Below are 57,671 nucleotides of genomic sequence, written 5' to 3' on the forward strand. Positions count from 1 at the left end.
CCCACTAAAAAAAAAAAACCGCCGGGGGGGGGGCCCCCCCCCCCCCCCGCCCCCCCGACTGACTGGCCGAAAGCAAAGGGGGCTTAGCGGGTCCGACCGGTCAGCGAGATGCCGATGACGCGCGGCTCGTTGAGCACGGCGGCCATGTAGTTCTCGATCACGCCCTTGAGGTTCTTCTCGTTCGTGATGTTGCGGGCGAAGGCAGCGATTTCCCAGGTGCCGTTGCCGCCCTGGTAGCCGAGCTTCAGGCCGCCCTCGAAGTTGCCGTCCGAGTAGAACTCGTCGGTCTTGTAGAGGACGTAGTTGGTGTAGCCCTGCAGGTTCCAGTCGGTCGAGATGAAGAACTTGCCGCTGTCGCTCACCGGCACGTCGTAGCGGGCGGTGAGGTTCAGGTTATACTCCGGCGCGTTCGGCAGCGGGTTGCCGTCGATCTGCGCGAAATAGGCGTTGGCGCCGAACACGGTGCGGGTCACGTACGGATCCTTGACCGTGCAGACCAGCACGCCGTTGAGGGCACAGGCCTGGGCATAGACGCGCTTGTCCTTGATCTCGCTGTGCAGCCAGCTTGCGCCGGCGGTCAGCGTGAAGTTGCGCACCGGGCGCAGCGTCAGATCGGCTTCGACGCCATAGGCTTCGGCCTTGTCGGCGTTGAACAGCACGCCGTTGCCATTCGAGTCATTGCCGTTCAGCTGGATGTCGTCGACGGTGTAGTAGAAGCCGGTCAGGTTGAACCGCACCCGGTTGTCGAACAGGCTCGACTTGAAGCCGCCCTCATACGACACGATCGTCTCCGACTTCGCGGTGGTGAAGTCCGAGTTGAACACCGCCGAGCGACCCTGGATGGTCGGGCCGCGGAAGCCGCGGGCGACACGGGCATAGAGGCTCAGATCGTCGCTGACCTCATAGAGCGCGCTCACGTCCCAGCTGGGCTGGGTGTCCGACATGCGGACGTGGCGGCGACCCGGATAGGTCACGGCGCCGGCCGCGGTGTCGGCGGTCTTGAGCAGGTCGGTGGTCTTGGTGTCCTCGGTCACGCGCACGCCGGCGGTGAGGCGGAACTTCGGGGTCACCTGGTAGCTGGCCTGGCCAAACAGCGCCCAGCTGGTGTTGACGTCGTGCAGGCGCACCCAGTTGTTGGGGTTGCGGGCCGCGGTGTTGAGGAACCAGGCGCGCTGGTAGAACTCGGTGATGTCGCGGCTATCGAAGTACATGCCGCCGATCTGCCACTTGAACGGACCGTCGCCGTTGCTGGCGAGGCGCACTTCCTGGGTCCACTGATCGAGATCCGCGAGGCGGCCCATCGACTGGCCATAGCCGTTCGCAACGCCGCCGACCGGGAAGTCCGCCGCCGCGCCACCATCGGTGTCGCCGCGGCTGTAGCCCGACGAGGTCTCATAGGCGGTGATCGAGGTCAGCGTGACGCCTCCCAGATCGAAGCTGTTGTTCCACGACATGCCGTAGGTGTCATAGTCCTGCGGATTGTCCATCGCCTCGTCGAAGCGGACCGTGGTGCGCGAGACGTTGCTGACGTCGTTCGAGCCCTTCTTCAGCGCCTGGCGCAGGAACAGGGTCGAGGTGCCGTTATAGTTGCGCATGTGCGCCGAGAAGAGCGAGGTCCAGTCGGCGGTCGGCTCGACCAGCAGCTGCACGCGCACGTCGCGCTCGTCGAAGCCGCCCATCGCGTTCTTGCGCGGGGTCTTCGTGCCGTCGGCGCTCGGGCCGGCATAGGCATTGTCGACATAGTCGTCGCGGTGCTGGAACAGGCCCGACACGCGGATCGCGACATTGTCGGCCAGCGGGCCGCCGATGCCGGCGTCGAGGCTCACGCTGCCATAGCTGCCATAGCTCGCCGTGCCGCGCGCATCGAAGCGATCGAGCGTCGGGCGGACGGTGTCGAACTTGACGATACCGGCAGTGGTGTTGCGGCCGAACAGCGAACCCTGCGGGCCACGCAGCACTTCGACGTGATCGAGGTCATAGACCGGGTTCGACTTGAGCACGACATGCTCGAGCACCACATCGTCCTGGATGATCGACACGGGCTGCGAGGCGCCCAGGTAGAAGTCGATATTGCCGAGGCCACGGATGTAGAAGCGCGGGAAGATGCGGCCGGTGGTCGTCTCGGCGTAGAAGCTCGGCACCTTGCCCGAAAGCGAGAGCAGCGTGTCGTCGCCGGCGGCGGTGAAGTCACGCGCGTCCTGGCCGCCGATCACCGCGACCGAGACCGGGGTGTTCTGCAGCGTTTCCGGGCGGCGCTCGGCGGTGACGACGATCTCGGTGGTCGCTTCGTCTTCGACGGCGGCGGCGGGAGCCGTGGCGTCCTGCGCCTGGGCGGTGCCGCCAAGGACGAGCGCGCCGAATGCCGCGCCCAGGAAAAGAGCAGACTTGGTGATGCCAGTCTTCATGAGATTGTTCCCTGCTGTGCGTCCAACGCGCAGCAGCGGCCACGTCCCCGATCGGAGTCGTGCCGTCGTCGCGCCGGACATTTCTCGTTATCGAGGGGCTTGCCTGCCCCTTCCGAGGCGGCGGTTAGGATTGGATTGTGTACGAACTGTGACAATCATCTACGATTTTTCGCAACTGCAGCATTCGTGCAACGCAATCGCAGATACGCCGGGAAATCAGCCTGCCTGAACGGCCTCGATCGCGGCGATGGCCTTGGCGTAGCGCTCCTCGTCCTGACCCGAGACCAGCGCCCAGCGCACCCCGCGCCGCTCCAGCTCGGCCTTGCTCAGCTCGAAGAATTTCCGCCGCAGCTCCTCGGTGCCGAACATGCGGGTGCCGTCGGGGCGCCAGGGCATGTCGATATCGAACAACAGGTAGAAATCGGCGGTGCCCTGCCACTCGTCGAACCAGGGATCCCGCTCGCCGAACAGCATGTCCGCCCACACCGCCGTCATCAGCGGATCGGTGTCGAGGATCAGCGGCGTCATCCCGGCCGCGAGGAGGGTGCGGGTGCCGGCGTCGTGCGTCTTGGCGATCTCGAGCAGGTCGCGCATCGTGAACGCGATACCGCGCGCCTCGGCATATTCGCGGCCATATTCGTCCACCACCTCGCCGCCGAGATACTCGGCGATGCGCGGCGCCAGCGTCGACTTGCCGGTGCTCTCGGGCCCGTGGAGACAGATGGTGCGCAGCTTCATTTTCTTGCCCTCAGCCAATCGACCAACCCCCACCCGGACAGAACCAGGAACACGCCATAGAGCCCGGCGGTGAGCCACAGTCCCTTCACGGCGAACAAAGGGACAGCCAGTAAATCTACAAGGATCCAGAGGACCCAGCATTCCCAGTTGCGCCGCGACTGGAGGATTTGCGCGGCGATGCTGAGCACCGCGATGCTGCCGTCCCACCAGGGCCAGGCCGCGTCGGTCAGCCGGTGCATCATGGCGCCCCAGAGCGCGATCACGACGGCCGCGCCGATCGCCCAGCCGCCGCGCGCCGGCCAGCCCAAGGTCTCGACCACGACTTCGCCGCTTTCCCCGCGCGAACGGGCCCAGTTCCGCCAGCCATAGAGATTGACCGCGAAGAAGAAGAGCTGGAGCAGCGAGTCGCTGTAAAGCTTCTCGTGGAAGAAGATCCACGCATAGAGCGCGACCATCGCCAGCGCGAACGGGTAGTTCCAGATGCTGCGCCGGACGACCAGCACGATGTTGATCAGGCCCAGCAGGCTGGCAGTCGCTTCGATCGGGCTCACGGTTACGGCCTAGCAACAAGTTGCGCCCGACGTCGAGAGGCTTGCCCTCCCCCCGCTTGCCGCTACGGTAAGCGCCTAGATCGCGGGAGGAGAGGCCCATGCGTCATGTCGCGGTGATCGGTTCCGGGCCGGCAGGCTATTACACTGCCGAAGCCTGCCAGAAGGTATTTGGCGACCAGGTTCGGGTCGACATCCTCGATCGCATGCCGGTGCCCTTCGGGCTGATCCGCACCGGCGTTGCCCCCGATCACCAGTCGATCAAGGGCGTCTCCCGCCGGTACGAGGCGGTGGCGCTGACCGACAATGTGCGCTTCGTCGGCAATGTCACCATCGGCAAGGACGTGTCGATCGACGAGCTGCGCGAGCTGTACGACGCGGTCGTCCTCGCCACCGGCGCGCCGCACGACCGCAAGCTGGAGATACCGGGAGCGGAGCTGCCGGGCGTGACCGGATCGGCGGCGTTCGTCGGCTGGTATAACGGCCATCCCGACTATGCGGGCCTCAATCCGCCGCTCGACGGGCCAGCCGTGGTGATCGGCAACGGCAATGTCGCGCTCGATGTCGCCCGCGTGCTCGCCAAGGCCGAGGACGAGCTGGAGGCGTCGGACGTCGTCGCCCATGCGCTCGATTCGCTGCACGGCTCCAAGGTGCACAGCATCACCCTGCTCGGCCGCCGCGGGCCGCACCAGATCGCGATGACCCCCAAGGAACTGGGCGAGCTGGGCGAACTGGGCCACGCCACGCCGGTGGTCGACCCGGCCGATTTCCCGCCGGTGGAGGAGGACGGCGCACTCGATCCCGGCCAGCGGAAGTCGGTCGGCCATCTGCGCCGATTCGCGCTGGGCATGCCAGACAAGCCGATTCGCATCGTCTTCGATTTCTTCGCCATGCCGATCGCGATCGAGGGCGACGGCAAGGTCGAGCGGGTGATCGTCGAACGCACCGCGCTGGGCCTGGACGGCAGCGCGCACGGCACGGGCGAGACCTATGCCATCCCCGCCAGCCTGGTGGTGAGCTGCATCGGCTATCGCACCCCGCCGATCGAGGGCGTGCCCTATGACGACAAGTCCGGGCGATTCGCGAATATCGACGGGCGGGTGCTGCCCGGCCTCTATGCGGTGGGCTGGGCGCGGCGCGGCCCGACGGGGACGATCGGCACCAACCGCCCGGACGGCTTCCACATCGCCGAGAAGATCGCCGAGGACATCGGCGAGGGTGCGGGCAAGCCCGGCCGCCCCGGCCTGGATGCCCTGCTGGAGGCGCGAACGGTGGAGCCGGTGACCTTCCGCGACTGGCTGAAGATCGACGCCGCGGAGATCGCCGCGGCCCGCATCGGGGCCCCCCGCGAGAAGTTCGTTTCGGTCGATGCGATGATGGACGCGCGGAAAAGCTGATTCAGTGGCTTGCGTGACTCAAATAGCGTGGTTATAGGCGCCCCCTCGCAGTCGGGGTTCGCCCCGGAGGCGCCGGTCGGGGAATAGCTCAGCCTGGTAGAGCACTGTCTTCGGGAGGCAGGGGCCGGAGGTTCGAATCCTCTTTCCCCGACCATTTTAATTCCCGCTAAATCAGCACTTTAAGCGAAGTGACCACCAGGGGTCACGGAGCGCTTGGGTGCGCCTTCATCTGCTGCTAGGCGCCCGCGCATGCTTTCCTTCCGCGACATCACCATCCGGCTTGGCGGCCGTGCGATCATCGAGAACGCTTCTGCGGCGATCCCGCCCCGCGCCCGCGTCGGTTTCATCGGCCGCAACGGCGCCGGCAAATCGACGCTGATGAAGGCGATCGCCGGGATGATCGAGACCGACAACGGCTCGGTTGACATCCCGCGCCAGGCCCGGTTCGGCTATCTTCGCCAGGACGCGCCGAGCGGCCAGACCAGCGCCTTCGACACCGTGCTCGAAGCCGATGTCGAACGTGCCGCGCTGCTGCTCGAGGCCGAGACGCAGGACGATCCCGACCGGCTGGGGCATATCTACGAACGGCTCGACCAGATCGACGCCTATGAGGCCCCTGCCCGCGCCGGACGGATCCTGAAGGGCCTGGGCTTCGACGACGCGATGCAGGCGCGGCCGATGGACAGCTTCTCGGGCGGCTGGCGGATGCGCGTGGCGCTCGCCTCGCTGCTGTTCCTCAACCCCGACATCCTGCTGCTCGACGAGCCGAGCAACCACCTCGACCTCGAAGCGGTGATGTGGCTCGAGGGCTTCCTGCGCGCCTATCGCGGGACGATCCTGCTGATCAGCCATGAGCGCGACCTGCTCAACAATGTCGCCGACCATATCCTCCACCTCGATCGCGGCCAGACCACGCTCTATGTCGGCGGCTATGACGCGTTCGAGCGGCAGCGGGCCGAGCGGATGGCGCAGCAGGCGGCGGCGCGCGAGAAGCAGGTCGCCGAGCGCGAGAAGCTGCAGGCGTTCGTCGATCGCTGGCGGGCCAAGGCGAGCAAGGCCAAGCAGGCGCAGAGCCGCGTCAAGGCGCTGGAGCGGATGCAGCCGATCGCGGCGGTGGCCGAGGATCCGAGCATGCGCTTCGACTTCCCCAATCCACAGGGCCTGCGCCCGCCGCTGCTGACGCTCGACCATGCCGCGGTCGGCTATGAGGAAGGCAAGCCGATCCTGTCGCGGCTGGGGCTGCGGCTCGATCCCGACGACCGGATCGCGCTGCTCGGCCGCAACGGCAACGGCAAGACCACGCTCGCCCGGATGATCGCCGGCGAGCTGCCGGTGATGGCCGGCGAGATGACCACCGCCACCAAACTGACGGTCGGCTATTTCACCCAGTACCAGGTCGAGGAGCTCGATCCCGACGCCACGCCGGTGGAGACGATGGGCCGGGTGATGAAGGCCGCGACGCCGGTGCAAGTGCGCAACCAGCTGGGCCGCTTCGGTTTTTCGGGCGACAAGGCGCTGACCAAGGTCGGCAAGCTTTCGGGCGGCGAGCGCGCGCGACTGGCGCTGGCGCTGGTCACCCATAACGCCCCGCACCTGCTGATCCTCGACGAACCGACCAACCACCTGGACGTCGACACTCGCGAGGCGCTGGTCCAGGCGCTCGCCGAGTTCAAGGGCGCCGTGGTGCTGGTCAGCCACGACCGGCACATGCTCGAACTGGTCGCCGACCGGCTGTTCCTAGTCGATGGCGGCACCGCCCGCGAATATGATGGGACGATCGAGGACTATGCGGCCTTCGTCGTCTCGGGCAAGCCGGTGCCCGGCAGCCCCGGCGCGTCGGGCGACAAGAAGGAAGAGCGACGCGCCGCCGCCCAGGCGCGCGAAGCCTCGACCGGGTTGCGCAAGGCGGTGAGCGACGCCGAGGATGCCATCGCCAAGGCACAGAAATCGCTGGCGGAAATCGACACGGCACTGGCCGGCAAGCCGCCCAAATGGCTCAAGACGCTGTCGATGGGCGACCTGATGAAGCGGCGCGGCGAGGTCGAGGCGCAGCTGGAAGAGGCCGAGGCGACCTGGCTGCGGGCAACCGAGACGCTGGAATCGGCGAACTAGACACTTCCAGTCGCCGATGTTGGCAAAGGTTGCGCGCCGCGCGGTGTTGCGCGCGCGGTTTTCGATATGGTTCGCGGTGTGCGGACGCGGTGCATCTGCATACGCTTCCATGCGCGAATGTTTGCGCGGGTTCCCTGACGGTTCAAAGAGCGGCCCTTGCGGGACGCTGGAACATTAGCGGAACATGCGCGTGTAGGACAGGTAATTCGTCACCCCGGCGAAAGCCGGGGTGACGGATCGTCCCCGTTACTTCTTCGCCACCCATTTGTCGTAGGTCGCCAGGGCCTTGGCCGGGCCGTTATTGTACCAGCTATAGCCGTTGCGGCGCTCGGCGCTGAGTTCGTTCACATCCGTATGGATCGTACGGTCCCGGTCGCCGAAGATGGGCTTGCCGGTCTGGATATCATAGTAGCGCGACCAGATCGGGCCGGCGCCGGGCCTGGCGACGAGCTTGCGGCCGTCCGGCCCCTTTTCGAACACGAAGCCCTGAATCGCGTGCGCCTTCAGCCAGTTGACCCCGTCCGCCACCGCCGCGTCGACCGAGGGCGAGCGCCCCGCCTGCTTCATCAGGAAGACCAGGAGGTCGGCGCTCTCATCCGAGGACAGTGCGACTGGTTCGAAGTTCCGGGCGCCCGCCGGCGCCAGGGTGAGCGCGTCATGCTGCTGGCCCCACACCGTGCGCTTGCCGTCGATAACCACCTGAGTCTTGAGAATCAGCTGGATCGCCTTGTTGCAGGCAGCTTTGGCTTCCAGAGCGAGCTGGTCCGATACAAAGGCGTAATCGCCCTGGTGGCGCGCCACCTCGGCCAGCACGCCCACCACCGACGAGAGCGCATCGTCGTTGAAAGTGAGCGCATCGTGATATCCGCCCTGGAGCGGATAGACCTGGGGCCAGCCGCCATTGGGAAACTGGGCGTTCAGCAGGTAGCGTATGCCCTTGAGGAAGCTCTCGCGATAGGCATTGCCCTCGGCGCCCGGCGCGGCGGCCTGGGCGCGGGCGAGGAAGCGCAGCTCGGTGGTGGTGGCGTTGTTGTCGATCGTGCCGACATAGCTCCAATTCTCGTCCGACATGTCGGACTTCGCATTGGCCGGCAGCTTCTCGATCGGCACATAATGCTCGCCGCGCGCGCGGACCGGGCCGGTGCGATCGACATTCTTGCCCCAGCCGCCGGCAGGCGTCTGGAAGCTGACGATATTGTCGGCGACATGGCGCGCATCGGCACCCGCATACCAGCCGGCCGGCTTGTCGAGCGGCATGCCGCTGCCGCCCGAAGGACCGGTGGGCGGCGATACGGGCGTGGGCAAGGTGCCGTCGGCGCGCTCGGCTGCGAGCGCGGCCTTATCGGCCTCCATCAGCCCGACCGACTTGTCGAGATAGACGTTCCAGGCGCGCTGCTGGCCGATCGGCAGCGTCGCGATCCGCGCATGCGTGATCGGCTCGGCCGGCGTCATCTTGCCGATTACTTCGACCGCGGCATATGCCACCGGTGTCATCGCTGCAGCTGCGAACAGAGCGATCTTTGCGATACGAATCATGTCCCCTCCCGATTTTGGTATTGGGCGGAGGATAGCGCGCTGTGGGTTTGGGTAAATCCCCCTCCGTCATCCCGGCGAAAGCCGGGATCTCGTGCGGCTCCTTCCTTGCGCCTTCGCCTGAGATCCCGGCTTTCGCCGGGATGACGCCTGGGTGGTGTCCGGGGACGGAGTCCAACGAAAAACGGGCGAGGGGTTGCCCCCTCGCCCGCCCTTCATGACCCCGAACTGACGCGCCTACTCGTAGCGCAGGGCATGAACCGGATTGGTGCGCGCCACGCGGATGGCGTGGGCACCGATGGTGAGCACCGCGATCGCCAGCGCGAGCAGGCTGGCGCCGATGAACGGCACCGGAGTGAGCGAAATGCGGGCATCGAAGGCGTTGAGGAACTCGCGCATCAGCCACCAAGCCACCGGCCAGGCGATGATGTTGGCGATCACCACCGGGCGGGTGAACTGCCAGACGAGCAGCCGGGCGATGTCGCTGGTGCGCGCGCCCAGCACCTTGCGGATGCCGATCTCCTTGGTCCGCCGCTCCGCCGTGAAGGCAGCCAGACCGAACAGGCCGAGACAGCCGATCACCACCGCGAGGATCGCGAACATGCCGAACATCTGCGCCCGGGCATCGAGCTTCTCATAGGCACGGGCGATGATGTCGTCGGCCAGCGTGGCATCGAAGGGCAGATCGGGGGCGTAGCGGCGCCAGACCTGCTCGATGCCCGCGCGGACCGTGCGCGGATCGCCGTGGAAGCGCGCGACCAACCAGTTCACATTATGCTTGTCGAGCAGGTACATGGTCGGCTCGATCGCGGCACGGACGGTGCGGAAGCGGACATCGGCGACGACACCGATGATGGTGAGGTTCATCATCCCCCCATATTCGTCCTTCACGCCGTAGCGGATCGTCTTGCCGATCGCGTCCTGAGCGGTCTTGAAGCCGAGGCGCTTCACGCCGCTCTCGTTGATGACGATATGCCCGCCGCGCGCGACCAGCGCCCGCTCGGCCGCCGGATCCTCCGGCACCGGGGTGGTCATGTCGTCGGCGGGCCGCTCGTCGAACACCCGGCCCGCAATGGTGCGGATCTGCATGGTGGGGAAGAAGCCGGCATCGACGCCGTAGATGCCCATATCCACGGGATCCTCGCGCCCCGGCACGACCACGCCGGTGGTGGAGGACTGGCCAGTGATGACGCCGATCATCGTGCGGCCACTGGATTCCACGCCGGGGACCTGCGCGATCGCGCGGGTGAGCGCATCGGCCTGGGGCTCGAGGATGCGGGAGCCGACACCGGCGAGCTGGATCAGGCCAGCACGCTTGTATCCCGGATCGAGCGAGCGCGCGTAGACATTCTGGGCATAGATCACCGCGGTGCAGATGATCAGGCCGATTGAGACGGCGAACTGGATCACCACCAGCGCGCTGCGCAGCCGGCCGGAGCCTTCCGCGTCGGACGCCGACTTGTTCGCCTTGAGCACACGGGCCGGCTGGAAGCGGGAGAGATAGAAGGCCGGATAGAGGCCACCCGCCGCGCCGACGAGCAGCACCAGGCCGATCATCGGCAGGATCAGCCCGCCATGACCGAAATAATGCAGCTCGAGATCGGCATCGAGGAAGTTGCCGAACCAGGGCAGCGCGATCTCGACCACCGCCAGCGCGAGCAACATCGCGATCGTGGCGAGCAGCACCGATTCACCGAGGAACTGGGCCATCAGCTGCCGGCGCGTGGCGCCGAGGACCTTGCGCAGCGCCACTTCGCGGGCGCGCTGGCTGGCGCGGGCAGTGGCGAGGTTGGTGAAGTTGATGCAGGCCATGGCAAGGATCAGCAGCGCGATCACCGCGAAGGTGGCGATAGTCTGCACGTCGTTGCCCGGCGCCATCCCGGAACCGGTGGCACGGCCGAGATGCACATCGGGTGCCGCGACCAGGGCAAAGGTGCGCTCGTCACCGGCATTTACCTTCTTGCCGTTGAAGGTCTCGTCCGGGATGTTGCGCTTTTCCCAGGCGTCCATCTGGTTGTTGAGCGTGGCGACATCGGTGCCCGGGCGCAGCTTCACATAGACCCAGCCCGAGGTCCAACCCCAGCTGGTGAGATAGCCATTGTCTTCCGGGAACATGCTGGGGAAGTCGGCACGGGCGAACATCTTGCCGGTCAGGTGCGACTTCTTCGGGACGTCCTTGAACACGCCGGTGATGCGATAATCGTCCTTCCGCCCGGCGGTGAGCAGCGTCACCGTGCGGCCGACGACATTCTTCGTGCCGAAGATCCGGACCGCTTCCGACTCGCTCATCACCACGGTGCCCGGGCGCGAGAGCGCCTTGCTGTCGCCCTGGGCCATCGGCAGCGCGATCGTGTCGAGGAAGGCACTGTCGACCAGTCGCCCGTCATCGACGACCGTTGCCTGGCCATCCTTGATCAGGGTGAGCGGCGGGCCGCCCATATAGGTGGCGCTCTCGATCTGCGGGAAATCCTTGAGCAGCGCCGCCTTGGTCACATAGGGCGCGCCCTGGTTCTGGAACTTGTCGCCGTTGGTCTTGCTCTCATAATAGACCTGGAGCTGATAGGTGCGCTTCGCATCGGGCAGCCAGTCGTCATAGCTGCGCTCATACTGGACGTAGAGCAGGATCAGCAGGCAGGCGGCCAGGCCGATCGCCAGCCCGAACAGGTTGATGAAGGCATAGGTGCGGTTCTTCGCGAGCGCGCGCAGGCCGACCGTCAGATAATTGCGCCACATGGGCTTTCTCCCCCTTTTCGATCAGGCCGCGCGGCGGCGTTCCTGGAGGACGCGGCCGTCGAGCATCGAGACGATGCGGCCGGCATAATCGGCATGCGCGGGCGAGTGGGTGACCATCACGATCGTCGAGCCCTCGGCATTCAGCGTCTGCAGCATGTGCATCACTTCCTCGCCATGCTGGGTGTCGAGATTGCCGGTCGGCTCGTCCGCCAGGATCAGCTTCGGGCTGGCGACGAGCGCGCGGGCGACGGCGACGCGCTGCTGCTGGCCGCCCGAGAGCTGGCTGGGGCGATGCTTGGCGCGGTGGGCGATGCCGGTACGGTCCATCACCTCGTCCACCCGGCGCTTCCGCTCGGCGGCGGGGACGTTGTGATAGAGCAGGGCGAGCTCGACATTGTCGCGGACGCTCAGCTCGTCGACCAGATTGAAGCTCTGGAAGATGAAGCCGATATTCTCCTTGCGGACATCGGCGAGCTTGCTCTCGGAGAGCCCCGCGACTTCCTGGCCGTTGAACAGATAGGATCCCGAGGACGGGCTATCGAGCATGCCGATCATGTTGAGCAGGGTCGACTTGCCGCAGCCCGAGGGGCCCATGATCGCGACGAACTCGCCCTGGGCGATTTCGAGGTCGATCGCGTCGAGCGCCGTCGTCTGCACCGTGTCGGTGCGGTAGACCTTGGAGAGTTCGCGCATCTGCAGCATCGGATTCCCTTTCTGGTTCGTCATTTGGTGAGGTCCAGGCGCGTCTTGTCGGTGAGGCCGGTATAGGGCGAGGTGATCACCCGCTCGCCGGGTTCGAGGCCGTCGAGCACCTCGATGAAATCGCTGTTGCGGCGGCCGAGGCGGACGTTGCGCTTCTCCGCGCTGCCGCCGCCGGGGGCGACCACGAACACCCAGGCGCCGCCGGTATCGCTGTAGAAGGCCCCGTTGGGGATCAGCAGCGCCGGGGCGGAATCGCCGAGCGTGAGGCGGGCCTGCATCGTCTGGCCGCGCTGGAGCTGGGGCGGTTCGCCGTCGGTGAACTGGAGATCGACCTGGAACTGGCCGTTCTGCACCTGGGGATAGATCTTGGTGACCTTCGCGCCGTAGCGCTTGCCGTTCCAGTCGAGCGCCGCCTTCTGGCCGATCTGGACGCGACCGAGATAGAATTCGTCGACGCCGGCGATCAGCTTGTTGCGGCCGGGGCTGTCGATCTGGCCGACGCGCTCGCCACGGCCGAGCGACTGGCCGACCTGGACCGAGAAGCCCGAGAGCTGGCCGGCGACCGGCGCGCGCAGCTGGAGCGCATCGAGATTGGCGCGGGCGATGGCGAGGCCGGACTGCATCGACTTCGCCGCCTGTTGCTGCTGGGTGAGCTGGCTGCCCTGGAGACGGGCATCGGTGCTCTGGCTGCGCTTGAGGGCCGCCAAGTTGCGCTGGCTCAGTTCGTAATCGGCCTCGGTATCGGCGAACTGCTTGCCCGAGACGAAGCCCTTGTCGGCGAGCGGCTTTTCGCGCTCATATTGGCGGCGGGCCTTCTCATAGGCGGTCTGTGCGGCGAGCACGGCGCGCTCGTTGGAAAGCTGGGTCTGGGCCAGCGACAGCTCCTGGCTGCGCATGTTGTTGATCTGCTGCTCGACTTCGGTCTGGCGGGCGAGCGTGGAGAGCTGGAGCTCGGCGTTCGACAGCAGCGCGATCGGCTGGCCGGCGGCGACGGTGGCGCCGTCCTCGACCAGCATCTTCTCGACCCGGCCGCCCTCGACCGCGTCGATATAGACGGTCAGCAGCGGCGTAACGCGGGCACGCAGCGGCATGAAATCGTCGAAGGTGCCGCGCGTGACATTGGAGATGGTCACGCGGTCCATCGTCACGGTCTGGCTGACGCCCGACGGGGCGAACCACCAGAAGGCAGCAGCGGCCAGCGCGGCGGCGACCACGCCGAGCGCGACCTTGAGGCGCGTGGAGAGCGCGCGCTTCTCGACCACCTGGTCCATCCCGCTGCCCGAGACGGCGCCCGCCTTTTCCTTCTGCATCCGTAGCACTGTCATGCCCCCAATCCTCGCAAGTGCCGTGCCAGCCCCGCTCCCTCGGGCCGAGGATCGGCGGCGGCGTGGCAAGTGTTCGATTTCGGACAGGCGCGTCCGGAATCGAACGCTATCCGTAACGATGTGATGCCGAGCCGAAGCACGGCATGGCCGCCGGCGCCGTCCATGCGGAGATCGATCCCCAGGGGTGCGCGGGGCAGGCACAGGAGGAGGATCGTCACCGCGATCACCGCTCCCTTGCGCATTCCCCCTGCCGACCGCTGCACGATTTTCCTCCGCCGGCGGATGCGCCGTTCATCCCAGTGTCAGCATGTCCCGTGCCAATTGCGCTTTCGGGGGGACCGTGGCTTGGCACGCAATTTGATTGTCCGGTTCCGCACAGTAACTGTACGGGAGTGGGCAGCATGGGCGATCCGGAATTCGATTTCTGCGTCGTGATCGACGACGACGACGATATCCTGATGGCGTCGCGGCTGTTGCTGCGGCGGCTGTTCAAGGATGTCGAGGCGGTGCGCAGCCCCGACGAGGCGCTGCCGCTGGTACAGGCGCGCACGCCCGACGCGGTGCTGCTCGACGCGAACTTCGCGCGCGGCGCTACGGACGCGAGCGAGGGACTGGCCTTTCTCGACAAGCTGCTCGCGGTCGATCCCGAAATGGTGGTGGTGATGATTACCGCGCATGGCGGGGTGCAGGTCGCGGTCTCGGCGATGAAGCGCGGGGCGACCGACTTCGTCTCCAAGCCCTGGTCGAACGAGAAATTGCTGGCGACCGTGCGCACCGCCGCTTCGCTGCGCCGCTCGCGCAAGGCGGTGAGCGGCGGGGCTGCCGCCCCTGCCCCGGCTGCGCAGGCGGGCGCCTCGCCCCTGCTCGGCGGTTCGCCCGCGATGGCGCGGGTGCATTCGCTGATCAGCCGCGCCGCGCCGACCGACGCGAATGTGCTGGTGCTTGGCGAGAACGGCACCGGCAAGGAGCTGGTCGCGCGCGAGCTGCACCGCCAGTCACTACGGGCGAACCAGGTGATGCTCACCGTCGACCTGGGCGCGGTGAGCGAGGAGCTGATCGACAGCGAACTCTTCGGCCATGTGAAGGGCGCCTTCACCGACGCGCGGACCGACCGGGTCGGCCGTATCCAGGCGGCGGACGGGGGCACGCTGTTCCTCGACGAGATCGGCAATCTGCCGCTGCGGCTGCAGCCCAAGCTGCTCACCGTGCTCGAGCAGCGCCAGGTGACACCGGTGGGCGCCAACAAGCCGGTGCCGGTCAATATCCGTGTGATCGCCGCGACCAACCTCCCACCCGAGAAGCTGCGCGACGAGAGCCATTTCCGGCAGGACCTGCTGTTCCGCCTCAACACGGTGGAGATCGACCTTCCGCCGCTGCGCGACCGCCGCGAGGACGTGCCGCAGCTGATCGAGCATTATCTCCAGCACTACGCCAGGCGCTATGGCCGGCCGGTGCCGCAGCTCAGCCCGGCGGCGCGGATGGCGCTGCTCGACCATGACTGGCCGGGCAATGTCCGCGCGCTGCGCCACGCGCTGGAGCGCGCTGTGATCCTGGCGCGCGAAGAGGCGCTGGAGCCCGAGGACTTCGCGCTGGTCCGCGCGATGCCGCGCGTCGTGCCCGCCACCGCGATCACCCCGCCCCGCCCGCCCGGGCCGAGCGACGACCTCAACCTCGAGCGCGTCGAACGCCGGTTGGTCGAGGAGGCGCTGAAGAAGCACGGCTATAATATCTCGCTGGCCGCCAACGAGCTCGGCCTGTCGCGCGCCGCGCTCTATCGCCGGATGGAGAAGCATGGGCTTTGACCGGCGCTTCACCCTGGGCCTGATCGCCTGGATCGCCGCGCTGGCCGCGGCGGTGACGGCGGCCGTGCTGAGCTTCCTCACCCCCGGGCTGGGCGCCGCGCGGATCGTCGCGCTGCTGCTGGTCGCGGGCGCGCTCTGGGGGATGTGGCGGCTGGTGTCGCGCACCAATGTCGCGCTCGCCCGCTTCGTCGAGGCGCTGCGCTTCGACGACACCTCGGCCCGCTTCGGCGGCACCCATGGCGGCGGATTCGAGGCGCTGGGCGCGGCGCTGGACGGGGCGATGGACCGGCTGCGCGAGCGCCAGATGGCGAGCGCGGCGGAGATGCGCTTCCTCGAGGCGCTGGTCGACGACATGCCGGTGGCGCTGCTGACCATCGACGGCGAAGGCCATGTCGACCCGGCCAACAAGGCGGCGCGGCGGCTGTTCCGCGGCGCGCCGGGCACGCGGGCGGAGGATTATGCCGTCTATGGCGCGACCCTAGCAAAGCGGCTGGCGGGCGGCGATGCGGCCGAGGAGATCCTGCTGCTGGCGATCGAGGGGCGGACGCAGCGCGTGCTGGTCCGCTCGGGTACGCTGGAGCGGCTCGGCCGCAGCATCCGCGCGGTGACGGTACAGCCGATCCAGGGGACGCTGGATGCCGTGGAAATGGCGGCGCAGACCGACCTGGTGCGCGTGCTGACGCATGAGATCCTCAACTCGCTGACCCCGGTGACCTCGCTGGCGGCGACGGCGGCGGACCTGCTCGACGATCCCGAACTGGCAGGCAACCCGCGGATCGGCGATGCGCGGGCGGCGGTCTCCACCCTCGCCCGGCGCGCGCATGGGCTGGGGCATTTCATCGAAGCCTATCGCGCGGTGGCGCACACGCCGGAGCTGCAGCGCCAGACCTTCGCCGCCCAGCCCTGGGCCGAGGAACTGGGCCGCATCTTCGCGGCACGCGAGCCCGAGGTGCCGCTGGATATCGAGGTGACTCCAGCGCGGCTGGCGCTGGAGGCCGATCCGGACCTGCTCGCCCAGGTGCTGATCAACCTGCTCCAGAACGCGGCGCAGGCGATGGCCGGCCAGGACCGCCCGCCCCGCCTCGCGCTGCGCCTCTTCGCCGACCGCGAGGCACTGGTGATCGAAGTGGAGGACAATGGCCCCGGCGTACCCGAAGGACTGCGCCAGGACGTGTTCCTGCCCTTCTTCACCACCCGCGCGACCGGGACGGGCGTGGGGCTGAACCTCGCGCGGCAGATCGTGGTGGCGCATGGCGGGAGCATCGATGTGGGCGATGCTGTGGGTGGCGGGGCGGTGTTCCGGATTTTGATTTAGGATAGGCTTATCAATCGCCTACCCTGTGTCGGCAGTGGTGTTGAGACAAGGTACATTCAGAGCTGATAGGAACCGTGGATGCACCAAATTGAAATGAGCTCGCGATGGGGCGCACAACTCGAGGGCTCGTGCGCCGACCTCAAAAAGGCGAGACGCTTTCTGAACGGTTCCATCCGAACACCAGCGTCTCATTTTGTGCTAATGTACGGCGATGTCCCCGTATTGGGGACGAGCAGATGGGACGAATACGAAAGCCCGGATGCCGTGTACCAATCAGCTGTCACCGAGTTGGCCACAATTCGCGCAATGATCGATCTCATAGAAGGCTGTGCCCAGCTAGAAGCTGGCACAATCTATGAGTTTCAGACCTCCACGAATGTCAGGATGTGGCGTAAAGTTAACGCTCAGGTGTTCATACCCGGCCCCGAAAAGCCTGCAGAGGATTTCGCCATTATGCTCGCACAGCTTCGCCACCGGCCGAAGATCGAGCAGATTTTGAACATCTTGGTTGCCGAACCCTCGTGGCCCGAAATCTATCGTGGGTACGAAGCGTTGAGGGACACATTTGGAAACGAGAACGGCCTCAAACGCATTTTCCCGAATGAATTTGCACGTATCGAGCGGCTGCGACGAACCGCTAATGAATACCGACATTTCGATGTCAAAGCCAAAACACCCGACCCAATGCCGTATCTTGAAGCCGTCGCTTATCTCAAAGAGTTAGTGAGGCGAGCAATTTCCACCATAGAGCCCTCACCATATACCGGGCCAAGAGAGTTAGAGATTTCGTTTTCGGAATATAATGCCCCCACCAACGGGGTCACTCACCTAAACAATCTGGTTCTCACCGAAGCCAACCACAATAAGATTCCCGTCGATCAACAATGAACCGGTAAATGGGTTTACCTGTAGTCCGCCGAAGCCCATTGACTGCCCTACCGCCCCGCCACAAACCCCGGCGCATCCGGCGGCACGCTTGCCCCGCGCCACCTCTCCACCACGCCCACCGCAATCTTGCCGTCCTGGCGCAGCACGCGCTGGATCAGCACCGCGGCCTGCTGGCTGGTGCTGCCGATCGTCGCGCGGGTGCGGACCCAGAAGGTGTTGGAGCGGAAGCCGGTGCCCCAGGGGAGCGACAGGTTTAGGTCGCCCAGGTCCTTGAGGGTGAGCTTGCCGTTGCGGGCGCGGATCTCGGCGAGGCGCTGGGCGGCGAGCGGGTCTCTGAACAGGACCTGCAGCATCTCGGGACCAGCTGCGTTGAGGTTGATCGCGGTGGTACCGGGCAGCGCCGTCACCAGTTGCTCGAGCCGCGCGGTCGCCTGGGGCTCGAGGCCGGCCATGCGCAGCGGGCGGATATCGGTGACGGGCCCATAGAGGCGGACATAGGTGACCGCCTTGACCACGTCCTCCGCCGACAGGCCGACATCCTTGGCAATCATCTGGAACAGCACGATCGCGCCGGCATCGCCGCCCCGCAGCATGTTGAGGTTGAAGCGCCCCTCGGCATCGGCGATCGCGAGATCGAAACTGCCGCCCTCGATCGGGGCGGCGCTTTCGGAGAGCTTCGCCCAGGGCTCGGTCTGGTTGTCCTCATTGGGGGCGGCAACCATGTCGCGGCGGAGGGCGACCACGGCGGAGAGCTCGCCGCCGCGGACAACGGCCAGGGCACGGGCCGCCTCGCGGGTGCGGAGGGCGCGATCGAGCGCGATTTCCTCGCGATTGATTAGCAATAGCACAAGTCCGGACGCGATCGCGACGAACATCAGCACGTTGACGAGGATCATCCCCGCTTCGTCTTCGCGGCGGCTCATGGCTTGGGATACTCCGCCTGATCGGGAAGCGTGACGACGCGGCGCAGCGCGCCCGGCGTGCCGCCCGGACCGGTCGCCTGGAGGGCGATCTCGATCGCGCGGGGCCATTTGTCCTTGTCTTCCTCGCGCATCGGCCAGCGCGGGCTCCAGGCGGTGCCGTCGAAGAAGCGCCAGCGGACATTGGCGACGCCGCCGATCACGGTCTGCACCATCGCGCCCGAGCCGCGGACGAGATTGCCGTTGGCGACCGAATATTGGAGCGGCACCGCCGGCCCGCCGAAACCGGGCGCGGCGCGGGTGAAGCTGAGCTTCTCGCCGCCGCCCTCGACGCGGCCGACCGAGATCTGGTCGATATCGCTCGACACGACGAACATCGCGCGCTGGAGGTCGGCGAGGCGATCGAGGCGCTTTTCGGTGCGCCCCTGGACCTTGATGATGCCGTCGACCAGCGCGAGGCCGGCGACGGCGATCAGCGCGAACAGGCCGAGCGAGATCATCAGCTCGATCAGGGTGAAGCCGGTTTCGCCCTCCCCTTCGTCGTCCCCGCGCAGGCGGGGATCCAGAGTCACGGGCGACGCCCTGCTTGACCCTGGCCCCCGGCTTTCGCCGGGGTGCTGGAGGAGGATGGTGCTGGCCACGACAATCCTAGGAACCCGAGCTCGACGCCACCGGGGTGTAACCGGTCGGGCCGGCGACGACGATCGCGAAGTCGCGGGCGACCGAGCCATCGGTGCGGAAGCGTACCGGGCCGGTAACGCCGTGGAAGCCCTTGGCGTCCATCAGCCCCTCGATGCCGAGGCGATTGTCGGCGCGCAGCGTGTTGGCGATGCCGGCGGCGTCATAGGCGAGCGCGGCGATCGTGCCGGGATCGCCGCCGTTGCGGGCCTGGAAGGCGCTGGCGAAGGTGCCGAAGGCGTTGGGATCCGGGCTGGCGAGCCAGGCGCCTTCGAGCGCGGCGAGCGCGGCCGGGCGGTTGTCGAGCCCTTGGAAGGTGCCGAGCAGCTGGATGCCGGTATCCTTGAGCGCACGGGCGGCGGCGAGGACGGTTTCGCCCGAGCCGGGAAGCAGCACCGCGTCGGGCGCTTCGCCCGGGCTGGGCAGCGGCTGGCCGGGCTTCACCTGAAGCACGGTGACGGTGATGCCGAGCTCGCCTTCGGCCTTGCCGGCAGCGAGCGCAGCGGCAGCGCTCCAGGGCGAGCCGTCATCGATCATCGTGACGGTCTTGATGCCGCGTGTGCGGGCATAGCGCAGGATCGCGGTGGTCACCTGCCCGGCGGTGATCCCGAAGATCCAGGTGCCGGGCGCGCGCAGCACGGAGTCGTTGCTGAACGCGATCACGGGGATGCGGCCGGCGATCGCGCTGGAGACGGCGGGGACTTCCTCCGCGCTGAGCGGGCCGAGGATCAGCGCGGGCTTGAGCTTGATCGCCTTGGCGGCCGCGGCAGCGGCACCGGCCGCGGTGCCGCCGGTGTCGAAGCTCTGCACATAGGCATTGTTTTCCGCGAGCAACGCCGCCTGCCGCATGCTAAGGCCCAGCCGCGCTCGCGGCCCCGTGAGCGGCAGCAGCAGGGCGATGGGGCGCTTGTCCTTCTTGTCCGCTGCGAAGACGACAGAGGGAAGCACGACCGATGCCGCTGACGCGACCAGCCCTGATTGCAGCGACTTCAGCAGGGACCGTCGATCCATTGCCGACTCTGGGAGGGGAAAGCGGGTCACGCCGGTCTATTATCCTCTTCGCCCTGATCGGCATAGGGGCGTATCTGCTCGCTTTGCTCGTGACGATGCCGGCGAGCGTGATCTTCCGGAACGCGCCGTGGCGTACCGGCGTGGCGGGCACGGTGTGGAACGGCGAAGTGGGTGTCGCGGGCGGCGCGACCTTCGCCTGGCACATGGCGCCACTACGCTCGCTGACCAGCCTGGCCTTTGCCGCCGACTGGAAGGCGACGGGGCCGGACACCGACCTGGGCGGGCAGATGCTCCAGCACCTCGGCGGACGGACGGTGCTCGACCATGTCAGCGGATCGGCAGATGCCAGCCTGTTCAAGGCGCTGCAGCCCAACCTGCCCTTCACCTGCAACCTGACGATGCAGGTGGAGATGCAGCGGATCGCGAGCGGTGGCGGGGCGCGGATGGCGGATGGCAAGATCACCACCGATCCGGGCAGCTGCCGGGCGAAGAGTGGCGGCGGACCGGTGGCGGTCCCTGCCCTGCTGATCACCGCCGAGCATGTCGGCGACCGCACGACGATCCGCGTCGCACCCTCGGCCCAGCGGATGAAGACGCTGATGACCGCGGTGCTCAGCGAGAGCGGCGCGCTGGAGATCTCGATGACTGCGGACGGTGCGGCGGTGCTGCCGTTCGTCGGGCTGCCCGCCGGGGTTACGGTGCAGGGGCAGATGTGACTCTACTGCTCCCCGGCGAAAGCCGGGGGAACAGCTAAGCAACTGGCTTAGAGCCCAACCAGGTTGTTGAGGTTGATGATCGGCAACAGGATCGCCAGCACCATCATCAGCACCAGCCCGCCCATCACCAGCAGCACCAGCGGCTCGACCAGCGCGACCAGGGTGGAGACGAGGGCGTCGAGCTCGCGCTGCAACTCGTCCGAGGCGCGGCCGAGCGCGGGGGCGAGCTTGCCCGAGCTTTCGCCCGAGGCGACGATCGCGACGAGCATCGAGGGGAAGACCCCCGCCTCGCTCATCGCGGCGCGCAGGCTGATGCCTTCCCGCACCCGGGTAGCGACGCCGATCGCCTTTTCGCGGACCCAGCGATTGGGCGTGACCGCGGCGGCGGCATGGAGCGCATCGACCAGCGGCACCGCACTGCCGACCAGCGTGGCGAGGCTGCCGGCGAAGCGGGCGGCACTAAGCTGGCGGCTGAACCGGCGGAACGGGCGCTTCTCCGAGAAGAAGCGATCGATGCGCAGGCGGTTGGCAGGCACGCGGGCCCAACGGAAGAAGACCAGCGCCGCCACGGCGATGCCGAGCAGCAGGTAGAGCCCGAAATTCTGGAGGAACCAGCTGACCGCGATCAACGCCCGGGTGAGGAAGGGCAGTTCGGCGCCGCGCGAGACGAACACCTTTACGATGTCCGGCACGATATAGACGAGCAGCAGCGCCATCATGCCGATCGACACCAAAGCCAACAGCGCGGGGTACATCAGGGCGAGCTGGAGCTTCTGGCCGTTCGCCTGGCGGTTCTCGACGAACTCGGCGAGGTGGTTGAGCACGTCGGGCAGCTTGCCCGAGGCCTCGCCCGCCGCGACCGAGGCGCGGTAGAATTCGGGGAAGGCCTTGGGATGCTGGGCCAGCGCGGCGGCGAAGCTGCGGCCGTCGAGGATCGCGGCGCGGACGTCGAGCAGGAGCGAGCTGGTCGCGGCCTGTTCGGACTGGGTGGCGACGAGGCGTAGTGACTCCTCGATCGCGATGTCAGAGCCTACCAAAGTCGCGATCTGGCGGGTGACGGTAGCCAGCGCCTTGGACGACAGACCGGCGCGGCGGAAACGGGGAAGCTGGATGCTGCCGAGGCTGGCGCCCTTCTCCGCTGCGACCTCGACCGAGAGCGGCAACAGCGCCTGCTCGCGAAGCATTGCGCGTGCGGCGGAGGGACTGGAGGCTTCGATGATGCCCTTCCGGGCGGCGCCGGTCTTGTCAGCCGCGCGATAGGCGTAAGCAGGCACTAGCGCTGCCTCGAATTACGCTGTTCCACGGCGAAAGCCGAAGCGCAGAGCCAAGCAGCATGTCGCGTGCAACCCTGGGCCCCGGCTTTCGCCGGGGAACAGATATTTGCTGGGACCGTGGTCACCCTTCGTCCCTCACCACCCGCGCGACTTCCTCGACGGTGGTCACACCGGCCTTCACCTTGGCGATGCCGTCGTCGAGCAGGCTGGGGTTCTCCTTGCGGGCATGGGCTTCGAGCTCGGCTTCGGAGGCGCCGTCGTGGATGAGCTTCTGGAACTTCTCGTCCACGGCGACGACTTCGTAGAGGCCGGCGCGGCCGCGATAGCCCTCGTCATGACACTCAGCGCAGCCGACCGCGCGCCAGACCTTCTTGCCGGGCTTGAGTGCGCCGCCGAGCAGGAGCGAATCCGCCTCGGTCGCCTCGTCGAGCCGAGCGCAGCTCGGGCAGAGCTTGCGGACGAGGCGCTGGGCGCAGAGGCCGACGACCATCGGAGCGAGAAGGTAACGCTCGACGCCCATGTCGATCAGACGGGTGACCGAGCCGACCGCGCTGTTGGTGTGGAGCGTCGAGAGCACGAAATGGCCGGTCATCGACGAGCGGACGGCGACCTGGGCGGTCTCCTGGTCGCGGATCTCGCCGACCATGATGACATCGGGATCCTGGCGCAGGATCGCGCGCAATCCCCGCGCGAAGGTCATGTCGGTGCGCGGATTGACCTGGGTCTGGCCGATGCCGGCCAGCTCATATTCGATCGGATCCTCGACCGTCATGATGTTGCGCTTGCGGTCGTTGAGCTTGTTGAGCGCTGCGTAGAGCGTGGTCGTCTTGCCCGAGCCGGTGGGGCCGGTGACGAGCAGCATGCCGTGCGGGCGCTCGAGCAGGCGGGTGAAGACACCCCGGTCGCGCTCGCTCATGCCGAGCACTTCCATGTCGAGGCGCAGCGAGCCCTTTTCGAGCAGACGCATCACCACGCGCTCGCCATGCTGGGTCGGGATGGTCGAGACGCGGGCGTCCACGTCATGGCCGCCGATGCGCAGCGTCACGCGGCCGTCCTGCGGGATTCGGCGCTCGGCGATGTCGAGCTTGGCCATCACCTTGATGCGGCTGACCAGCAGCGGCGCGAGCGCGCGCGGCGGCTCGATCATGTCGCGCAGCACGCCATCGATGCGGAAGCGGACGACGAGGCGCTTTTCCTGCGTCTCAATATGCACGTCCGAGGCGCCTTCGCGCACGGCCTCGAGCAGCAGCGCATTGATCAGGCGGATGACGGGGGCGTCGTCGCGGGTGTCGAGCAGGTCGTCGACCGAGGCAGCACTGTCGGCGAGTGCGGCAAGGTCCATGTCGCCCAGATCGATATCGGCGGCGGCACCGGCACCCGAATAGGCGGCGCTGAGCGCGGCGTCGAACGCCTCGTCGGGCAAGGTGACAAAGCGCGCGGCGGGCGCGAGGCGCTGGACCTCGAGCAGGCCGTCCAATGCGGCGGACACCTTGTGGGCGCATTCCAGCCCGGCATCGGTGACGCGCAGGAGCACGCCGTTGCGGCGCGCGAAACTGTAGGGCAGCGAGGCGGGCGCGTCTTCGGTCAAGATCAGCATCTCGTTCATGCGCCGAAATCCACGGTGGCGCTGACCCGACCAGGGGTAGCAGTGCGCTGGATGTCCACCCGCTTGATCCGCAGGCTGGAGGTTGCCGAGAGATCGGCGAGCCAGGCCATGACGCTGTCATAGCTGCCATCGGCGATCGTTGCACGGGCACCGCCGGTGACGGGTGCGACCGTGGCGGTAAGGCCGAAGCTGCCGGTCGAACCGTTGATCACGTCTGCCGGCGAGCCCTGCCGGCGCTGGGGTTGGCCCGAGGAGAGCGTGCCCGCGGCGCGGATGCGCGCGGTGAGCGTCTCATAGGTGCGGATATCCTGCAGCGCCGAGGCGCGGGCAGACTGGAGCGGCTTGATGATGCCGAAGACCAGCACCAGCGCGGCGAGGAACAGCGCGAGGCCGGTGAGCATGACCTGCTCGCGGCGACTGCGGCCGCTCCACCAGCCATCGAAGCGGATCAGCGCGGCGTCGAGCACCGGCATGCGGGCGAGAATCAGTCTCATGCGGCACTCGCCGTAATACGGATCGCGCCTTCGGGCGAGCGCACGACCTGGGCCCCTACCCCGGCGCCCTTGAGCGCGGACTCGATCTGACCCTGCAAGCCGATATCGGGCGAAGCTTCGAGATCGAGGGTGAGCAGCCTGCCCTCGAATGTCATAGCGCGGACGGTGAGAGCGCCGGAGAGCGGACCGAGCGCACCCGAGACGCGGTTGACCAGCGGCAGGAAGAGCTGCGGCACCTGGCCGCCGCCGGTGGGCAGCAGGCCGGTGATCGAATTGGCGAGATCGTCGCCCAGTGCGATGCCAGGCGCCGCGACCAGCGCGGCTGCTCGGGTCTCCGCCTCGCGCCGATCGGCGATACTGCGCAGCATTATCACGTCACCGAGCGCAATCACGACATGCGCGGCGGCACCGATCGCGGCGACCCAGGCGAATTTCCGCCAGAGGCTCGATCCGGCGACCTTGCGGACCGCATAGGCGCCCTGGCGCAGGTTGAGCGCGGCGACCGCGGCACCGGCGGCGGGGCCGAAAGCAGCGGCGTCGAGCGCAGCCGAGCCCTTCTGCATGTCGTCGGGCAGCGGCTCGCCATAGCTGATGATGCCCGGGCGATCGGCGGCTTCCCAGGCTGGGCGCAGCAGCGGCGCGGGGACTTCGAAACCGGTGCCATCGGCATCGCGCACCGCGGCACGGCCGCCGGACTGCGAAACCGCCCAGCCCTCGGCCGGGCGCGGCAGGGTTAGCACGTCGGGCACCATCGCGGCATGGCCGATCCCGGCTTCCTCGGCCTGGGCGACCCAGCGGGCCATCACGTCATGGCGGACGATCCCGACCAGATAGCGGCCGGGCGCGATCTGCTCGCCGAGCGCGATGTGCACCGAATCGACCGGCTCGGCGATTCGGTCCTCGATTGCGAAGGGCAGCGCCGCGACGCGGCGGGCATGGCTGGGCAGCGGCAGGTCCACCGCGAGCAGGCGCACCTGGCCGGTGGGGACGAGAATGGTTGCGGGCCAATCGCGCACGGTTATTATCAGGCGGTCACCCGCCAGCGTCCACACACCTGCGGCGGAGGGAATATTTGGGTCGGGCGCACCCGTGGCGTTTGGGCTCATTGTCACATTTGCTTCATGGGCAGGACGCATGGGGCGGGGATGCGCATAGTTTTGAAACAGTTCCATGACATCGCACCTGGGGTGCGTACTCACATTGCACCTAAGGTGCAGGACCGCAAGCACGCCGTGCCCGAGGGCGAGGCCGGTTTGACACTCATCGAAATGATGATCGTGCTGGTGATTATTGCGATCGTGGCGGGGCTTGTCGCGATGAACGTGATGGGCCGCCCGGACGAGGCAAAGGCGACCGCCACCAAGAGCAACATCGCCGCCATATCCGGCGCGCTCAAGATGTACCGGCTCGACAATGGCGACTATCCCACCACCCAGCAGGGGCTGAAGGCGCTGGTCGAGAAGACCACGACGCCGCCGCTGCCGGCGACCTTCCCGCAGGGCGGCTATCTCTCCGCCCCCGCGCTCGATGCCTGGGGCAAGCCCTATGAGTACAGCTCGGAAGGCGGCGCCTTCACGATTCGCTCGCTCGGCAAGGACGGCAAGGTGGGCGGCGAAGGCGTGGACGCCGACATCGAAGGCAAGGGCTGATCCCCATGCGGGGGGCCGACATCACTGGACGTCCCTCCGAGACGGGCATGACGCTCGTCGAGATGCTCGTGGTGCTGGCCATCATCGGCGTGATGGCGGGCGCGGTGGCGCTCGGCATGGGCTCGGTTACCCGCGCGCCGAGCGTGGAGACCGAGGCGCGGCGGCTGGCGACCATGCTCCAGTCGGCGGCGGACGATGCGATGCTCGGCGACCGGACCGTCGCCTTCACCGTGCGCAAGGACGGCTATGGCTTCGCGGTGATGAACCGCGACGGCGGAATCGTGCCAAGGACGGACAAGGCGTTCGGCTTCCATCAGCTGCCTGGCGGCATGGTGATGACGCTGAGCGTCAAGCCACCGGTGGTGCTCGGCGTAGATGGCGCGGGCAAGCCGATGCAGGCGGTGATCGAGAGCGGGCAGCGGAAGTGGACGGTCGTCTATGACGGAATGACCGTGCGTGCGTTTCCAGCGACGGGATTGAAGTTGTGAAGGTTGCGCTGCCTCCCCTAGCGGAACACGCAAAGCTGTTCCCCGGCGAAAGCCGGGGCCCAGCTTTTCCGCCGGATGACGGCGGGCACGACGACGCCGGTTTTTCATTGATCGAAGCCCTTGTCGCGCTCGCGGTGCTCGCCATCGCTACGGTGGGCCTGATGCGCACGGTCGAATCGCATATCGATTCCACCCGGGCGATCGAGCGCCGCACTACGGCCATGTGGGTAGCCGAGAACCGGCTCGCCGAGCTGGAAGCGGGCGCGCCGGGGAGCGAGCAGGTGGAGATGATGGGCCAGGCATGGCGGGTTTCGGTGGATCGGCGGCGGACCGACGATCCCGAGATTCAGCGCGTTCGCGTCCAGGTGTTCGCGGGGCAGGAGAACAGCGCGCTTGCATCGCTCGACGGCTTCGTGGACGGACGGAAGCTGTAATGACAGGCCTTACCCTGACCCCGCGCCAGGCGCGCATCGGACTCAACCTGTTCACCGGCGCCATGGTCGTCTCGGTGGCGGTGGCGCTTGCCGGGCTGACCTGGCGGATCGCCGGCCATGCCGGCACCGGCGCGATCACCGTGCCTTCGGGGGCCAGCGGCCCGGCCGTGGCACCGGATATCGGCGCGGCGGTGGCGCTGGCACCGTTCGGCAAGCCCTCGGTCTCCGAGGCTGGTCAGGCGACGAGCCTGCCGCTCGAGCTCAAGGGCGTGATCGCCGCGGGACCGGGCGAGCTCTCCAGCGCGTTCATCTCGATCAGCGGCCAGCCGGCCAAGGCGTACAAGGTAGGCGACAATCTCAACGGCGCGACGATCCAGTCGATCCTGCGCGACCGGGTGATCCTCGCCAATGGCGGGCGCAACGAGTTCCTCGCCTTCCCGGATCCGACGCTGACGCCCGAGCAGCGGCAGGCAGCGGCGCAGGGCCAGCCCGCCCCTGCCCCCGCCAATCCGGTGACCGCGCCCGCAGGGGCACCGCCGATCCGCACCGTTCCGGGCGCCCCGCCTCCCCCCGCCGGCCCGCCCCAGGCGAGCGTGGGCAGCATCCTCCAGCGCTTCGATGCGTCCCCCGTGCCGGGCGGATACCGTATCGGCGACAACGGCCCGCCCGGCATGGTGGCGGGTGACGTGATCCAGTCGGTCAACGGCACGTCGCTGTCCGACCCCGCCGCAGCCCAGGGCGCCTTCGCGGCGGCCCAGGCGAACGGCAACGCCCAGATCCAGATCCTTCGCGACGGCAAGCGTATCACGCTTACCGTGCCGCTCCGTTAGAAAGTGCCCCTGTGAAGATTCGCTCCGCCATCGCCGCACTCGCGCTCGCCGGGATCGCCCTGGACACGGTTGCCATCGCCCAGACTGCACCCGCCCCGCAGGATGCCGGCACCGGCGACGTGGTGGTGAACATGCGCGGCGTCGAGATCTCGGACGTATCCGACCAGATCTCGCGCATCACCGGGCGGACGCTGATCCTCGATCCGGCGGTGAAGGGCACGGTGACCGTTACCTCCTCGACCCCGCTGTCGCCGCAGGGCGTGTGGGAGCTGTACCAGTCGGTGCTGCGCGCCAACGGCTTCGCGGCGGTGCGCTCGGGCCGGGCCTGGCGGATCGTGCCGGCGGCCAATGCGGTGCGCGACGGCGGCATCCCGAGCCGCGGCGCCTCGGGCCAGGAGCTGGTGACGCGGATGGTGCGGCTGCAGAACGTGCCCGCCGCCGATGTCGCCCGCGTGGTGCGCCCGCTGGTCGCGACCTTCGGCAGCGTCGAGCCGCTGAGCACGCCCAACGCCCTGGTCATCACCGACTATGCCGACAATGTCCGCCGGGTGGAGGCGATCGCCCGCCAGCTCGACGGCGGCAGCGGCGCGACCTTCATCACCTTCTCGCTGAAGAACGGCAATGCGACCGACGTGGCGCAGTCGCTTCAGGCCGTGCTGGGCGACGGCACGCGGGTGGCCGCCGATGCGCGCAGCAACACGGTGATCGTGCGCGGCACCCCGGCTTCGGTCGCCGAGGCGCGCAAGATGCTGATCTCGCTCGACCAGCCGGGCGGCGCCACGCCGATCACCCGCATGTTCCGCCTGAACTATGCCGATGCCGAGACGGTGACCGACGTGCTGCGCGGCGTGCTCGGCCAGGGCGACAGCGCCGACAATCCCGTGGCGAAGAGCCTGGGTAGCGGCAGCTCGAACCCGTTCGCGCGGCTGAGCCAGAGCAACCAGAACATCTCCGCCCTTCCCAACAGCTCGGCCTCGACCAGCGGCGGGATCGGCAGCGCGATGCAGAATGCCCAGACCAACGGCACGACGATGCAGAACGTGCAGACGCCGACGCCGAGGGGCTTCTCGACGCCCGAGCTCAACGTGCAGCCGGCTCCGGAGCTCAACGCCGTGGTGGTGCGTGGTACGCCTGCCGCGATCGCCGCGATCGAGCCGCTGATCACCGATCTCGACGTGCGCCGCCCGCAGGTGCTGATCGAAGCCGCGATCGCCGAGATCACCGGCGACGATGCCGAGCAGTTGGGCGTGCAGATCGGCACGAGCGGCGCGGTGCTCGACCAGGTGAAGGGCGTGGGCACCTCTTTCGACCAGTCGGGCGCGTCGCTGGGCACGATCCTCAAGGCGCTGGGCGTGCCGGCCGGATCGGTGCTGGGCAATGGCCTGAACGCCAATTTCGCGATCGGCGACGATTTCTCGATCCTGGTGCAGGCGCTGGGCACCTCGACCCGCGCCAACCTGCTCTCCACGCCGCAGATCACCGTGCTCGACAATGTCGCGGGCGAGTTCGTCTCGGGCCAGAACGTGCCGTTCCTGACCGGGTCGATCCTGACCGACAGCTCGACGGTGAACCCCTATACGACGATCGAGCGCAAGGACGTGGGCATCACCCTGCGCGTGCTTCCGCGGGTCAATGCGGGGGACACAATCCGGCTGCAGGTGAACCAGGAAGCCTCGTCGATCGCCGCCGCGCAGACCGCCGCGGCATCGGACCTGGTCACCAATCGCCGCGCGATCACCACCACGGTGCTCGCCGACAATGGCCAGACGATCGTACTCGGCGGCCTGACCGCCGACGACTATACCGACACGCGCCAGCAGGTGCCGATCCTGGGCGACATCCCGATCGTCGGCGAGCTGTTCAAGAGCCGGCGCGAGCAGCACCAGAAGCGCACCCTGTTCATCTTCCTCAAGCCGACGATCCTACGCGACGGCGCCGATGCGGCGGCGGCAGCGAAGGACCGCTATGCCCGGCTGCGCGCCGACGAGATCGCCAATGCCAAGCGCGGCAGCCTGCTCCTCGCCCCGCCGACGCCGCGGCTGACGGTGGAGATCGACGGGATTTATTGAGGGGCGGAGGCAGCGTTCACATTTCCCAGGAGTATCGGCGTGAGCACTATCGCCATAGCGTGAGAGAGGGCTCCAATTTCACGCATCCTTTCCTGCAATTCATCATTTGTGAAATATCGGTCCTCGAACGCTGGCTCATGCCCACGAAGTGTCAGAAGTTGCGCTCGCCAACGAAATGTGCGGCCTACCTGAGATAGGTTTCCGTGCACAATCCAATCACGGTGAGACCGTAACCTCCCAATAGCGGGCACCCATTCCTTGATAGCCGAACGCAAAACACTCGGCATGCGCTCATCATTTCCGATGACTACAAGGTAGGCGATCTTTTCACCCAGCGAACTAGGCAACCCTCTCGTGCGCAATTTATCAGAAGCGATGTGATGATATTGGCAGATAAGAGTGTTGATTTGACGCTCTATCAACCCCCAGCTCATCATAAGGCTTCCGATCGACGCAAGAACGCTCTGAACATAAGTCCAATTTGCGTCATCCCGCTGCTTCCGTAGCGTTGCTAAGTGCCTCAACCCGAGCGCTTTAAGGCCACCGCATTTACGGGCAATCCTTTGAACGAGATTCTTTCGCGCCACTAATCTACCCCCACCGGGTGAGGCTTTACCTTATTAAGACAGCCACACGCCCGCAAATGGGTCCTTAGCGCTACTAGCCAACCCGTCCCGCAGCCTCATCCCCGCTCGGTTCGATCGGCAGGGGCACCCGCACCCGCTCGCTGCCCCGGGTGAAGAAGGCCGCATCGATCGCCAGGCTGGCGAGGCTCCAGCCGTCGACGCTTTCCCCCACCTTCAGCGTGCGGGTGGAACCCTCGCTCGACCTGACCAGCGCGACCGCATCGACATTGAGCCGGCCGACGATGCCGACCAGCTGGGGCGCATCGGTGGGCGCTGCGGCGGGCTCGGACGTACCGAACAGCGGGCGCTCATAGGCACGGGCGAGCGGCGGTATCGAGCCTGCGCCGATCGGGGCGGGTACCGGCGGCGCCTTCGGAGCCTTGCCCGTTACGCCAGGGAGCAGGAGCAGCGCCGGCATGCCGATCGCCAGCACCGCGGCGGCAGCCAGCGCGGCCCATTCGGGGCGAAACTTCATCGCCATGCCGCGACCACCTCGCCGATCAGCCGAACGCCGCCGCCCTCGGGGATCGGTTCGATCCGCCAGGTCCGCAGGCGCATCAGCGGCTTGCCGCGCTCCAACGCGTCGCTGAGCGCAACCACGGCCTTTTCCGCGCCGGACAGGCGGATGCGCAGCGCGACCACGCCCTCCGGCGCCGCTGCAACGCCCGCCTCCTCGACCAGCACGCCTCCCGACTGCGCGAGCCCTCGGACCCGTTGCAGGATCGCTGCACGACCGGCGGCAGGGTCAGCGACATGCAGGCCGAGGCCCGGAGCGAGCAAAGGTGGCGGTGCCGCAGGTTGCGCTGCGACGGCGGCGAACTTTGCGCGCTCGGCCCTTGCCGCCGCAAGCTCGCCGAGCGCAGTGCCGGTGGCCGGGGCGAGCAGCAGCGCGACGGCCAGGCCCGCCAGGCCGCCGATGACGATCGGAGGAAGCTTCATTGGGCGTCCTCGCGCATCGAGACGATCATCGCCGCATCGGCATGGCGCTGGCTGGTATTGCGCATGCCGGCGAATTCGGGCGCGCGGCGGACGGCGGCGCGCAATGCGTCGGGATCGCTTCCCGCCACGTCGAACTCGAGCCCGCCGTCGCGAGTCCGCTCGATCCGGGTAAGCTTTGCCTCGGGTGGCAGTACGCCGGAGAGCAGCTCGACAACCTGCCCCGGTGCGGCACGGCCGGCGGCATTGGCGAGCGCGGTGCGCGCCTCGCGCGCAGCGGCTTCGGCCTGGAGGCGCGGGGCCAGCTGGTCCTGCAGCTTCGCTGTCGCACGCTTTTCATGTTGGACGAGCATGGAGGCGCCGGCGAGGGTGAGCAGCGGCCCGGCGGCGAGCAGCGCGCCGAATGCCGTCGCCACACGCCAGCCTCCTGCGGGCAAGGGCAGGCCGCGCAGCGTAGCTGCCAGACGCTGCGAAAGGCTATGCGCCGGCGCCGGAGGCATCTGGGGCTCGGGATCGGTGGCGTCCATCGGCCGCCTGCCTAGACGCTGCCGGGCGCCCGCGCAAAGCGTCATGAAGCGGCAACAGAAAAGTCACGCCGACGAAACGACAATCGCATGCTGCCGTCACGTCCCGCTTCCAAGGACCGGGCGACCGGGTCGCCAGTGACTCGGCTGCTTGGGGGTTTCCATGACCAATCTCACCGAGACCGGCTTCGGCTACACCGATGGCGACGTCGATCAGAACATCCACAACACCGGCCCGACGCTGAACGAGCTGGCCGACCAGCGCTATTCGCGTCGCCAGACGCTGCAGCGCGGCGGCGCGGCGATCGTCGCCGCCACCATGGGCGGCTCGGTCCTCGCGGCCTGCGACAGCAAGACCGAGGAACTGACCGCACCGACGATCAGCGCCGGCTCGGCCGCGACCACTGCTTCGGGCCGCACCGTGACGCTGACCGGCACCGGCAGCGCCGAAGCCTATTCCTGGACCCAGGTTGCCGGCCCGACCGTGACGCTGAGCAGCACCAACGCGCTCACCACCAGCTTCCTGGCTCCGTCGGTCGCCACCGCGACCAAGCTCACCTTCCAGCTGGCCGCCGCGAACAGCACCGGCACCGCGGGCATCTCGACCGTCGAAGTGACGGTGAACCCGACCGCGCTGGGCTTCACCGCCGTCGCGAAGAACAAGAACGACGTCGTCACCGTGCCGACCGGCTACACCGTGCAGATCGGCGCGCGCCTGGGCGACCCGATCACCGGCAGCGCCGCAGCGTACAAGAATGACGGCACCGACACCGGCTTCGCCAACCGCATCGGCGACCATGGCGACGCGCTGTTCTGGTTCGGCCTGAGCACCACCGGCGCCCGCGACGAGACCAGCTCGACCCGCGGCCTGATCGTGCAGAACCACGAGAACATCAACCAGCAGTATCTCCACACCGCCGGCGCCACCTCGCCGGGCGGCGTGCGCCCCGAGGCGGAAGCGCTGAAGGAGATCGAGTGCCACGGCGTCTCGGTCGTCGAATATTCGGAAGGCGCCAGCCGCGCCTGGACCTTCTCGTCGACCTCGACCTTCAACCGCCGCATCACCCCGAACACCCCGATGGTGTTCAACGGGCCGGTGAAGGGCTCGGACCTGATCAAGACCCCCTATTCGCCGACCGGCGTTGCGGGCCGCGGCACGATCAACAACTGCGCAAACGGCTACACCCCCTGGGGCACGCTGCTGACCTGCGAAGAGAACTGGGCCGGCTATTTCCGCCGCTCGGGTGACAATGCCGCTCGCACCGCCAAGGAGCTGACCGCGCTCAGCCGCTATGGCGTGACGAGCAGCACGGGCAGCTATGGCTGGTCGACCGTCGTAGCCGCCGACACCGCCAACACGACGTTCCGCCGCTGGGACGCTCGCGCGACCGGCGCCAGCGCGCTCGCCGATTACCGCAACGAGCCGAACCAGTTCGGCTGGGTGGTCGAGATCGATCCGTACGCGCCGACATCGACGCCGCGCAAGCGCACCGCTCTGGGTCGCCTGGGCCATGAAGGCTGCTGGCCGGGCAAGTTCGTCGCCGGCACCAAGCCCGCCTGGTACATGGGCGACGATTCGCGCCGCGAGTATCTGTACAAGTTCGTCTCGAACACCGCCTGGGTGGCAACCGATGCGACCGCGACCGATCGCCTGGCGATCGGCGACAAGTATCTCGACGCCGGCACGCTCTATGTCGCCAAGTTCGCTGCAGACGGCACCGGCAGCTGGGTCGCCCTGGTGTTCGGCCAGAACGGCATCACCGCCGCCAGCGCAGTCTATCCGTTCGCCGACCAGGCGGACGTGCTCGTCAACGCCCGCCTCGCCGCGGACGTGGCCGGCGCAACCCCGATGGACCGCCCGGAATGGACCGCGGTGAACCCGGTGACCGGCGAGGTCTACCTCACTCTCACCAACAACAACGCCACGCTGCGTCCGCTGAACGGCACCGACGCGGCCAATCCGCGCCACTATAACGATCCGTACGGCACCGCCGGCACGGCACCGCCGGCACGGCACAGTATGGCAACCCGAACGGCCATGTGATCCGGATCAAGGAAACCAGCACCGAATCGCTGACCTTCACCTGGGACATCTTCGCCTTCGGCGCGGGTGCGGACCTGGACGCGACCAACATCAACCTGTCGGGCCTGACCGCGGACAACGACTTCTCGTCGCCCGACGGCTGCTGGTTCGGCCGCGCGACCAACGCATCGGGCCTGGTCAAGCCGATCATGTGGCTGCAGACCGACGACGGCGCCTATACCGACGTCACCAACTGCATGATGCTCGCGGCCCAGCCGGGCACCGTCGGCGATGGCGGCGCGCGCACGATCACCAACACCGGCACGGGCGGCGCGACCGCGACCCAGGCGACCCGCATCGGCGCGGCGCCGGGCGCGAACCTGAAGCGCTTCCTGGTCGGCCCGGTCGAGTGCGAGATCACCGGCGTGGACTCGACACCGGACGGCCGCACGCTGTTCGTCGGCATCCAGCACCCGGGTGAGAACGGCACCCCGGCGGCACCGTCGAGCCACTGGCCGGACAGCCAGGCGACCGGCACCGCCGGCGCCACGATCCGCCCGCGCTCGGCGATCGTGATCATCACCAAGAATGACGGCGGCGTGGTCGGCCTCTGATCCGACCTGTTTTCGAAAACAACGAGGGAGGCTCCGCGAGGGGCCTCCCTTTTTGTTTGCGGGACACAATCAAACCCGCAGTCCAAGGATAAACTTCAGCGCAGCCAGCAAGATATAACTCAGAATAAACTTTATTTAACTTTCATAATCACGGATAATATATCGACCAATTTCATATTACATCACAATCATTCCAGATCGTATTTTAATATGTCGATTATGAAACGAAAATGTCATGACGTGTATTTATACATTACTATCGAAGTAACATAACTGCCAACTACGCTGCGTAGGCGCCCCGTCAGAACCAGACCTGACCTTTGGGGGTTAACCTAATGCAGAATTTCTCGCGCTTCCGTTTGTCGCTGCTGGCGGGCTCGACCCTGCTGGCGCTGGCAGCCACGCCGGCGCTCGCCCAGCAGCAGGCTGCCGACCCGGCGACCCAGACCGCTGCGCCCGATGACGACCAGACCGGCCTGACCGACATCGTCGTCACCGCGCAGCGCCGCGAGACCAACCTGCAGGAGACTCCGATCTCGATCTCGGTGCTGAGCACCGAGGCGCTGCAGGATCGCCACGTCCAGAGCCTGTTCAACCTGGCAGACGGCACCGTGCCGTCGCTGCGCGTCGCCACTTTCGAGGCGCGCCAGTCGGCGCTGACCATCGGCATCCGCGGCATCGTCCCCTATGACCAGAACCAGACCGCGCGCGATGCCGGCGTGGGCGTCTATATCGACGGCGTTGCCCTCGGTAAGACCCAGGGCCTGAATGCCGCACTGTTCGACATCGAGCGCATCGAAGTGCTGAAGGGCCCGCAGGGCACGCTGTTCGGCCGCAACACCGAAGGCGGCGCACTCAGCCTCGTCACCCGCGCACCCACCGGAGAGTTCGGCGCCCGCATGACCGCCGGCCTGGGCAATTACGGCAGCCGCAACGCCGAAGCGCATATCGACCTGCCCGCCTTCGCCAACATCGCGCTCAAGTTCGACGGCATCTACCAGCACCAGGATCCGACCGTGAAGGACCCGCTCGAGGGCTCGACCGGCTGGAACTATTATGACCGCAAGGGCGGCCGCGCCGCCGCGCGCTGGACCCCGTTCGACGGCCTGACCGCGGACTTCTCGTATGACTATGCCAAGGACGAGAACACGCCGCAGTACAGCCAGCTGATCAACTACAATCCGAAGGGCTATGCCGTCGGCAGCTACACCCCGGCGGGCGGCACGATCGGCACCACCCTTTATCTGCCCGGCACCACCACGGCATGTGGCGGCACGATCGCGGCGGGCAGCACCAAGCCGGTCTGCGTCGCCCCGCGCGCACCGCTGGTCGGCGTGCATCCCGATCGCCAGACCGTCGCCGATGTCGGCGTGCCGCAGCAGCCGAGCGTGGACATCACCCACGGCTTCACTTCGAACCTGAAGTACAAGGTCTCGCCGAACATCGAACTGCGCTCGATCACCGCATGGCGCGGCGTCTCCACCGACCAGTGGGACAATTCGGGCGGTCCGGAGCGCAGCACCTATGCGCCGAACGCGAACTTCAGCCGCTACAGCCTGTCGTTCCTCGACCAGCACCAGTTCAGCCAGGAATTCCAGGCCGTCGGCAGCTTCGACCAGTTCGATTTCGTGCTGGGCGCCTATTACTACACCGAGCATGCCACCGAATATGCAGCGACCCCGCTGAGCAACCTGTGGAACGCGGACGGTACTGCCTACACCATCCGCAGCCCGATCGTGTCGGGCACGGTGACCAGCGCCAATTCGGGCTACCAGCCCTATAACGCCTCGTGCGTGAACACGCTGGCCGCGACGGTGCCTCAGTTCGCCAACAGCTGCCAGTTCATCACCCGCGCCAGCAAGGCATGGGATCACAACTACTCGGCGTTCGGCAACCTGACCTTCTCACCGGAAGGCACGGGCCTGCACTTCACCGCCGGCGGCCGCTTCACCAAGGACAAGCGCCACGGCAACCTCTACGTCGTCAACAACGTCGTGCAGGGCTTCTCCTTCGAGAACAGCGTCAACCGCTTCGACCCGATGTTCAACATCGCGTACGACGCGACGCCGGACATGCACTTCTATGCGAAATACTCGACCGGCTTCCGCGCCGGCGGCGCCAATGACCGCTCGCAGAGCTTCAACGCGTTCGGGCCGGAATCGGTGAAGTCGTACGAGATCGGCGCGAAGATGGACTTCCTCGATCATCGCGCCCGCCTCAACCTGGCCGGCTACATCATGAACCGCACCAACACGCAGTTCGACTTCGACCTGTTCGACACCTCGGCCACCAGCCCCACCAGCGGCAGCCATATCGAGCAGACCCAGAATGCCGGCGACACCAAGATCCGCGGTATCGAGGCGGACCTGACACTGAAGCCGACCCGCGAGCTGACGCTGACCGGCTCTTATGCCTATACTTATTGGAAGGCACCTTCGGCGGTGAACCCGCTGACCGGCGGCCTGCCGCAGCAGCTCTACATCGTCTACACGCCGACCAACGCGGCCTCGGGCGCAATCGACTATGTCCTGCCGGTGCCTGTCGCGGGCGGCGCAAACCTGCGCATCCACCTCGACGCCAACTATGCGAGCAGCCAGTACAGCTTCCAGCTCGAGCCGACCAAGACCGACCCGAGCTTCGTCGTGAACGGCCGCATCGCGCTGGCGGACATCGAGATGAAGAACGGCAGCACGGTGACGCTGTCGATCTGGTCGCGCAACCTGCTCGACCACACCTATATCTATCGCCGCTCGAACGCGAACTCGTCGCCGGTGCTCAACTACGGTGCCAATGGCGCACTGGTGTCGACCAACTATGGTGGCATCCTCGGCGACTATGCCAACTTCAATCCGCCGCGGACCTTTGGCGGCGAGGTTAGCGTCAAGTTCTGATCCTGCCCTTCAAGGCGAACAGGAGCGGCCCGGATGGTACCCACCATCCGGGCCGTTTCGCTTGCAGGCCTTCGCCGGGAAAGGTCAGCCAGCCAGCGGCAGGCTTATCCTGACGATCAGGCCAGGCTTCGCATCGGCAAGTTCAAGCTCGCCCCGATGCAGCGTCGCGATCGCCTGGACCAGCGGCAGGCCCAGGCCGTGCCCTGGACTGCCCCGGCTCCCATCGAGCCGCCCGAAGCGGCGTAGCGCGCGGCTGCGGGCATCCTCGGGGATCCCAGGGCCGTTATCGGCCACAGCGAGAACCGCCCGCCCTCCCCGCACCGTCGCTTCGACGGTGATCGTTGCCTCGGGCGGCGTATGATTGACCGCGTTCTCGATCAGGTTGACCAGCAGCTGGGTGAGCAGGCGGACGTCGCCCTCGACCGGCGCCGGGGCAAGCGTGCCGAGCCGCAATACCCGCCCGCTGTCTTCGACCATCGCTTCAAGCGATTCCGCGACATCGCCGGCGAGCGCACCGAGATCGATCCGCTCGAACATCGCGCGGCGCTCGCCACCCTCAATTTCGGCGATACGCAGGATTGCTGCGAACATGGCGAGGATATCCTCCGCCTCGGCCGCCGCTTCCTCCAGCTCAGGCGAGACCGGGCCCGCCTCCGGCCGCTCGGCGAGCAGGGCCAGGCGTCCGCGCAGCCGCGCGAGCGGCGTGCGCAGGTCGTGCGCCACGTCGTTGGAAACCTGGGCGAGGCTGGCCATCAGCGCCTCGATCCGATCGAGCATGCGGTTGAACGCCTTGGCCTGGCGCCCGAAAGCGGTGCCCGGCGCCTCGACCGGGACACGGGCGCGCATGTCACCTTCGACGATCGCCTCGGCCGCGGCGCGGACCGCCTCGATATTGCGCCGGATCGTCAGACTGAGCGCCAATATGCCCAGCACCACCAGCAGCAAGATTGCCCCGAAGCCCGATGCCAGGATCAGCAGCCGGTGCGCGTCGTGATCCTCGATCGGTTCGCTCTCGGCGAGCAGGGTCAGCGTAAGCCCCTCCGGCAACCGCTCGACATGGGCGCGACCACGCGTGAGCCCCGGAATGCCCGCGCCGTGATCGATGGTCGAGACGCCGGGTGGGATAGGCGCGGTGGGCTCGATATTGCCGGCCAGGCGCCGGCCGTTCGTATCGGTGAGCAGGAAGCCGATATCACCGCTGTCACGCCGCCGGCTCTCCTCGCCGATGCGCAGGCCGAGCAGCACGCGGTCCGGATTGCCCTGGAGCAGCGCGGCGGACTCGCGCTCCAGCCGCTTGTCGACCTGGCGGTCGATCGCGCCAAGCAGCGCGAAATAGACCGCCGCGAAGGTGAGCAGGGTCGCCAGCGTGATCGCCGCAATGAAGGCGAAGGCAATCGCCCGCAGCGAACGGAGCGGCCCCATCCGCTAGCTGCGGAACATGTAGCCGACGCCCCGGACGGTCACGATCGGATCGGGCAGTCCGGTCGCCTCCAGCCGCTGGCGCAGGCGGCGGATATGGGCATCGACGATGTTGGTGGTCGGCACGAAATCATAGCCCCAGACCCGCTCGAGCAGCAGCGGGCGGGTGAGCACCGTGCCGGCCTCGCGCACCAGCTCGGCAAGCAGCTTGATCTCGGTCTTGTGCATCTCGACCGGTTTGCCGGCGCGGGTGACGCGGTGGCGGGCGACGCTGACCGTGATGTCCCCGGCGGTGACCGTGGCGCTGTCGGCGTTGGCGGCGGTGCGCCGGCGAAGCACCGCGCGAATACGGGCGTGGAGCTCGTCGATCTCGAACGGCTTGACGACATAGTCGTCGGCCCCCGCCTCCAGCCCCTCGACCCGCTCGGGCAGGCGGCCGAGCGCGGTGAGCAGGATCACCGGGGTCTTCACCTCCTGCTCGCGCAGCCAGCGCAGCACATCGACCCCGTCGACAAAGGGCAGCATGCGATCGAGGATGATCACGTCGAACGGCGTGGCGCCGACTGCCCCGATCGCCGCGCGCCCGTCGGTCACAGAATGCACGTCGTAGTCGCGTGCCTCGAGCTGGTCGGCGAGCATCGTGCGCAGGGGCTCGTCATCCTCCACCAGCAGGAGGCGGATGGCTTCGCTTTCGGGGGATGGAGTGGTCAACGCGCAAATCCTGACAGATGCCGCCGCTCTCTTAGAGAAGCGGCGGCATCCCGTCGATTGGAAAGGCGTCAGCGATCGGTGCGGCTGATGATCTTCGCGATCCCGTTGGGCGGGATGCTGACCATGTAGTTGATGCCGCCCTGGCAGGTGACACGCCAGGTCGGCACCTTGTCCTGATCGGCGATGCGCGTGGCGCTGTCGACATGCTCGCATTCGAGCGACGCATCCTTGAGCGCGCGAATGAAGGTCGCGCCGCGCTGCGCGTCGTTCTGCTTCAGCACCTCGGCGCTGTAGTTGATCGTATCGGCCGCGTTGACCGCGTCCTCCCCGTTGAGCGGCTGCGCCGTCACCGCATCATTGGCAGTGAGATTGCCCTCGCTCCCGCCCCCGCAGCCCGCGAGCGCCAGCGCTGCCAGCATCGGCACAATAATCCGCATGTCGCTTCCCCATATTGTGGTCCCGCACTTCAATGCGGGACCGTAACCAAGGTTCCTGCCCCTCAGCGCTGATAGGCCTTGGGCAGAGCCCCTTCCTTCGGATCGAGATAGCGCTGGCGCAGGCGCGTCCAGCGGTTCTCGAGCGGCTGCTCGACGCCGTCGATGAAGACATTGACCGCCGAGGTGCCGATCTCGAGCGGATCGCCATCCCAGATCACCACATCGCCGCGACGACCTGGCTTGAGCGAGCCGAACTCGCCGCCCATGCCGAGCACTTCCGCCGGTTTCGACGTGATCGCCGCAAAGGCCGCACCCCAATCCAGGCCGGTAGCGCCGGGCACCTTGGTCAGCGCAACCAGGTTGCCTGCATATTGCTTCTCCCAGCGCGCCTGGCGGGATTCGTCCTGGTTGATCGTCCCGATCGCCACCGTGACGCCCGCCGCGGCCATGCGGCCGATGTTCGACTGGCTGGCGGCAAGCTGCTCGAAGCTCTCGGGCAGGTCGGTGAGCGCAGTGGCGATCACCGGCACGCCGGCCGCCGCGATCTGCGGGGCGACGGTCCAGCCTTCGGTCGCACCGACGAATACCAGCTTGAGCGTCGGGATTTCCTTCTTGAGCTGGAGAAGCACCAGCATATCCGAGGCACGTTCGACATGAACGAGCAGCGGCGTACGGCCCTGGAGGACCGGCACCAGCGCCTCGGCATCGGCGCGCGTCAGGAAGGCATCCTTGCTGCGGTCGTTGAAGCTGGCCGGTGCGCGGATATAGTCGCGGATCTCGAACAGCACGTTCTTGAGCGCGGCATAGGCGGCCGGGCGGCTGCCGCCGGCGGCGCGGGCGCCGCTCTCTCCCCATTCCATGAACTGGAAGGCGCGCGGCTTGCTGACCGCGTCCATGTCCGCCCCGAGGTCGATGATCGCGCCCTGACCGGCGAAGATCGATCCCGAATTGTCGGGAGCGACCACGGCGCGGGTGATACCTTCGGCCCGGTTGATCGCGATCGGCGTGGACTTGGGGTTCACCGCCGGGGTGACGTCGATCGCGGCATGGAAGCCGACATTGCCGGGACCGCTGTCGTTGGTCTGGTCGACACCATCGACCTCGACAATGCCCATGCGGGTGAAGCCGGCGAAGATGCCGGGCGAGACCCATTTGCCGCCCGCGTCGATCACGCGAATACCGGCGGGCACGGCAACGCCCGGACCGGCCGCGACGACGCGGCCATCACGGATCACCACGGTGCCGCCATCGACCGGCTGGCCACCGTCGCCGATGACCAGCTTGGCGTTGGTGATCGCCACGGTCTGCGCCGTGGCCGGGAAAGCGAAGGCAAGCGCCGCGGTGGCGGCGAGAAGGAGCTGCTTCTTCATCACTTCACATCCCCTTCGCCCGGCTGACCGAGTTCGAAATCGGAAACCGGTCGGCGCTTCGGATCCTTGGCATCGTACATCAGCGCGCCATCGACCCAGACCATCTCGGGCCGGGTGTAGACGCTGAACGGATTGCCGTTCCACAGCACCACGTCCGCCATCTTGCCGGGCTTGAGGCTGCCGGTCTTGTCGGCGATGCCCAGCGCCTTGGCCGGATTGATCGCCAGCCAGGTCCAGGCATGTTCCTCGCTGATGTTCATGCCGACCTTGATGCCGGCGGCGCGCGCCTTGGCGACTTCCTGGTTGAGCCGCTGGATGCCGTTGGCGTCGTCCGAATGGATCATCGCGCAGGCGCCCTCCTTGTCGAGGATGGCGAGGTTCTCGGGCACCGCGTCATAGGCTTCCATCTTGAAGCCGTACCAATCGGCCCAGACCGCGGCGCAGGTGTTGTTCGCCTTGAGCAGGTCGGCGATCTTGTAGGCTTCCACGGCGTGGTGGAAGGCCGAGACGTGGTAGCCGAACTCCTTGGCCATATCCATGACGATGGCCATCTCGTCGGCGCGGTAGCAATGGTTCTGGACGAGGATTTCGCCTTCCAGCACGCCGCGCAGCGTGTCCATCGCGAGGTCGCGCGAGGGGGCCTCTCCGCCCTTTTCCTCATAGCGATCCCAGCGGCGCTTATACTCGGCGGCACGCGCCCAGGTCTGGCGATCGACGGCGATATTGCCCATGCGGGTGGAGGGCATGCGGCCCTTCGAGCCATAGACGCGCTTCGGGTTCTCGCCGCACGCCATCTTGAGGCCATAGGGGGCGCCCGGGAACTTCATCGCCTGCATGGTGCGGGCATAGACGTTCTTGAGCACGACCGAGCGGCCGCCCATCAGATTGGCGGAGCCGGGAAGGATCTGGAGCGTAGTGACACCGCCATTGGCGAGCGCACGGCCGAACCCGGGGTCCTGCGGCCAGACGCTATGCTCGGCCCAGACTTCGGCGGTGACCGGGCCGGTCATCTCGTTGCCGTCCGAATTGGCCTGCACGCCCGGCGACGGATAGTCGCCCAGATGGCTGTGGATGTCGATCACACCCGGGGTGACGTACTTGCCCTTGCCGTCGATCACCGCGGCGCCGTCCGCCGACAGGTTCTGGCCGACAGCAACGATCTTGCCGTCACGGAACAGCACCTGGCCATTGTCGATCCGGCCGCCCTCGCCATCGAACACCGTGACGTTGGTCAGCAACGTCGGCGCGCCGGGATAGGCATGATAGGTCGAGGGGAAGGGATCGTGGCTATAGCCCTTGCCCTTGCCCGGTCCGCCAGCGGCCGGAGCAGGCTCCGACGACGCGGTCTGTGCCCTGGTGGTGCTGGAATCGCAGGCGGCAAGCCCGGCCAGCGCACCAAAGATGATTAACGAGCGGATCAAGCGACTCCTCCCCCTTGCGTAACGGTTGGGTGATCGCTCAGGTGCTAGCCACTTGGCAAGCCGTGCTTCTTCAGAAAGAGACTGAACCACTCTGGACTATCCCCATTTTCTCCTTGGCTTGATTGGTGTTATTGACAGCTCCCGGAAGGGGAAGGTGCATCGTTGCGCGTCGCAATTGACCCTGCCGAGCCGTCATCCGTGACGGCACCCGTGAACCGGCGAGTGGCCATCGCCCTCGCCGCCTTCGGGCTGGCCTGTAGCATTGCCGCGTTTTGCGGGTGGGTCTTCGACGTACCAGAGCTCCGCGGGTTCGGCTTCAACGACTTCCCGATCTGGCCCTGGACCAGCCTGGGCTATGTGGGGCTTTCGCTCGGCTTCCTTGCCTCGTTCGTCGGTCGCAGGCGGCTGGCGATGAATCTCCTGGCGATACCGCTGGGGATCGCGGTCATCGCCCTGTTCGAGCGCTGGACCGAGATCGACCTTGGCGTCGACGAGCTGCTGTTCGCCGCCCATATCAATCAATTCCCGTTCCCTAATCCGGGCCGCACCGGGATCAATCCCGCCGCGGTGTTCCTGATCCTGGGGCTTGCCGGGCTCGGCCAGTGCGTGCGCGACCTTGTGGCCAAGGAAATGCGCAGCCTCGTCGCGACCGTGGCGCTCGGACTGGCCTCCGCCGCCGGGATCATCATCCTCTTCTCGCATCCGGGCCCGAGCCCGAGCGTGCCGCTGCTCGGCACGTCCCTGCCCGCCGCGCTGGTTTCGATCAGCCTGTCGCTGGCGGCGATCGCCTGGAACAGCGGCTTTGCCTGGGTGCGCGAGCTGGCCCGCGATCCGGACAACCGCCGGCTGCTGCGCATCCTGCTGCCCGCCGCACTGATCCTGCCGGTTCTGCCCGCGGCGCTCGAATTGCTGTTCTCGCGGCAGATCGCCTTCGCCGCCGCGCCGGGCCAGCTGCTGGCGATGCTCGGCAATGTGCTGGTGGTCGGCACCATCGCCTATTGGGCAGTGACTCGGGTGGCCCGCGAGCAGTCCGTTCAGGTCGAGCTGACCGAGGCGATCGACGTCACCACCATGGCGCTCACCTCCCCGGATGGGCGGATTGTCCACTGGTCGGCGGGTGCCGCGGAACTCTTCGGCTGGAGCGCGGAGGAGGCACGCGGACAGAACAAGTACCTGCTGCTCCGCTCGCGCTGCGAAAGTGCCGAGGCCAGCCTGCCCCGCCGCCCTCAGGGCAGCGCGCAGGAACTGATCGAGATCACGCGCGACGGCCGCGAAATCGCCATCCTCGAGCATGTCCACCGCGTCGAGATTGCGGGACGCGACCCGGTGGTCATCCACAAGATGACCGATATTTCCGATCGCGCGCGCGCCGTTGCCGAACTCCGCGAAAGCGAGGAGCGCCTGGGCATCGCCATCGCCACGCATGAAGTGGGCGTGTTCGAATGGGACGTGCCGACCGGAAGGATCAGCTGGGCGCCGGGCGCCGAGGAACGGCTAGGGCTGGTCCCGGGCACGATCACCGATTTCGACAGCTGGCGCGCCCTGGTCGAGCCGAGTGACGTTGACGCGGTGTTCGAAACAATCGAGCGCGCCGTGGCGGACCGCTCCCCGCGCTTCAGTTTCCGATATCGCTTCAAACAGGCAAATGGCACCGTGCTCGCAGTCGAAGGCTCTTCCCGCGCATTTTACGATACCGACGGCAATCTGATGCGCACTGTCGGGGCGATGCTCGACGTCACCGAGCGCGAGGAACGCGAAGCGGCGCTGCGCCGCCGCGAAGCCCAGCTGCGCTCGATCATCGAAACGGTGCCCGAGGCGATGCTGGTGGTCGACGAGGAAGGTACGATCCGCGTGTTCAGCACCGCGGCCGAAGCGCTGTGGGACTATCGCGCCCATGAAGTGCTGGGCCACAATTTCGCGATGCTCACGCCCTATCCGAAGGATGAGGACCCGGAATCCCGGCTAAGCGCGTTCCTGAAGGCGGGCAAGCCGATGGGTCGCGACGAGACGATCGCTGCCTCCGGCCTGCACCGCGACGGCACCCGCTTTCCGATGGAAGTGCGCGCGGGCGTGGCCCAGATCGACGGCCACACGCTCTACACGCTTTTCGCGCGCAACCTGAGCGAGCAGTTCGCGGCCGAGGAGCGGTTGAGCGACCTCAACGCCGAGCTGGCCCATGTCGGCCGCCAGTCGGCGATGAGCGAACTCGCCGCCGACATGGCACATGAGTTGAATCAACCACTTGCCGCGACATCGAACTTCCTCGCAGCAGCGCGCATGCTGCTCGACAAGGGCGAAGATTTCGAGCGGGTCGCCGAACTATTGCGCATGGCCAATGAGCAGACATTGCGCGCCGGCGAAATCATCCGGCGCCTGCGAAGCTTTACGATGCGTGGTGATGTCGATCTGCGGATCACGCCGCTGGCTCCCACCATTCGCGATGCAGCAGATTTGGTGCTGGTCGGCACCAGCCAGTTCAACATCCGGCTGACTTATGACCTCGATCCCGATGCACCCTGCGTCTTCGCGGATCGTGTGCAGGTGCAGCAAGTCGTAGTTAATCTTTTGCGCAATTCTATCGAGGTTCTTCGTCAGCAGGGCGCGGACGACAGGCGGATCACGGTAAGTTCGCGCAAGTCCAGCGAAGACATGATTGCAATAGAAATTGCAGACAGCGGGCCGGGCATACCGGAACCAATGCTCGACCAACTCTTTTCTCGTTTCACGACCACAAAAAAGGAAGGTGCGGGAATGGGTATTGGACTTTCCATCAGCAAGCGTATCATTGAGGCGCATGGTGGGGTCCTGAGTGCTGAGAACCGGCCAGAGGGTGGCGCGGTTTTCAGGTTCACTCTTCCCGCCACGGAACAGGGTGGAGAGTAGATGACAAAAACGGTCTATATCGTGGACGACGACGACGCCGTCCGGGCCTCCTTGCACAGCCTGCTTTCTCTGCGATCAGATCTGGTGATCCGAGCGTTCCGCTCGGGAGATGTTTATCTGGAATCCCTGCCGGACCTCGATCCGGGCGTGCTGCTGCTGGATTTCCACATGCCGGGATCGACCGGGCTCGACGTGCTCAACGCAGTGGGCAACGATCCCCGCTTCGTGGCGATCATCCTGACCGGCCAGGGCAATGTCGGCCTGGCGGTGCAGGCGATGAAGGCGGGCGCGCTCGACTTCATCGAGAAGCCCTATGAGGCCGAGTTCCTGATGACGGCGATCGACCTCGCCTTCTCCAGGCTGGAAGAGGGCAATGAGGCGGCCGCGCGCGTCAACGTCGCCGAGACCAAGATCGGCAAGCTTTCGCCGCGCGAGAAGGACGTGCTCAAGGGGCTGATCGAGGGGCGCTCGAACAAGATCATCGCCTATGAGCTGGATATCAGCCCGCGCACGGTGGAAATCTACCGGGCGAACCTGATGGAGAAGCTGGAAGTGCGCAGCCTTTCCGAGGCGCTGCGCATCGCCTTTGCCGCAGGCATGTTTCCCAAGAGCTGACAGCCGTCCGGAGCTCAGCGCTCCGGATAGCCCCAGCCCGGCAGCATCGCTTCGATCTCGGTTGCGGCATCGGCGGCCGGAATACGCGGCGGATATGCGGGGTTTTCCGCTGCGCCGCCGATCACCGCTATGGCGCGCCAGCGCGGATCGGCGCGCAATGCGGCTTCCCCACCCTCGCGCGCCTGTAGCGCGGCCTGATCGAGGATCAGCACGGGGCCCTTCGCGAGCCAGCGCTGGATCCGCGGATCATCGATATTGTCGATCGTGACCAGATCGGCGCCCGCCATCGACAAGCGCGCGATCAGCGTGCTGCGGAGGCCCGCCTCACGCACCACAAGCACCAGCAATGGGGACAACGGGCTCACCTGGCCCTCCTGAATTCGCGACCCGGACTTGGTGCCCGTGTTGGCGGGATTTATGCGCGACCGTGCAGGTCCCGCCATCCGTGGCTTCTACCTAAGGGTCTGACCGCGCTCGCGGATCAGAAGGAGAAGGTGAGGTCGCCGTGCACGAACTTGGTGTCGCCGCTGCGCGGGGCATTGGGTGCATCCTGCAGGAACTCACCCTTTGCGAGATAGGCGGCACCCAGCTCGAAGCGTAGCTTCTGGGGGACCAGCCAGCGGCGACCGCGCAGCTCGAACTGGACGCCGCCGAACTTGCCGGAGCGGCCGGTCTTGTCGGTCACGCCGGTGGAGGAGAAGGCGTCGATCGACGACGCCAGCCAGGCGCCGCGCACCGAGGCCATCAGGTCGAGGCGCTTGGAAGGCCGCGCCTCGAAGCGCACGCCCGGCGAGACGATGTTGGCCCGGCCCAGCGCGCCATAGAGCGAAAGCGGGCCGAAATCGGCACGACGGGCGCCGTACAGCGTGTCGAAGCGGGTATAAGTGTTCGGGTTGGCCGTCTCGCCGCTGGCATAGTCGAACAGCGCGGCGACGCGCGGTGCCCACTTGCCGGCAAAGGTACGGCCCAACTCGGCATGCACGAACCCGGCATGGACCTTGAGGTCGCGGACATCGCTCACCGCTGCGGTTGCCCGGGCGAGGCCGCGCTGGAGCGCCGCTTCCACTTCATAGTCGATCGCGCCCTTGGCCGGCGCCCGGCGAAGGCGCGTGCCGAAGGTGATCAGGCGGCGATTGCGCGTCGGGTGGGTGCTGCGGTCATGCTCAATCAGCCGGAAGCCATAGGCTTCGATCGAGGTCTTGCCGAACAGCTTCGCCAGCATCGCATTGCCGCCAAAGAACTCGATGTTCTCGGTCGCGCGGTCGAGCTGGACCTTGTTGTCATAGATGTCGGCCGGGGTATCCGGCAGTGCGGTGAACGGGCGCGTCCAGAACAGGTAAAGCTGGTTCTTGTTCTTGTCCTGCAGCTCGAACTTGGCGCCGAGATAGGTCGGCACGCCATTGGGGAAGTCGGTGCGGCCGACGAGGCGGCTGGCACCAATGTCCATCGCGAACTTGCCGACCGTCAGCTGCGAACCCTTGGTCGGGCGCACCGCGATATAGGCCTGGACCGGCTCGAGATCGTTGATCTCGTTGGTCCGCACCGTACTCTTCTCATTCTCGCCATAGCCGCGCGCATCGACCACCTCGCCGCCAAAGGTGAAGGCGCCGATATCGGCTTTCGCCGCGAGCACCGTGCGGAACGAGACGAAGCTGTCGCTTTCCGGCGAGTTCGGGCGGAACTGGCCGCCGATCGTCTCGACACGGGCCCGTACGCTGCCGTTCACGCTCAGCTTCACCTTGTCCTGCGCAAACGCCGGCATGGCACTGACGAGAGGCAGGATCGCCGCAAGGGCGAGAGAGGGGCGAACTGAACGGGCCACGGGACACTCCGGAAATGGTTACCCGAGCAATTATAGGATGATCCGTAATTTGAGGGGCGGACCTGTGGAAACTACGCAGTTTGGGAATGGTGGGCACAGTTAGTCCTATAATGGCTCTAGTTTCCCGCCCGTTAGGGCTCCCCTGTCAATCACGGCGCCTACAATAATCAAGGACGCCGGAAGCTAGTGGAAGATCAAGAGAATGCTCGGCATCATAAACAGCTGGCCCCTCGCGAAGAAAATGCTGGTGGCCTTTGCCCTTATCGGCACCCTGGTCCTTGGCCTGGGTGTCAATGGTTATGTGTCCAACAAGACCCTCAGCGGTGTCGCCACCCGCCATGTCGAGAATGGCATCACCGGCCTCTCGGGCCTGACCGACGTTCTTGCCGACATCCGCGAGCTCCGGATCATCGTCTACAGCTATTACAACGCCGCGACCCCGAAGGATGAAGCGAGCCTGGTTGAGCGCCGCGCCAAGGGCGAGGCCAAGCTGCTCGAGGATATCGACGCCTATCGCAAGGTCGCGGGCAGCGACTTCAGCGCCGATGTCGATGGCCTGCGCGCCAAGGCGACCGAGCTGATCGACGCCAACAAGACGATCTTCGAGCTCCGCGCCGCCGGTGACCTGGACGGCGCCGTCAAGGCGATCAAGGGCGTGGGCAAGGATCGCTCGCGCGCCGCCATCGACGCCGCCGACGCCCTGCTCACCCGCACCCGCGAGCGCTCGGCCAAGGACAATGAATATGGCCAGGGCCAGACGCAGTTCGCGCTGATCATGACGATCCTGCTGTCGCTCGTCGCGTTCGGCGGCCTGGGCGCGATCTGGCTCGCGATCAACCGCACCGTCGCCCAGCCGATGGCCAAGTTAACCGAAGCGACCACCGTGCTCGCCAAGGGCGGCGAAGCCGAAGTGCCGAGCCGTGACCGCCAGGACGAACTCGGCCAGATCGCCAACGCCGTCGAGCAGTTCCGCCTGGGCACCAAGGCCCGCGCCGAAGCCGATGCGCGCTCGGCCGCCGAACTTCGCGAAGTGATGGGCACGCTGCGCGATACGCTGCAGGCGCTGAGCCGCGGCGACCTGACCGCCGAGATCACCGCCGCCTATCCCGAGGCCTATGCCGAACTGAAGACCAACTTCAACGAAGCCGTGACCAGCCTGCGCACGCTGATCAGCTCGGTGATGGAATCGACCGCGTCGATCCACACCGGTTCGAGCGAGATCGCCCAGGCGTCGGAAGACCTCGCCCGCCGCACCGAGGCGAATGCCGCGAGCCTGGAGGAAACCTCCGCCGCCGTCGCACAGATGGACGACCGTCTGCGCGCGATGGCGAGCTCGGCCGGCCGCACCGTGGAACGTGCCGACGGCGCGATCAGCACCGTCTCGGGCGGCCGCGCGATCGCCGATGAAGCCGTGCAGGCGATGACTCGCGTCGCCGACAGCGCCAAGGGCATCGACAGCGTGATCGAAGGCCTCGACAAGATCGCCTTCCAGACGCGCGTCCTCGCGATGAACGCCGCCGTCGAGGCCGGCCGCGCCGGCGAGGCGGGCCGCGGCTTCGCGGTCGTCGCCGACCTGGTCTCGGCGCTGGCCATGCGCGCCGAAGAGGAAGCCGGCCGCGCCCGCGACCAGCTGACCGCCACCCAGACCGACATCGTCGCGGCGGTGGAGATGGTCGAGAAGGTCGACGGCGCGCTCGCCAACATCTCGAGCGATGTAAGCGAAGTGCACACCCTCCTCGCCGAAATGGCGACCGACAATGCCGCCCAGTCGACCGCGATCACCCAGATCAGCACCGCGATCGGCACGATGGACCAGTCGACCCAGCAGAATGCCGCGATGGTCGAGGAAACCTCGGCAGCCGCACGCAATCTGAGCAGCGAAGTCAGCTCGCTTTCCGAGCAGGCCGGCCGCTTTACCGTCGGCGCCGCCACGGTGCGCCCAGCGATGCGCTCCGCCCCTGCGCCGACTCCGATGCCTTCGCGCCCGGCCAAGCCGATTGGCAAGAAGAGCAATGGATATGTTTCACCGGTGAAGGCCCTGCCTGTCGCCAAGTCCTCAGCCACCGCCGGCGATGACGACTGGACGTCGTTCTGATGCCGGTCCGTTCAACCTAGCAATTGTGGGGGCAGGTCCGTGCAGGGGCCTGCCTCGTCACAGGAGACGCGGAAAATGCTCGCAAAGTTCAAGATACCAACCAAGATTCTGGCGCTCGTCGCCATTGTCGCCTCCGTGGGATTCGCCCTGTCGCTATTCGGGTCGAGCACGCTGCAGCGCATCGACACGAATTATGCCGAGCTGGTCGAAAACCGCATGCCGGTTCCCACGGAGCTGGCACGCGCCAATCGCCGCGTCTCCGACATGGCCTATGCCGGCTACCGCGCGCTGTCCTATGACGGCGCGTCGAAGGCTGCGCAGGAAGCCGGCAAGATCGAGCAGGGCAACTTCGAGGCGGCGACCCGGCTGCTCGGTAATGCCGAGAAGATGCAGCCCGCCCTCAAGCCCCAACTCGACGATTATCGTGGCCAGATCGCCAAGATCCACGATCTCGCAGCGCGCGCGATCAAGCTTGGCCAGCGCAACGACAATGACGGCGCCAAGGTCCTGCTGACCGAGATGGACCAGCTGATCGACCAGCTGGCGGCCCAGATGGTCAAGTTCAACGACCAGATCATCGCCGACAGCAAGGCCAAGTCCGACGAGCTCGGCGAGAGCAGCGACAGCGCGTCGTACACGATGCTGATCGTCAGCATCGTCGCGATCCTGGCCGCGATGGGCATCAGCTTCGTCGTCTCGCGCTCGGGCATCACCCAGCCGCTCGCGCGCCTGCAGGACACGATGCGCGCGCTGGCCGGCGGCAACAACCGCGTCGATGTGCCGGGCACCGATCGCGGCGACGAGCTGGGCGCGATGGCGAAGACCGTGCTGGTCTTCCGCGACACCGCCCAGGCGCAGGAAGCCGCGGCCGCTGCCAAGGCGATCGCCGATGCCGAGCAGAAGATGGTCGTCGACACGCTCGGCCAGAATCTCGGCGAAGTCGCCAAGGGAGACCTGACCGCCGAGATCACCCGCGAATTCCCGGCCGACTATGCCGCGCTCAAGAGCAACTACAATGAAGCGCTCAGCAGCCTGCGCGCGCTGATCGGCTCGGTGATGGAATCGACCCAGACCATCCATACCGGCTCAACCGAAATCGCCCAGGCATCGGAAGACCTGGCCCGCCGCACCGAAGCCAATGCCGCCAGCCTCGAGGAAACCTCGGCCGCCGTCGCGCAGATGGACCAGCGGCTGCGGACCATGGCCGGTTCGGCCGGCCGCACCGTGGAGCGTGCCGACGGCGCGATCAGCACCGTCTCGGGCGGTCGCGCGATCGCCGATGAGGCGGTGCAGGCGATGACTCGCGTGGCCGACAGCGCCAAGGGCATCGACAGCGTGATCGAGGGCCTCGACAAGATCGCCTTCCAGACACGGGTTCTCGCGATGAACGCGGCGGTCGAAGCCGGCCGCGCCGGTGAAGCCGGCCGTGGCTTCGCGGTCGTCGCCGATCTCGTCTCCGCGCTCGCCATGCGCGCCGAGGAAGAGGCCGGCCGCGCCCGCGACCAGCTGACCGCCACCCAGACCGACATCGTCGCGGCGGTGGAAATGGTCGAGAAGGTCGACGGCGCGCTCGCCAATATCTCGAGCGACGTGGGCGAAGTGCACACGCTGCTCGCCGAAATGGCGACTGACAATGCCGCGCAGTCGACGGCGATCTCGCAGATCAGCACCGCGATCGGCACGATGGACCAGTCGACCCAGCAGAATGCCGCGATGGTCGAGGAAACCTCCGCAGCCGCGCGCAACCTCAATACCGAGGTGAGTGCACTGTCGGACCAGGCCAGCCGCTTCAACGTGGGCAATGCCCAGGTTCGTCCGGCGGCACGTCCGGCCGCGACGAGCGCCACCCGCGCCTCGAAGCCGGCGGCGAAGGCCGGCACCGGCTATGTCTCGCCGGTAAAGGCCATGCCTCTCGCAACCGCCGGCACCGGCGGTGACGACTGGGCTTCCTTCTAAGGCCTGGCTCCAGCGTCAGGAGAAAGGGCGTCCCGGCTTCGGCCGGGGCGCCCTTCACTTTGGGGGGGGCAGTGCAGCTGCACGACCCGCGACAGCAATGTCTCGGTAATCGTCATAAAGCGGCTGGGATCGGCAAAAGCACGGGCCGAAAGCATTGCGCCGTAGATTGCGGACATGAAGGCGTCGGCCTCCTCGGCCGGCGAACCGACCAGCGCGACGCTATCCTGCCGCACACCGAGCGCGAGGATCCGCGCCAGCCAGTCGGTCAGCTCGGCGAAATGCGCGCGGACCGAGACGGCAAGCTCGTCGGGCAAGCTCGGCAGCTCGGCAGCGAGCATCGCGGCGACGCAGAAAGGCGCCGAATTGTCGAGAATGCAGCGCTCCCAATAACCGGCATAGGCACGCAGCTGCGCGGCGGCGTCGGGCTCGCCTGCCGCGAGTTGCGCGACCTGGGCATGGATTATCGCCCGTGACTGATCGACCACGGCCCTCGCCAGGTCGCTCTTGGCTGCGAAATGATGATGGATGCTCGCCTTCCGGATGCCGACCGCCTCCGCGATATCGGCATAGCTGAACCCGTTATAGCCCCGGGTCATGATGAGCCGCCGCGCCGTATCGACGATGTGCTCGGCTGTGTTCTGCGCCATATTCCTACCTTCCAATAGGTAGATACCAATTGCCGGCGAGGAGGCAAGTGGCTAGCGGAATATACCTACTAGTAGGTAGATGGAGATTCGAATGTCGGAAGTGATCGAGCACCGCCCGGGAAATGGGGCGCCCGGCGTCGCCGCCGAGGATGTGGCCGGGCTACGAAGCTATTACTGGGTACGCGGGCTGGTCGCCGCTTGCTGGGTCGCCGCGGCGTTTACGATCGGGAAAAACGCACCGGTGATCGGAGCCGGGCTATTGGTCGTCTATCCAGCTTGGGACGCAGTCGCCAATCTGGTCGACGCGACCCGCAACGGCGGCCTGGGGCGCAACCTCACCCAAGCGTTCAACATGGCCGTCAGTTTCCTGACCACGCTCGCCGTGGCGGCGATGCTCGGTAACATGCATGCGGTGCTCGCCATCTTCGGCATCTGGGCGCTCCTTGCCGGCCTGCTGCAGCTCGCCACCGGGATACGGCGCTGGAAGACCTACGGTGCGCAGTGGGTGATGGTGTTGAGCGGCGCCCAGTCGGCACTGGCCGGCATCTTCTTCTTCCAGCGCGCGCAAGGAAGCGCGACGCCGGGTATCACCGACATCGCCCCCTATGCCGCATTCGGCGCCTTCTATTTCCTGGTCTCCGCGCTGTGGCTCAGCTTCCGGCGCGGCCGCTAGCCCGACCCGCTTGACTGAAAGGAAAAAGGGCGCCGCGGCTATTGCCGGGCGCCCTTTTCTGTCGATCGGAGAATGGTTCAGGCGGCGACGCGCTGCGGGACGCGAAGGCCTTCGATGATCATCCGGTTGACTTCGATCAGCTCGCGGATGCGCTCACGGCCGGCGATCACGTCGCTGGTGTAGCGATCGACCCACAGGCCGAGCGAGACGATCTGCGCGCGCAGGTCGCGCGGCAGGCCATTATTGGGGTCGTTACAATCGGTGGTGAAGGCGTGCCACATCTCGCGATTGCGATGCAGCGACGGCATCAGCAGCGCGCCCTTCGCGCCCCGCTCTTCCGCATCCATCATCTCGCCGGTGATCTCGCCCAACAACCTGAGCTCCGCCGAGCGCGGCGTTTCGGCCCGGGCACGGGCTGCCTGATAAGCACTAAGGGTCATGCTCGCTCCATTTGCTTGACCCTTCATTCTAGGACGGTTGCGACCGCTCCGGGTGCGAACATCCTATAAGATTACTGCGCCCACCCGATTTCGGGCGCGCATCCGGGGAAAATCATTGGCCAACGCTATCCTTCCGCACGCGCTGCCGTCGGCACTGGACGCCTATCCGGGCGTGACCCTGTTGTCGCTCGACTGCTTCGACACGCTCCTGTGGCGCGACGTGCATGCCCCGCGCGACCTGTTCGGCGCGCTGGGCGAAGCCAATCTGCTCCAGCGCGGCTGGGCCGAGCAGACCGCGCGTAACAACGCCGCCGTCAGCCACCGCCGCAATGAAGTCCATATCGACGAAATCTACGCCGAGCTGATGCCCAAGGCGAGCACCGCCGAGCGCCGCGCCGCCGTGCAGGATGAGCTCGACGCCGAGGCGCGCCACTGCTTCGCGTTCGAGCCCACTGTCGAGCTGATGCGCGCTGCCAAGGCTCGCGGCATCGAGACGATCATCGTCTCCGACACCTATCTCGACGAAAAGCAGCTGCGCGGGCTGATCGCCGCCGCGGCGGGCGAGGAAGTCGCCGGCCTGATCGGCCGCATCTTCTGTTCGTCGCACTACGGCAAGGCGAAGAGCGAAGGCCTGTACGAGCCGGTGCTCAAGGCACTGAAGATTGCGCCCGAGAAAATCCTGCACATCGGCGACAACAAGAAGGCCGACGTCGACGGCGTCGCGCCCTTCGGCGTCAATACACTGCACCTCAAGCAGTTCACCGAAGGCACCGAGCAGCGCATCCGGCTGGAGAGCGCGATCAGCAACATCTTCCATGCGACCGAAGCGGGCCTGGCGATCACCCATCAGCCGCATCGCGCGACGATCGCGGCGAACGAGCCGCAGATGAGCGACACGGCCGAGGTGCTCGGCTACACCACGCTCGGGCCGGCACTGCTCGGCTTCGACCGCTGGCTGGAAGAGGAAGCTGCCGCGCTGCAGGCGCAGAATGGCGGCACCGTCCATGCCGTGTTCCTGATGCGCGACGGCTATCTGCCGCAGCTGGTGCATGAGGCACGCGGCCGCACCGGCCACGCCGTCGAGATCAGCCGCTTCACCGCCACCGCCGCCTCGCTGCGCACCGCGGAAGAGGTCGAGCATTATGTCCAGCGCGAAATCCTGAGCGATCTGCGCGCGGTTGCGCAGCAGCTGCTGCTGCCGGCCCCCGAAGCCGCCAAGCTGCTCAAGGAGAACAGCCGCCCCCTGCCATTCATGCGGGCGGTACAGGAGCCGCAGCGCATGCGCCGCATCATCGCCACTTCGCGTGCCTTTGCCGAGCGGCTGGTCGCCCATGTCCGCAAGGAAGTGAACCCGGCCAAGGGCGACACGCTGATGCTGGTCGACCTGGGCTATAACGGCTCGGTCCAGAACGATATCGACAGCCTGCTTGCCGCCGCGCTCGGCGTGAAGGTCGCCGGCCGTTACCTGCTGCTGCGCGAGCAGTCGCGCAGCGGCCTGGATAAGAAGGGCTTTATCGGCCACGACGACTATGACTGCGCGGCACTGGAATCGCTGTGCGCCAATGTCGCCGTGCTCGAGCAGCTATGCACCGCGGCCCAGGGCTCGGTTGTCGATTACGAGAAGGATGGCACCGCCATCCGCCGCGGCAACTCGATCAAGTCGCGCCAGTCGGCGGTGCGCGACCGGGTGCAGGAAGGCTGCCTGCGTTTCGTTCGCGACGAAGGCAAAGCGATCATCCGCGCGGTCGCGCCGGCGCACGAGATGGTCATGTGGCGCCGTGCTGCCGCGGCCGTCCTCGGCCGGCTGATGTATGTGCCGCTCGGGTCCGAGCTGGCGGTACTCGGCGAGTTCGAGCACGACATCAACCTGGGCGTGGACAACACCGTCTCGCTGTTCGACCCGGCCATCGCGAAGAAGGGCCTGCGCCAGCGCGGCCTGTTCTACATGAAGGGCGCCGAGCGCATGTACCTGCCAGCCGAGCTGCACGGCGAAGGGCTGGCGCTCAAGCTGAGCCTGCTCGCCCAGCGCCGCTTCGCGATGCCGCTCAAGTACCAGGATTTCGTCGACAACTCGATTTCGCTCCCGCTGATCGTCGCCGACGGCAACCAGGTCTCGACCGGCAACGTGACCGCCACGCCGACGCATGACGGCTATTACCTGGCTCCCATCCCGATCGGCGACAGCCGCTTCTCGGTGGGCGTCCAGTTCGGCCAGCTCTACGACTATGTCCAGGTGGAGAGCGCGGTGTTCATGCCGGTCGAAACCTTCCTGAGCGACAAGATCCAGCACGGCACCGGCGAGATCGATGCCCTGCCCTCGCTCGAAGGCATGGATCAGGTCGCGCCGCACCTCTTCCGCTGCGAGAACGAGTTCTCCTTCATGATGGTGCCGCCGCCGCCCCGCCAGGGCGACCGGCCGATGATGCTCGCCATCGCATTCCGCCCGATTGCCGCGCGCGCGCCCGCCGCGCCCGCGCCCGCCACCACCACGCTCATGGGAGCCGTCGCATGACTCTGCTGATCCACTCCATGTCCGAATTCTCGGACATCATCCTCCAGGCGCTGCACATCGCCGGTGCCCGCAACATTGCCGAGGTCGGCGCCGAGTTCGGCGGCACCTCGCAGCAGCTCGCCGCCTATGCCCGCGCGACCGGCGGTAGCCTGACCAGCATCGATCCGGCGCCGAAGCAGGAGTTCATCGACTGGGTCAACCAGACCCCCGAGGTGCGCCACATCGCCAAGCCGAGCCATGACGCGATGCCCGAGCTCGCGGACATCGACGCCTGGGTGATCGACGGCGACCACAACTACTACACCGTGATCGAGGAGCTGCGCATCGCCGACCGGCTGGCGCGCCGCGACGGCAAGCCGCTTTTCGCGCTGATGCACGACGTCTCCTGGCCCTGCGCCCGGCGCGACTGCTATTACGCACCCGACCGCATCCCCGAGGAACACCGCCACCCCTACAGCTTCGAGGGCGGCGTGGCGCTCGGCAGCGCGGCCTGCACCCCCAATCGCGGCTTCCGCGGCGCCGGCAGCTTCGCCTGGGCACTGCACGAGGGCGGCCCGCGCAACGGCGTGCTGACCGCGGTAGAGGATTTCCTCGACGAAGCCCGCACCGACGACCGCCAGCTCGCCTGGGCGCATGTGCCCGCGGTGTTCGGCCTGGGCGTGCTCTTCGAGTCCTCCGCCCCCTGGGCGCCGGCGCTCGCCGAGATGATCATGCCCTGGCACAACAACAAGCTGCTGGCTTCGCTCGAGGCGAACCGCCTGCGCAACTACCTGGCCGTCATCGACTGGCAGGACCGCGCCGCCGAGGCCGCTTAACCAATTTGCCGGGGCGGCGACCCTGCCCCGGCAAAACCTTCCTATAATTCTGGAAACAACAGGGACATTGGGCGAACCGCCATGCTCAACGGCATCGGATTCATCATCATTCTCGTCTGCGTATTCGGCAGCTTCGTGATCTCGGGCGGCAAGTTCGAGATCATCGCGCACGCATTGCCGCACGAGATGATGGCTATCGCAGGCGCATCGATCGGCGCGTTCATCGTCGCCAACTCGATGTCGACCGTGAAGAACGCCGGCAAGGGCATCATGCGTGCCTTCAAGGGCAGCAAGTGGAAGGCGCAGGACTATAAGGACCTGCTCACCCTGATGTTCACCGTGCTCTCAACCTTCAAGAAGGGTGGCGCCACGGCACTCGAGCCGCACCTGGACAAGCCCGAGGAGAGCAACCTCTTCGCGCCCTATCCGCGCCTGCTCAAGGACCATCACCTGATCGAGTTCGTCTGCGACTATCTCCGCATGATGACGGTCAACTTCGAGGACCCGCATCAGATCGAGGCCGCGATGGACGCGGACATCGAGAAGCATCACCACGAAGAGGCCGGCCCGCAGC

At 66.8% G+C, this 57,671-nt stretch carries 48 protein-coding genes and 1 tRNA gene (1 of these 49 running past the window's edge); 23 read left to right on the forward strand and 26 right to left on the reverse strand.

The features are described from left to right. Positions 1-83: 83 nt before the first annotated feature. The 3 genes from AAHM44_RS09430 to pnuC all read right to left on the reverse strand — a co-directional run bounded on the left by AAHM44_RS09430 (position 84) and on the right by pnuC (position 3,694). Positions 84-2,405, reverse strand: coding sequence for a TonB-dependent receptor (locus AAHM44_RS09430; RefSeq protein ID WP_342249805.1), 2,322 nt, complete (start codon positions 2,403-2,405; stop codon positions 84-86). Positions 2,406-2,621: 216 nt separating this feature from the next. Then, entirely contained in the window at positions 2,622-3,143 is a 522-nt protein-coding gene (locus tag AAHM44_RS09435) for an ATP-binding protein (protein ID WP_269576074.1), read from the reverse strand. After that, positions 3,140-3,694, reverse strand: coding sequence for a nicotinamide riboside transporter PnuC (gene pnuC / locus AAHM44_RS09440; RefSeq protein ID WP_342249806.1), 555 nt, complete (start codon positions 3,692-3,694; stop codon positions 3,140-3,142). Before pnuC ends, AAHM44_RS09435 begins: the two co-directional genes overlap by 4 nt. A gap of 98 nt (positions 3,695-3,792) precedes the next feature. Between pnuC and AAHM44_RS09445 the strand changes: the two genes are divergently transcribed. From AAHM44_RS09445 to AAHM44_RS09455, 3 genes are all read left to right on the forward strand, one after another. Further along, complete coding sequence (locus AAHM44_RS09445) at positions 3,793-5,088, forward strand: FAD-dependent oxidoreductase (RefSeq protein WP_269576076.1); 1,296 nt, start codon at positions 3,793-3,795, stop codon at positions 5,086-5,088. A gap of 77 nt (positions 5,089-5,165) precedes the next feature. Further along, positions 5,166-5,242, forward strand: a tRNA-Pro gene (locus tag AAHM44_RS09450). Between the two features lie 95 nt (positions 5,243-5,337). Further along, the gene (locus AAHM44_RS09455) at positions 5,338-7,200 is read left to right on the forward strand and encodes an ABC-F family ATP-binding cassette domain-containing protein (protein ID WP_342249807.1); all 1,863 of its coding nucleotides are present in this window, start codon (positions 5,338-5,340) and stop codon (positions 7,198-7,200) included. 246 nt (positions 7,201-7,446) lie between these two features. On the opposite strand, the gene pelA is transcribed toward AAHM44_RS09455, so the two are convergent. From pelA to AAHM44_RS09475, 4 genes are all read right to left on the reverse strand, one after another. Then, positions 7,447-8,736, reverse strand: coding sequence for a pectate lyase (gene pelA / locus AAHM44_RS09460; protein WP_269576078.1), 1,290 nt, complete (start codon positions 8,734-8,736; stop codon positions 7,447-7,449). Between the two features lie 234 nt (positions 8,737-8,970). Beyond that, positions 8,971-11,466, reverse strand: a complete 2,496-nt coding sequence (locus AAHM44_RS09465) for an FtsX-like permease family protein (protein WP_342249808.1) — start codon at positions 11,464-11,466, stop codon at positions 8,971-8,973. A 21-nt stretch (positions 11,467-11,487) separates the two neighbouring features. Beyond that, the gene (locus AAHM44_RS09470) at positions 11,488-12,168 is read right to left on the reverse strand and encodes an ABC transporter ATP-binding protein (protein ID WP_269576080.1); all 681 of its coding nucleotides are present in this window, start codon (positions 12,166-12,168) and stop codon (positions 11,488-11,490) included. A 20-nt stretch (positions 12,169-12,188) separates the two neighbouring features. Beyond that, on the reverse strand, positions 12,189-13,493 hold the full coding sequence (locus AAHM44_RS09475; protein WP_342249809.1) for an efflux RND transporter periplasmic adaptor subunit: 1,305 nt from the start codon (positions 13,491-13,493) through the stop codon (positions 12,189-12,191). 401 nt (positions 13,494-13,894) lie between these two features. Here AAHM44_RS09475 and AAHM44_RS09480 point away from each other — a divergent pair, with 401 nt between their 5' ends. The 3 genes from AAHM44_RS09480 to AAHM44_RS09490 all read left to right on the forward strand — a co-directional run bounded on the left by AAHM44_RS09480 (position 13,895) and on the right by AAHM44_RS09490 (position 17,498). After that, positions 13,895-15,295 (forward strand): sigma-54-dependent transcriptional regulator, encoded by a 1,401-nt coding sequence (locus AAHM44_RS09480; RefSeq protein WP_342249810.1) that lies wholly within the window; start codon positions 13,895-13,897, stop codon positions 15,293-15,295. Beyond that, positions 15,285-16,610, forward strand: coding sequence for a sensor histidine kinase (locus tag AAHM44_RS09485; protein WP_342249811.1), 1,326 nt, complete (start codon positions 15,285-15,287; stop codon positions 16,608-16,610). Before AAHM44_RS09480 ends, AAHM44_RS09485 begins: the two co-directional genes overlap by 11 nt. A gap of 78 nt (positions 16,611-16,688) precedes the next feature. Further along, positions 16,689-17,498, forward strand: coding sequence for a hypothetical protein (locus tag AAHM44_RS09490; protein WP_342249812.1), 810 nt, complete (start codon positions 16,689-16,691; stop codon positions 17,496-17,498). A gap of 47 nt (positions 17,499-17,545) precedes the next feature. Here the strand turns inward: AAHM44_RS09490 and AAHM44_RS09495 are convergent, their stop codons facing one another. From AAHM44_RS09495 to AAHM44_RS09505, 3 genes are all read right to left on the reverse strand, one after another. Continuing rightward, on the reverse strand, positions 17,546-18,421 hold the full coding sequence (locus AAHM44_RS09495) for a general secretion pathway protein GspK (RefSeq protein WP_342249813.1): 876 nt from the start codon (positions 18,419-18,421) through the stop codon (positions 17,546-17,548). Next, on the reverse strand, positions 18,418-18,990 hold the full coding sequence (locus tag AAHM44_RS09500) for a PulJ/GspJ family protein (protein WP_342249814.1): 573 nt from the start codon (positions 18,988-18,990) through the stop codon (positions 18,418-18,420). Before AAHM44_RS09500 ends, AAHM44_RS09495 begins: the two co-directional genes overlap by 4 nt. A gap of 76 nt (positions 18,991-19,066) precedes the next feature. Next, the gene (locus tag AAHM44_RS09505) at positions 19,067-20,107 is read right to left on the reverse strand and encodes a penicillin-binding protein activator (RefSeq protein WP_342249815.1); all 1,041 of its coding nucleotides are present in this window, start codon (positions 20,105-20,107) and stop codon (positions 19,067-19,069) included. 89 nt (positions 20,108-20,196) lie between these two features. Between AAHM44_RS09505 and gspN the strand changes: the two genes are divergently transcribed. Beyond that, positions 20,197-20,823, forward strand: coding sequence for a type II secretion system protein N (gene gspN, locus AAHM44_RS09510; RefSeq protein WP_342249848.1), 627 nt, complete (start codon positions 20,197-20,199; stop codon positions 20,821-20,823). Between the two features lie 47 nt (positions 20,824-20,870). Here gspN and AAHM44_RS09515 read toward each other — a convergent pair whose 3' ends face one another. The 4 genes from AAHM44_RS09515 to gspL all read right to left on the reverse strand — a co-directional run bounded on the left by AAHM44_RS09515 (position 20,871) and on the right by gspL (position 25,213). Continuing rightward, entirely contained in the window at positions 20,871-22,097 is a 1,227-nt protein-coding gene (locus AAHM44_RS09515) for a type II secretion system F family protein (RefSeq protein ID WP_342249816.1), read from the reverse strand. Between the two features lie 121 nt (positions 22,098-22,218). Then, positions 22,219-23,694, reverse strand: a complete 1,476-nt coding sequence (gene gspE / locus AAHM44_RS09520) for a type II secretion system ATPase GspE (RefSeq protein WP_446745979.1) — start codon at positions 23,692-23,694, stop codon at positions 22,219-22,221. A gap of 5 nt (positions 23,695-23,699) precedes the next feature. Beyond that, positions 23,700-24,197: a type II secretion system protein GspM gene (gene gspM, locus AAHM44_RS09525; RefSeq protein WP_342249818.1), complete on the reverse strand. Its 498-nt coding sequence runs from the start codon at positions 24,195-24,197 to the stop codon at positions 23,700-23,702. Then, the gene (gene gspL, locus AAHM44_RS09530; protein WP_342249819.1) at positions 24,194-25,213 is read right to left on the reverse strand and encodes a type II secretion system protein GspL; all 1,020 of its coding nucleotides are present in this window, start codon (positions 25,211-25,213) and stop codon (positions 24,194-24,196) included. The genes gspM and gspL overlap by 4 nt, the downstream gene beginning before the upstream one ends. Before the next feature lie 195 nt (positions 25,214-25,408). On the opposite strand from gspL, the gene gspG reads away from it, so the two are divergent. From gspG to gspD, 5 genes are read left to right on the forward strand one after another with little or no spacing between them, the layout of a single operon-like run. Further along, complete coding sequence (gene gspG / locus AAHM44_RS09535) at positions 25,409-25,846, forward strand: type II secretion system major pseudopilin GspG (protein ID WP_342249820.1); 438 nt, start codon at positions 25,409-25,411, stop codon at positions 25,844-25,846. A 5-nt stretch (positions 25,847-25,851) separates the two neighbouring features. Further along, a complete protein-coding gene (locus AAHM44_RS09540) occupies positions 25,852-26,334 on the forward strand; it encodes a prepilin-type N-terminal cleavage/methylation domain-containing protein (RefSeq protein WP_269576095.1) in 483 nt (160 codons plus the stop codon). 35 nt (positions 26,335-26,369) lie between these two features. Continuing rightward, positions 26,370-26,768 carry a type II secretion system minor pseudopilin GspI gene (gene gspI, locus AAHM44_RS09545; RefSeq protein WP_342249849.1) on the forward strand — a complete coding sequence of 133 codons (399 nt, stop codon included), beginning with the start codon at positions 26,370-26,372 and terminating at the stop codon, positions 26,766-26,768. Next, positions 26,768-27,598 (forward strand): type II secretion system protein N, encoded by an 831-nt coding sequence (locus AAHM44_RS09550; protein WP_342249821.1) that lies wholly within the window; start codon positions 26,768-26,770, stop codon positions 27,596-27,598. The genes gspI and AAHM44_RS09550 overlap by 1 nt, the downstream gene beginning before the upstream one ends. 11 nt (positions 27,599-27,609) lie before the next feature. After that, positions 27,610-29,667, forward strand: a complete 2,058-nt coding sequence (gspD, locus tag AAHM44_RS09555) for a type II secretion system secretin GspD (protein ID WP_342249822.1) — start codon at positions 27,610-27,612, stop codon at positions 29,665-29,667. 660 nt (positions 29,668-30,327) lie between these two features. Here gspD and AAHM44_RS09560 read toward each other — a convergent pair. Genes AAHM44_RS09560 through AAHM44_RS09570 form a run of 3 tightly spaced genes read right to left on the reverse strand, consistent with a single transcriptional unit; the run spans position 30,328 to position 31,756 of the window. Next, the gene (locus tag AAHM44_RS09560) at positions 30,328-30,774 is read right to left on the reverse strand and encodes a hypothetical protein (protein WP_342249823.1); all 447 of its coding nucleotides are present in this window, start codon (positions 30,772-30,774) and stop codon (positions 30,328-30,330) included. Next, complete coding sequence (locus AAHM44_RS09565; RefSeq protein WP_342249824.1) at positions 30,765-31,232, reverse strand: GspMb/PilO family protein; 468 nt, start codon at positions 31,230-31,232, stop codon at positions 30,765-30,767. Before AAHM44_RS09565 ends, AAHM44_RS09560 begins: the two co-directional genes overlap by 10 nt. Further along, a complete protein-coding gene (locus AAHM44_RS09570) occupies positions 31,229-31,756 on the reverse strand; it encodes a hypothetical protein (RefSeq protein WP_269576101.1) in 528 nt (175 codons plus the stop codon). Before AAHM44_RS09570 ends, AAHM44_RS09565 begins: the two co-directional genes overlap by 4 nt. Before the next feature lie 160 nt (positions 31,757-31,916). On the opposite strand from AAHM44_RS09570, the gene AAHM44_RS09575 reads away from it, so the two are divergent. The 3 genes from AAHM44_RS09575 (at position 31,917) to AAHM44_RS09585 (ending at position 37,281) form a co-directional block, all read left to right on the forward strand. Then, entirely contained in the window at positions 31,917-33,797 is a 1,881-nt protein-coding gene (locus AAHM44_RS09575; protein ID WP_342249825.1) for a PhoX family protein, read from the forward strand. Further along, the gene (locus AAHM44_RS09580; protein WP_342249826.1) at positions 33,794-34,390 is read left to right on the forward strand and encodes an alkaline phosphatase PhoX; all 597 of its coding nucleotides are present in this window, start codon (positions 33,794-33,796) and stop codon (positions 34,388-34,390) included. The genes AAHM44_RS09575 and AAHM44_RS09580 overlap by 4 nt, the downstream gene beginning before the upstream one ends. Before the next feature lie 335 nt (positions 34,391-34,725). Beyond that, positions 34,726-37,281, forward strand: coding sequence for a TonB-dependent receptor (locus AAHM44_RS09585; protein ID WP_342249827.1), 2,556 nt, complete (start codon positions 34,726-34,728; stop codon positions 37,279-37,281). A gap of 84 nt (positions 37,282-37,365) precedes the next feature. Here the strand turns inward: AAHM44_RS09585 and AAHM44_RS09590 are convergent, their stop codons facing one another. The 5 genes from AAHM44_RS09590 to AAHM44_RS09610 all read right to left on the reverse strand — a co-directional run bounded on the left by AAHM44_RS09590 (position 37,366) and on the right by AAHM44_RS09610 (position 42,639). Further along, entirely contained in the window at positions 37,366-38,703 is a 1,338-nt protein-coding gene (locus AAHM44_RS09590; protein WP_342249828.1) for a sensor histidine kinase, read from the reverse strand. A 3-nt stretch (positions 38,704-38,706) separates the two neighbouring features. Further along, the gene (locus tag AAHM44_RS09595; protein WP_342249829.1) at positions 38,707-39,411 is read right to left on the reverse strand and encodes a response regulator transcription factor; all 705 of its coding nucleotides are present in this window, start codon (positions 39,409-39,411) and stop codon (positions 38,707-38,709) included. A 68-nt stretch (positions 39,412-39,479) separates the two neighbouring features. Beyond that, positions 39,480-39,848: a hypothetical protein gene (locus AAHM44_RS09600; RefSeq protein WP_269576106.1), complete on the reverse strand. Its 369-nt coding sequence runs from the start codon at positions 39,846-39,848 to the stop codon at positions 39,480-39,482. Between the two features lie 62 nt (positions 39,849-39,910). Beyond that, a complete protein-coding gene (locus AAHM44_RS09605; protein WP_342249830.1) occupies positions 39,911-41,218 on the reverse strand; it encodes an amidohydrolase family protein in 1,308 nt (435 codons plus the stop codon). After that, complete coding sequence (locus AAHM44_RS09610) at positions 41,218-42,639, reverse strand: amidohydrolase (protein ID WP_446745978.1); 1,422 nt, start codon at positions 42,637-42,639, stop codon at positions 41,218-41,220. Before AAHM44_RS09610 ends, AAHM44_RS09605 begins: the two co-directional genes overlap by 1 nt. Before the next feature lie 222 nt (positions 42,640-42,861). On the opposite strand from AAHM44_RS09610, the gene AAHM44_RS09615 reads away from it, so the two are divergent. Next, a complete protein-coding gene (locus tag AAHM44_RS09615) occupies positions 42,862-45,522 on the forward strand; it encodes a PAS domain-containing sensor histidine kinase (protein WP_342249831.1) in 2,661 nt (886 codons plus the stop codon). After that, positions 45,523-46,137: a response regulator transcription factor gene (locus AAHM44_RS09620; RefSeq protein ID WP_184168596.1), complete on the forward strand. Its 615-nt coding sequence runs from the start codon at positions 45,523-45,525 to the stop codon at positions 46,135-46,137. 14 nt (positions 46,138-46,151) lie between these two features. On the opposite strand, the gene AAHM44_RS09625 is transcribed toward AAHM44_RS09620, so the two are convergent. Further along, positions 46,152-46,502, reverse strand: a complete 351-nt coding sequence (locus AAHM44_RS09625) for a hypothetical protein (protein ID WP_342249832.1) — start codon at positions 46,500-46,502, stop codon at positions 46,152-46,154. Between the two features lie 116 nt (positions 46,503-46,618). Further along, positions 46,619-47,899 carry an alginate export family protein gene (locus tag AAHM44_RS09630; protein ID WP_342249833.1) on the reverse strand — a complete coding sequence of 427 codons (1,281 nt, stop codon included), beginning with the start codon at positions 47,897-47,899 and terminating at the stop codon, positions 46,619-46,621. A gap of 262 nt (positions 47,900-48,161) precedes the next feature. On the opposite strand from AAHM44_RS09630, the gene AAHM44_RS09635 reads away from it, so the two are divergent. Further along, positions 48,162-50,054, forward strand: a complete 1,893-nt coding sequence (locus AAHM44_RS09635) for a methyl-accepting chemotaxis protein (RefSeq protein ID WP_342249834.1) — start codon at positions 48,162-48,164, stop codon at positions 50,052-50,054. Positions 50,055-50,129: 75 nt separating this feature from the next. Next, positions 50,130-52,010, forward strand: coding sequence for a methyl-accepting chemotaxis protein (locus tag AAHM44_RS09640; RefSeq protein ID WP_342249835.1), 1,881 nt, complete (start codon positions 50,130-50,132; stop codon positions 52,008-52,010). Here the strand turns inward: AAHM44_RS09640 and AAHM44_RS09645 are convergent. Then, positions 52,007-52,657, reverse strand: coding sequence for a TetR/AcrR family transcriptional regulator (locus AAHM44_RS09645; protein ID WP_342249836.1), 651 nt, complete (start codon positions 52,655-52,657; stop codon positions 52,007-52,009). The genes AAHM44_RS09640 and AAHM44_RS09645 overlap by 4 nt on opposite strands. Positions 52,658-52,748: 91 nt before the next feature. Here AAHM44_RS09645 and AAHM44_RS09650 point away from each other — a divergent pair, with 91 nt between their 5' ends. Further along, positions 52,749-53,330, forward strand: a complete 582-nt coding sequence (locus tag AAHM44_RS09650) for a DUF308 domain-containing protein (RefSeq protein WP_342249837.1) — start codon at positions 52,749-52,751, stop codon at positions 53,328-53,330. A gap of 77 nt (positions 53,331-53,407) precedes the next feature. Here AAHM44_RS09650 and flaF read toward each other — a convergent pair whose 3' ends face one another. After that, the gene (gene flaF / locus AAHM44_RS09655) at positions 53,408-53,770 is read right to left on the reverse strand and encodes a flagellar biosynthesis regulator FlaF (RefSeq protein WP_184168603.1); all 363 of its coding nucleotides are present in this window, start codon (positions 53,768-53,770) and stop codon (positions 53,408-53,410) included. Positions 53,771-53,885: 115 nt separating this feature from the next. Here flaF and AAHM44_RS09660 point away from each other — a divergent pair, with 115 nt between their 5' ends. From AAHM44_RS09660 to motA, 3 genes are all read left to right on the forward strand, one after another. Further along, a complete protein-coding gene (locus AAHM44_RS09660; protein ID WP_342249838.1) occupies positions 53,886-56,282 on the forward strand; it encodes an HAD family hydrolase in 2,397 nt (798 codons plus the stop codon). Continuing rightward, positions 56,279-57,097 (forward strand): class I SAM-dependent methyltransferase, encoded by an 819-nt coding sequence (locus AAHM44_RS09665; protein WP_269576116.1) that lies wholly within the window; start codon positions 56,279-56,281, stop codon positions 57,095-57,097. Before AAHM44_RS09660 ends, AAHM44_RS09665 begins: the two co-directional genes overlap by 4 nt. 81 nt (positions 57,098-57,178) lie before the next feature. Beyond that, positions 57,179-57,671: the 5' portion of a flagellar motor stator protein MotA gene (gene motA, locus AAHM44_RS09670; protein WP_342249839.1), read on the forward strand. It continues 392 nt past the right edge of the window; only the first 493 of its 885 coding nucleotides appear in the window; it begins with the start codon at positions 57,179-57,181; its stop codon lies off the right edge, out of view.

Source organism: Sphingomonas sp. OTU376 (assembly GCF_038440415.1).
Lineage (GTDB): Bacteria > Pseudomonadota > Alphaproteobacteria > Sphingomonadales > Sphingomonadaceae > Sphingomonas > Sphingomonas kyeonggiensis_A.

What these genes read in the sequence shown, in the direction of transcription:
- AAHM44_RS09430 (WP_342249805.1), bottom strand. Translation starts at nt 2,405, where the DNA reads ATGAAGACTGGCATCACCAAGTCTGCTCTTTTCCTGGGCGCGGCATTC.
- AAHM44_RS09435 (WP_269576074.1), bottom strand. Translation starts at nt 3,143, where the DNA reads ATGAAGCTGCGCACCATCTGTCTCCACGGGCCCGAGAGCACCGGCAAG.
- AAHM44_RS09445 (WP_269576076.1), top strand. Translation starts at nt 3,793, where the DNA reads ATGCGTCATGTCGCGGTGATCGGTTCCGGGCCGGCAGGCTATTACACT.
- AAHM44_RS09455 (WP_342249807.1), top strand. Translation starts at nt 5,338, where the DNA reads ATGCTTTCCTTCCGCGACATCACCATCCGGCTTGGCGGCCGTGCGATC.
- pelA (WP_269576078.1), bottom strand. Translation starts at nt 8,736, where the DNA reads ATGATTCGTATCGCAAAGATCGCTCTGTTCGCAGCTGCAGCGATGACA.
- AAHM44_RS09465 (WP_342249808.1), bottom strand. Translation starts at nt 11,466, where the DNA reads ATGTGGCGCAATTATCTGACGGTCGGCCTGCGCGCGCTCGCGAAGAAC.
- AAHM44_RS09470 (WP_269576080.1), bottom strand. Translation starts at nt 12,168, where the DNA reads ATGCTGCAGATGCGCGAACTCTCCAAGGTCTACCGCACCGACACGGTG.
- AAHM44_RS09475 (WP_342249809.1), bottom strand. Translation starts at nt 13,493, where the DNA reads ATGACAGTGCTACGGATGCAGAAGGAAAAGGCGGGCGCCGTCTCGGGC.
- AAHM44_RS09480 (WP_342249810.1), top strand. Translation starts at nt 13,895, where the DNA reads ATGGGCGATCCGGAATTCGATTTCTGCGTCGTGATCGACGACGACGAC.
- AAHM44_RS09485 (WP_342249811.1), top strand. Translation starts at nt 15,285, where the DNA reads ATGGGCTTTGACCGGCGCTTCACCCTGGGCCTGATCGCCTGGATCGCC.
- AAHM44_RS09490 (WP_342249812.1), top strand. Translation starts at nt 16,689, where the DNA reads ATGCACCAAATTGAAATGAGCTCGCGATGGGGCGCACAACTCGAGGGC.
- AAHM44_RS09495 (WP_342249813.1), bottom strand. Translation starts at nt 18,421, where the DNA reads ATGAGCCGCCGCGAAGACGAAGCGGGGATGATCCTCGTCAACGTGCTG.
- AAHM44_RS09505 (WP_342249815.1), bottom strand. Translation starts at nt 20,107, where the DNA reads ATGGATCGACGGTCCCTGCTGAAGTCGCTGCAATCAGGGCTGGTCGCG.
- gspE (WP_446745979.1), bottom strand. Translation starts at nt 23,694, where the DNA reads ATGCTGATCTTGACCGAAGACGCGCCCGCCTCGCTGCCCTACAGTTTC.
- gspM (WP_342249818.1), bottom strand. Translation starts at nt 24,197, where the DNA reads ATGAGACTGATTCTCGCCCGCATGCCGGTGCTCGACGCCGCGCTGATC.
- AAHM44_RS09540 (WP_269576095.1), top strand. Translation starts at nt 25,852, where the DNA reads ATGCGGGGGGCCGACATCACTGGACGTCCCTCCGAGACGGGCATGACG.
- AAHM44_RS09550 (WP_342249821.1), top strand. Translation starts at nt 26,768, where the DNA reads ATGACAGGCCTTACCCTGACCCCGCGCCAGGCGCGCATCGGACTCAAC.
- AAHM44_RS09560 (WP_342249823.1), bottom strand. Translation starts at nt 30,774, where the DNA reads ATGGCGATGAAGTTTCGCCCCGAATGGGCCGCGCTGGCTGCCGCCGCG.
- AAHM44_RS09565 (WP_342249824.1), bottom strand. Translation starts at nt 31,232, where the DNA reads ATGAAGCTTCCTCCGATCGTCATCGGCGGCCTGGCGGGCCTGGCCGTC.
- AAHM44_RS09570 (WP_269576101.1), bottom strand. Translation starts at nt 31,756, where the DNA reads ATGGACGCCACCGATCCCGAGCCCCAGATGCCTCCGGCGCCGGCGCAT.
- AAHM44_RS09575 (WP_342249825.1), top strand. Translation starts at nt 31,917, where the DNA reads ATGACCAATCTCACCGAGACCGGCTTCGGCTACACCGATGGCGACGTC.
- AAHM44_RS09585 (WP_342249827.1), top strand. Translation starts at nt 34,726, where the DNA reads ATGCAGAATTTCTCGCGCTTCCGTTTGTCGCTGCTGGCGGGCTCGACC.
- AAHM44_RS09590 (WP_342249828.1), bottom strand. Translation starts at nt 38,703, where the DNA reads ATGGGGCCGCTCCGTTCGCTGCGGGCGATTGCCTTCGCCTTCATTGCG.
- AAHM44_RS09600 (WP_269576106.1), bottom strand. Translation starts at nt 39,848, where the DNA reads ATGCGGATTATTGTGCCGATGCTGGCAGCGCTGGCGCTCGCGGGCTGC.
- AAHM44_RS09605 (WP_342249830.1), bottom strand. Translation starts at nt 41,218, where the DNA reads ATGAAGAAGCAGCTCCTTCTCGCCGCCACCGCGGCGCTTGCCTTCGCT.
- AAHM44_RS09620 (WP_184168596.1), top strand. Translation starts at nt 45,523, where the DNA reads ATGACAAAAACGGTCTATATCGTGGACGACGACGACGCCGTCCGGGCC.
- AAHM44_RS09630 (WP_342249833.1), bottom strand. Translation starts at nt 47,899, where the DNA reads ATGCCGGCGTTTGCGCAGGACAAGGTGAAGCTGAGCGTGAACGGCAGC.
- AAHM44_RS09635 (WP_342249834.1), top strand. Translation starts at nt 48,162, where the DNA reads ATGCTCGGCATCATAAACAGCTGGCCCCTCGCGAAGAAAATGCTGGTG.
- AAHM44_RS09640 (WP_342249835.1), top strand. Translation starts at nt 50,130, where the DNA reads ATGCTCGCAAAGTTCAAGATACCAACCAAGATTCTGGCGCTCGTCGCC.
- AAHM44_RS09645 (WP_342249836.1), bottom strand. Translation starts at nt 52,657, where the DNA reads ATGGCGCAGAACACAGCCGAGCACATCGTCGATACGGCGCGGCGGCTC.
- AAHM44_RS09650 (WP_342249837.1), top strand. Translation starts at nt 52,749, where the DNA reads ATGTCGGAAGTGATCGAGCACCGCCCGGGAAATGGGGCGCCCGGCGTC.
- flaF (WP_184168603.1), bottom strand. Translation starts at nt 53,770, where the DNA reads ATGACCCTTAGTGCTTATCAGGCAGCCCGTGCCCGGGCCGAAACGCCG.
- AAHM44_RS09665 (WP_269576116.1), top strand. Translation starts at nt 56,279, where the DNA reads ATGACTCTGCTGATCCACTCCATGTCCGAATTCTCGGACATCATCCTC.